This window comes from Kitasatospora sp. NPDC053057 (assembly GCF_044546945.1).
In the GTDB taxonomy this organism is placed as follows: domain Bacteria; phylum Actinomycetota; class Actinomycetes; order Streptomycetales; family Streptomycetaceae; genus Kitasatospora.
Genome location: NZ_JBITZP010000054.1, coordinates 1 through 41,412, shown reverse-complemented (window position 1 = coordinate 41,412; position 41,412 = coordinate 1). Strand labels below are relative to the sequence as shown.

The 41,412-nt window shown below is 73.7% G+C and carries 50 protein-coding genes and 1 pseudogene; 21 read left to right on the top strand and 30 right to left on the bottom strand.

The window, feature by feature from the left end; genetic code table 11:
• Positions 1 to 257: 257 nt before the first annotated feature.
• A complete protein-coding gene (locus tag ACIG5E_RS35140) occupies positions 258 to 902 on the top strand; it encodes a DUF1707 domain-containing protein (RefSeq protein ID WP_396540602.1) in 645 nt (214 codons plus the stop codon).
• Positions 903 to 934: 32 nt separating this feature from the next.
• Here ACIG5E_RS35140 and ACIG5E_RS35135 read toward each other — a convergent pair whose 3' ends face one another.
• From ACIG5E_RS35135 to ACIG5E_RS35120, 4 genes are all read right to left on the bottom strand, one after another.
• On the bottom strand, positions 935 to 2,542 hold the full coding sequence (locus ACIG5E_RS35135; protein ID WP_396540600.1) for a DUF4157 domain-containing protein: 1,608 nt from the start codon (positions 2,540 to 2,542) through the stop codon (positions 935 to 937).
• A gap of 218 nt (positions 2,543 to 2,760) precedes the next feature.
• Entirely contained in the window at positions 2,761 to 4,068 is a 1,308-nt protein-coding gene (locus ACIG5E_RS35130; protein WP_396540598.1) for an esterase/lipase family protein, read from the bottom strand.
• Positions 4,069 to 4,379: 311 nt separating this feature from the next.
• Positions 4,380 to 4,589 carry a DUF397 domain-containing protein gene (locus tag ACIG5E_RS35125; RefSeq protein ID WP_396540596.1) on the bottom strand — a complete coding sequence of 70 codons (210 nt, stop codon included), beginning with the start codon at positions 4,587 to 4,589 and terminating at the stop codon, positions 4,380 to 4,382.
• Positions 4,574 to 5,413, bottom strand: coding sequence for a Scr1 family TA system antitoxin-like transcriptional regulator (locus ACIG5E_RS35120; RefSeq protein ID WP_396540594.1), 840 nt, complete (start codon positions 5,411 to 5,413; stop codon positions 4,574 to 4,576). The genes ACIG5E_RS35125 and ACIG5E_RS35120 overlap by 16 nt, the downstream gene beginning before the upstream one ends.
• Positions 5,414 to 5,532: 119 nt before the next feature.
• Here ACIG5E_RS35120 and ACIG5E_RS35115 point away from each other — a divergent pair, with 119 nt between their 5' ends.
• From ACIG5E_RS35115 to ACIG5E_RS35100, 4 genes are all read left to right on the top strand, one after another.
• A complete protein-coding gene (locus ACIG5E_RS35115; protein WP_396540592.1) occupies positions 5,533 to 5,733 on the top strand; it encodes a hypothetical protein in 201 nt (66 codons plus the stop codon).
• On the top strand, positions 5,730 to 5,960 hold the full coding sequence (locus ACIG5E_RS35110) for a hypothetical protein (protein ID WP_396540590.1): 231 nt from the start codon (positions 5,730 to 5,732) through the stop codon (positions 5,958 to 5,960). The genes ACIG5E_RS35115 and ACIG5E_RS35110 overlap by 4 nt, the downstream gene beginning before the upstream one ends.
• A 74-nt stretch (positions 5,961 to 6,034) precedes the next feature.
• Positions 6,035 to 6,502: an NUDIX domain-containing protein gene (locus ACIG5E_RS35105; protein WP_396540588.1), complete on the top strand. Its 468-nt coding sequence runs from the start codon at positions 6,035 to 6,037 to the stop codon at positions 6,500 to 6,502.
• 476 nt (positions 6,503 to 6,978) lie between these two features.
• A complete protein-coding gene (locus tag ACIG5E_RS35100) occupies positions 6,979 to 7,305 on the top strand; it encodes a hypothetical protein (RefSeq protein WP_396540586.1) in 327 nt (108 codons plus the stop codon).
• 102 nt (positions 7,306 to 7,407) lie between these two features.
• On the opposite strand, the gene ACIG5E_RS35095 is transcribed toward ACIG5E_RS35100, so the two are convergent.
• From ACIG5E_RS35095 to ACIG5E_RS35065, 7 genes and pseudogenes are all read right to left on the bottom strand, one after another.
• On the bottom strand, positions 7,408 to 8,196 hold the full coding sequence (locus ACIG5E_RS35095) for an NAD-dependent epimerase/dehydratase family protein (protein ID WP_396540584.1): 789 nt from the start codon (positions 8,194 to 8,196) through the stop codon (positions 7,408 to 7,410).
• Positions 8,197 to 8,303: 107 nt separating this feature from the next.
• Entirely contained in the window at positions 8,304 to 8,840 is a 537-nt protein-coding gene (locus tag ACIG5E_RS35090; protein WP_396540582.1) for an EF-hand domain-containing protein, read from the bottom strand.
• A gap of 49 nt (positions 8,841 to 8,889) precedes the next feature.
• A complete protein-coding gene (locus tag ACIG5E_RS35085; RefSeq protein WP_396540580.1) occupies positions 8,890 to 9,453 on the bottom strand; it encodes a hypothetical protein in 564 nt (187 codons plus the stop codon).
• 184 nt (positions 9,454 to 9,637) lie between these two features.
• The gene (locus ACIG5E_RS35080; protein WP_396540578.1) at positions 9,638 to 10,126 is read right to left on the bottom strand and encodes a hypothetical protein; all 489 of its coding nucleotides are present in this window, start codon (positions 10,124 to 10,126) and stop codon (positions 9,638 to 9,640) included.
• A 156-nt stretch (positions 10,127 to 10,282) separates the two neighbouring features.
• Positions 10,283 to 10,564, bottom strand: coding sequence for a hypothetical protein (locus tag ACIG5E_RS35075; RefSeq protein ID WP_396540576.1), 282 nt, complete (start codon positions 10,562 to 10,564; stop codon positions 10,283 to 10,285).
• Between the two features lie 163 nt (positions 10,565 to 10,727).
• A complete protein-coding gene (locus tag ACIG5E_RS35070; RefSeq protein WP_396540574.1) occupies positions 10,728 to 11,147 on the bottom strand; it encodes a nuclear transport factor 2 family protein in 420 nt (139 codons plus the stop codon).
• A 42-nt stretch (positions 11,148 to 11,189) separates the two neighbouring features.
• Positions 11,190 to 11,793: pseudogene (locus ACIG5E_RS35065) on the bottom strand (class I SAM-dependent methyltransferase).
• A 189-nt stretch (positions 11,794 to 11,982) separates the two neighbouring features.
• Between ACIG5E_RS35065 and ACIG5E_RS35060 the strand changes: the two are divergent.
• The 3 genes from ACIG5E_RS35060 (at position 11,983) to ACIG5E_RS35050 (ending at position 13,762) form a co-directional block, all read left to right on the top strand.
• Complete coding sequence (locus ACIG5E_RS35060) at positions 11,983 to 12,264, top strand: hypothetical protein (protein WP_396540572.1); 282 nt, start codon at positions 11,983 to 11,985, stop codon at positions 12,262 to 12,264.
• Between the two features lie 84 nt (positions 12,265 to 12,348).
• Entirely contained in the window at positions 12,349 to 13,077 is a 729-nt protein-coding gene (locus ACIG5E_RS35055; RefSeq protein WP_396540570.1) for a dienelactone hydrolase family protein, read from the top strand.
• Positions 13,078 to 13,126: 49 nt separating this feature from the next.
• A complete protein-coding gene (locus ACIG5E_RS35050; protein WP_396540568.1) occupies positions 13,127 to 13,762 on the top strand; it encodes a hypothetical protein in 636 nt (211 codons plus the stop codon).
• A gap of 102 nt (positions 13,763 to 13,864) precedes the next feature.
• Here ACIG5E_RS35050 and ACIG5E_RS35045 read toward each other — a convergent pair whose 3' ends face one another.
• Entirely contained in the window at positions 13,865 to 14,314 is a 450-nt protein-coding gene (locus ACIG5E_RS35045; RefSeq protein WP_396540566.1) for a MarR family transcriptional regulator, read from the bottom strand.
• A complete protein-coding gene (locus ACIG5E_RS35040; protein ID WP_396540564.1) occupies positions 14,311 to 14,796 on the bottom strand; it encodes a MarR family winged helix-turn-helix transcriptional regulator in 486 nt (161 codons plus the stop codon). Before ACIG5E_RS35040 ends, ACIG5E_RS35045 begins: the two co-directional genes overlap by 4 nt.
• Before the next feature lie 102 nt (positions 14,797 to 14,898).
• Between ACIG5E_RS35040 and ACIG5E_RS35035 the strand changes: the two genes are divergently transcribed.
• The gene (locus ACIG5E_RS35035; protein ID WP_396540562.1) at positions 14,899 to 15,309 is read left to right on the top strand and encodes a PPOX class F420-dependent oxidoreductase; all 411 of its coding nucleotides are present in this window, start codon (positions 14,899 to 14,901) and stop codon (positions 15,307 to 15,309) included.
• Positions 15,310 to 15,330: 21 nt separating this feature from the next.
• Here ACIG5E_RS35035 and ACIG5E_RS35030 read toward each other — a convergent pair whose 3' ends face one another.
• A complete protein-coding gene (locus ACIG5E_RS35030) occupies positions 15,331 to 15,996 on the bottom strand; it encodes a hypothetical protein (RefSeq protein ID WP_396540559.1) in 666 nt (221 codons plus the stop codon).
• 116 nt (positions 15,997 to 16,112) lie between these two features.
• Complete coding sequence (gene sigJ, locus ACIG5E_RS35025; protein WP_396540557.1) at positions 16,113 to 17,084, bottom strand: RNA polymerase sigma factor SigJ; 972 nt, start codon at positions 17,082 to 17,084, stop codon at positions 16,113 to 16,115.
• 121 nt (positions 17,085 to 17,205) lie between these two features.
• On the opposite strand from sigJ, the gene ACIG5E_RS35020 reads away from it, so the two are divergent.
• From ACIG5E_RS35020 to ACIG5E_RS35010, 3 genes are all read left to right on the top strand, one after another.
• Positions 17,206 to 17,685 (top strand): carboxymuconolactone decarboxylase family protein, encoded by a 480-nt coding sequence (locus ACIG5E_RS35020; RefSeq protein ID WP_396540555.1) that lies wholly within the window; start codon positions 17,206 to 17,208, stop codon positions 17,683 to 17,685.
• A gap of 58 nt (positions 17,686 to 17,743) precedes the next feature.
• Positions 17,744 to 18,130, top strand: coding sequence for a DoxX family protein (locus tag ACIG5E_RS35015; RefSeq protein WP_396540553.1), 387 nt, complete (start codon positions 17,744 to 17,746; stop codon positions 18,128 to 18,130).
• A gap of 243 nt (positions 18,131 to 18,373) precedes the next feature.
• Entirely contained in the window at positions 18,374 to 18,910 is a 537-nt protein-coding gene (locus ACIG5E_RS35010; RefSeq protein WP_396540551.1) for a hypothetical protein, read from the top strand.
• 40 nt (positions 18,911 to 18,950) lie between these two features.
• On the opposite strand, the gene ACIG5E_RS35005 is transcribed toward ACIG5E_RS35010, so the two are convergent.
• Entirely contained in the window at positions 18,951 to 19,421 is a 471-nt protein-coding gene (locus ACIG5E_RS35005; RefSeq protein WP_396540549.1) for a histone deacetylase, read from the bottom strand.
• A gap of 684 nt (positions 19,422 to 20,105) precedes the next feature.
• On the opposite strand from ACIG5E_RS35005, the gene ACIG5E_RS35000 reads away from it, so the two are divergent.
• From ACIG5E_RS35000 to ACIG5E_RS34985, 4 genes are all read left to right on the top strand, one after another.
• Positions 20,106 to 24,101 carry a Pls/PosA family non-ribosomal peptide synthetase gene (locus ACIG5E_RS35000; RefSeq protein WP_396540547.1) on the top strand — a complete coding sequence of 1,332 codons (3,996 nt, stop codon included), beginning with the start codon at positions 20,106 to 20,108 and terminating at the stop codon, positions 24,099 to 24,101.
• 98 nt (positions 24,102 to 24,199) lie between these two features.
• The gene (locus tag ACIG5E_RS34995) at positions 24,200 to 24,421 is read left to right on the top strand and encodes a DUF4287 domain-containing protein (RefSeq protein ID WP_396540545.1); all 222 of its coding nucleotides are present in this window, start codon (positions 24,200 to 24,202) and stop codon (positions 24,419 to 24,421) included.
• A gap of 64 nt (positions 24,422 to 24,485) precedes the next feature.
• On the top strand, positions 24,486 to 25,058 hold the full coding sequence (locus ACIG5E_RS34990; RefSeq protein WP_396540543.1) for a methyltransferase family protein: 573 nt from the start codon (positions 24,486 to 24,488) through the stop codon (positions 25,056 to 25,058).
• Positions 25,059 to 25,299: 241 nt separating this feature from the next.
• A complete protein-coding gene (locus ACIG5E_RS34985) occupies positions 25,300 to 25,926 on the top strand; it encodes a hypothetical protein (RefSeq protein WP_396540541.1) in 627 nt (208 codons plus the stop codon).
• Positions 25,927 to 25,962: 36 nt separating this feature from the next.
• Here the strand turns inward: ACIG5E_RS34985 and ACIG5E_RS34980 are convergent, their stop codons facing one another.
• The 3 genes from ACIG5E_RS34980 to ACIG5E_RS34970 form a co-directional block, all read right to left on the bottom strand.
• The gene (locus ACIG5E_RS34980; protein ID WP_396540539.1) at positions 25,963 to 26,598 is read right to left on the bottom strand and encodes a flavin reductase family protein; all 636 of its coding nucleotides are present in this window, start codon (positions 26,596 to 26,598) and stop codon (positions 25,963 to 25,965) included.
• 140 nt (positions 26,599 to 26,738) lie between these two features.
• Positions 26,739 to 27,371 (bottom strand): carbonic anhydrase, encoded by a 633-nt coding sequence (locus ACIG5E_RS34975; protein ID WP_396540537.1) that lies wholly within the window; start codon positions 27,369 to 27,371, stop codon positions 26,739 to 26,741.
• Positions 27,372 to 27,519: 148 nt separating this feature from the next.
• Complete coding sequence (locus tag ACIG5E_RS34970) at positions 27,520 to 28,611, bottom strand: PP2C family protein-serine/threonine phosphatase (RefSeq protein ID WP_396540535.1); 1,092 nt, start codon at positions 28,609 to 28,611, stop codon at positions 27,520 to 27,522.
• Positions 28,612 to 28,758: 147 nt separating this feature from the next.
• Here ACIG5E_RS34970 and ACIG5E_RS34965 point away from each other — a divergent pair, with 147 nt between their 5' ends.
• Both ACIG5E_RS34965 and ACIG5E_RS34960 read left to right on the top strand, forming a co-directional pair.
• Complete coding sequence (locus ACIG5E_RS34965) at positions 28,759 to 29,139, top strand: helix-turn-helix transcriptional regulator (RefSeq protein WP_396540604.1); 381 nt, start codon at positions 28,759 to 28,761, stop codon at positions 29,137 to 29,139.
• A gap of 5 nt (positions 29,140 to 29,144) precedes the next feature.
• Positions 29,145 to 29,561 carry a VOC family protein gene (locus ACIG5E_RS34960; RefSeq protein ID WP_396540533.1) on the top strand — a complete coding sequence of 139 codons (417 nt, stop codon included), beginning with the start codon at positions 29,145 to 29,147 and terminating at the stop codon, positions 29,559 to 29,561.
• On the opposite strand, the gene ACIG5E_RS34955 is transcribed toward ACIG5E_RS34960, so the two are convergent.
• The 6 genes from ACIG5E_RS34955 to ACIG5E_RS34930 form a co-directional block, all read right to left on the bottom strand.
• Entirely contained in the window at positions 29,539 to 29,763 is a 225-nt protein-coding gene (locus tag ACIG5E_RS34955) for a hypothetical protein (RefSeq protein ID WP_396540531.1), read from the bottom strand. The genes ACIG5E_RS34960 and ACIG5E_RS34955 overlap by 23 nt on opposite strands.
• Positions 29,764 to 29,771: 8 nt before the next feature.
• The gene (locus ACIG5E_RS34950) at positions 29,772 to 30,545 is read right to left on the bottom strand and encodes a MerR family transcriptional regulator (protein WP_396540529.1); all 774 of its coding nucleotides are present in this window, start codon (positions 30,543 to 30,545) and stop codon (positions 29,772 to 29,774) included.
• 81 nt (positions 30,546 to 30,626) lie between these two features.
• A complete protein-coding gene (locus tag ACIG5E_RS34945) occupies positions 30,627 to 31,844 on the bottom strand; it encodes an FAD-dependent monooxygenase (RefSeq protein WP_396540527.1) in 1,218 nt (405 codons plus the stop codon).
• Between the two features lie 203 nt (positions 31,845 to 32,047).
• Positions 32,048 to 32,770, bottom strand: coding sequence for a maleylpyruvate isomerase N-terminal domain-containing protein (locus ACIG5E_RS34940; protein WP_396540525.1), 723 nt, complete (start codon positions 32,768 to 32,770; stop codon positions 32,048 to 32,050).
• 77 nt (positions 32,771 to 32,847) lie between these two features.
• Positions 32,848 to 33,678, bottom strand: coding sequence for a BPL-N domain-containing protein (locus ACIG5E_RS34935; RefSeq protein ID WP_396540523.1), 831 nt, complete (start codon positions 33,676 to 33,678; stop codon positions 32,848 to 32,850).
• Between the two features lie 144 nt (positions 33,679 to 33,822).
• Complete coding sequence (locus tag ACIG5E_RS34930) at positions 33,823 to 35,049, bottom strand: MFS transporter (RefSeq protein ID WP_396540521.1); 1,227 nt, start codon at positions 35,047 to 35,049, stop codon at positions 33,823 to 33,825.
• A 158-nt stretch (positions 35,050 to 35,207) separates the two neighbouring features.
• Here ACIG5E_RS34930 and ACIG5E_RS34925 point away from each other — a divergent pair, with 158 nt between their 5' ends.
• Entirely contained in the window at positions 35,208 to 35,378 is a 171-nt protein-coding gene (locus ACIG5E_RS34925) for a hypothetical protein (protein ID WP_396540519.1), read from the top strand.
• Between the two features lie 107 nt (positions 35,379 to 35,485).
• On the opposite strand, the gene ACIG5E_RS34920 is transcribed toward ACIG5E_RS34925, so the two are convergent.
• Positions 35,486 to 36,403 (bottom strand): LysR substrate-binding domain-containing protein, encoded by a 918-nt coding sequence (locus ACIG5E_RS34920; RefSeq protein WP_396540517.1) that lies wholly within the window; start codon positions 36,401 to 36,403, stop codon positions 35,486 to 35,488.
• 127 nt (positions 36,404 to 36,530) lie between these two features.
• Here ACIG5E_RS34920 and ACIG5E_RS34915 point away from each other — a divergent pair, with 127 nt between their 5' ends.
• On the top strand, positions 36,531 to 37,322 hold the full coding sequence (locus tag ACIG5E_RS34915; protein WP_396540515.1) for an alpha/beta fold hydrolase: 792 nt from the start codon (positions 36,531 to 36,533) through the stop codon (positions 37,320 to 37,322).
• Between the two features lie 9 nt (positions 37,323 to 37,331).
• On the opposite strand, the gene ACIG5E_RS34910 is transcribed toward ACIG5E_RS34915, so the two are convergent.
• The 3 genes from ACIG5E_RS34910 to ACIG5E_RS34900 form a co-directional block, all read right to left on the bottom strand.
• Complete coding sequence (locus ACIG5E_RS34910) at positions 37,332 to 37,928, bottom strand: hypothetical protein (RefSeq protein WP_396540513.1); 597 nt, start codon at positions 37,926 to 37,928, stop codon at positions 37,332 to 37,334.
• Between the two features lie 318 nt (positions 37,929 to 38,246).
• Positions 38,247 to 39,572, bottom strand: coding sequence for an RNA polymerase sigma factor (locus ACIG5E_RS34905; protein WP_396540511.1), 1,326 nt, complete (start codon positions 39,570 to 39,572; stop codon positions 38,247 to 38,249).
• A complete protein-coding gene (locus ACIG5E_RS34900; protein ID WP_396540509.1) occupies positions 39,572 to 39,991 on the bottom strand; it encodes a YciI family protein in 420 nt (139 codons plus the stop codon). Before ACIG5E_RS34900 ends, ACIG5E_RS34905 begins: the two co-directional genes overlap by 1 nt.
• Before the next feature lie 436 nt (positions 39,992 to 40,427).
• Between ACIG5E_RS34900 and ACIG5E_RS34895 the strand changes: the two genes are divergently transcribed.
• Complete coding sequence (locus ACIG5E_RS34895; RefSeq protein ID WP_396540507.1) at positions 40,428 to 40,604, top strand: hypothetical protein; 177 nt, start codon at positions 40,428 to 40,430, stop codon at positions 40,602 to 40,604.
• A 65-nt stretch (positions 40,605 to 40,669) separates the two neighbouring features.
• Here ACIG5E_RS34895 and ACIG5E_RS34890 read toward each other — a convergent pair whose 3' ends face one another.
• Positions 40,670 to 41,128, bottom strand: a complete 459-nt coding sequence (locus ACIG5E_RS34890) for a hypothetical protein (protein ID WP_396540505.1) — start codon at positions 41,126 to 41,128, stop codon at positions 40,670 to 40,672.
• Positions 41,129 to 41,412 lie beyond the last annotated feature (284 nt).

The window sequence follows — 41,412 nt, the reverse complement described above, 5'->3', positions numbered from 1 at the left end:
CTGGCACAGCCAGCAGCACGAGCAGCCCGAAACAGCGGAAGCGGAACCTTCTGGACAACACTTCAAGAGAAACTGGCAAAGTCACTCATGAACGCTAAAGATCACTCAACAACACTCAACTGCCCACGGTTCACCACCCCGGCCTGGCGGGAACGCGTAACGCGATATACCGTATCGCGATATAGCGTAAGTTGTGGTCCGTGCGCCGTTGAGCCCATCGCGCGCGGACCATTCGTCGAGTTCGGGGGACGGGAAGCATGCCGGGAGAGATCTCGCCCGCCGGGAGCCGCTCCGGCCACAGCACGCAGCCCGCGCTGCGGGCCTCGCACGCGGACCGGGACCAGGCGGTCGCGGCGCTGAGCATCGCGGCCGGCGACGGCCGGCTGACCGCGGAGGAACTGGACCAGCGGGTCGAGGCCGCCCTGTCGGCGCGCACGCTCGGCGAGCTGACCGACCTCACCGCCGACCTGCCGCCCGTACCGGCCGCGACCGGCGGGGCCGGGCCGGAGCCCAAGGACGTCCTGCGGATCGAGCAGAAGTTCAGCAAGCTGGAGCGCACGGGCCCCTGGGTCCTGCCCCGGCGCCTGGAACTGGCCGCCGAGTGGTGCAGCGTGACACTCGACTTCACCCAGGCCGTGATCACCCAGGACACCCTGCGGATCGACGTCGACATGCAGGGCGGCAACCTGACACTGATCGCCGGCCCCGGCATCGCCGTCGACCCCTACGGCCTCACCCTGGAGTTCTCCAAGGTCCGGGGCCACCACGCCCCGGACCCGCAGGTACCGGCCCGGCTGCGCATCGAGCTGGTCGGCACGAAGAGGTTCGGCCGCGTCGTCGTACGCCGCCCCCGCAGGTGGCTGCCGGGCAAACGCAACACCGCCCTGCCCGCCGGGGACTGATCCGGCCACCGGGGATCGACCCGCCCGCGCGGTCATTGATCGGGCTTGCCCCGCTTGCGCGTGCTGGTGGAGCCCCGGCCCGTACCCCCCGGTCGCTTCCCGGTCGACACGCTCGCCTGCCCCCTGGCGTCGATGGCGCCCCGCAGCCGCTGCTGCGCGCCGGTGATCTGCCCGGCGAGGGCCTGGTCGGTGTGGCCGGTGACGGCGGGGGTGGCGGCGGCCCGGCCGAGCGCGGTGACCGAGTTCTCCAGGTACGCGCGCCAGTAGTCGAGGTGATGGTCCGTGGTGGCCGTCTGGCCGAGGTTGCCGACCAGCTCGTCCGTGTACTGCACGAGGTAGCCGACGGTCTCGCCCAGGTAACCGCTGCTGATCCCTGTGCGGCCCGCGTGTTCCAGCTCCCAGACGTGGGTCTCGATCTCCCGCATCGGCTGCTGGAGCGTGGCGAGGGTCTCCTGGCCGGTGTCGCTTATCACGTCCATGTAGATGTGGGGGTCCGCGCCGTCGGCGGCGTCCTCGTCGGGCATCAGCATGGCCTGGGCGGCGTGGATGAGTTCGTGGCGCAGCGTGCTGTGGATCTCGGCGGGGCCGTAGTCGTCGAACAGGTTCCGGTAGAGCGCCATGGTGACCCGGTCGCCCGAGGTGCCCGTGCTGGTCAGGGCCATGGGCTTGCCCGCCCCCTGGCGGGAGTGCTTGTAGCCGAGGACGAGGTCCTTTGCGTCCAGGGCCGCCTGCAGCTCGGGGTGACCGGAGGAGACCGGCAGCTGGGCGAGGACGTAGCGCAGCAGCGCGTCAAGCGCCGCCTGGCGCACGGCTTTCGAGTCCGTCCCGCTCGCGGCCTTCGCCTGCTGCAGCTGCTCGACCAGGGCGGCGGGCAGTTCGGGAACCGTCTGTGACGGCGTGTCGGCCTCGGGGAGGTCGTCGGACGCGGCGCGCTGCAGGGCGCCGGCGGCCGTGGAACCCGCCGAACGCTGCTGCGGCACGGTGGCGCCGCCCTCCTGGGGCGAGCACAGGGGCCCGGCCATGACCCGGCGCGCGGTGGTCTCCGCCTCGCGCTCGAACCGGTCCGAGGGGTCGCTGACCCGCAGGCCGTTCCCGTGGTCGGTGCCGGCCACGGGGCCGTGCCGCTGCTGGATGACGTGGGTCAGCTCGTGGGCGAGGGTGTGCTTGTCGCCGCCGCCCGCGCCGATGACGACGTGGTTCCCGGAGGTGTAGGCGCGGGCGCCGACCTCGGCCGCGGAGGCGCGGGCGGCGGGGCCGTCGTGGACCCGGACGTCGGAGAAGTCGGCGCCCAGGCGGGCCTCCATCTCCGTGCGGGTCGCCTCCTGCAGGGGGCGGCCCGCGGTGCGCAGGACGTCGTGGACGGTGGAGCGCTGCACGGCGGCGGGCGGCCCGGGAGCCGGGTGCCCGGTGAGGTGGCCGCCGCGGTGCAGCATCTGGAGGACGGCGGCGTTGCCCACGCTGCTCTGCAGGGCGAGCAGTTGCCGGGCGGGTGTCCGGCCGGCGCGGGCCGGTCGGTCGGCGCGGGCCGGTCGGTCGGTGCGGGCCGGTCGGTCGGTGCGGGCCGTGCGGTCGGTGCGGGCCGGTCGGTCGGCGACCGTGTCCCGGCTGCCGTGCCGGCGCTCGCCGTCGTGTGTGCGCATGGGTGTGTCCCCCCGGATTTCTGCCGACGTCCCATGGTCATCCGGCGCGGTGGCGGGGCGGAAGAGCCGTGGGGGCAGTAGTAGGTGCCCGCCCGGGCAGTTCGGACGGTCCCACCCGCGGCGGTTGCGACTCCCGGGCCTCACGGAGGAGGCCGCGTGAACGCGGCGCCGCGCGTGGGAAGTCGGCCCGGCCGACTTCCCACTGCGTGCATCAGGTCTCAGGACAGCCGGTCGAGGATCCACTCGGCGAGGGTGCCCGAGACGTGGCTGTGCTCGGTGTTCTCGGTGGCGAAGGCGACGTCGTCCAGGAGGAAGCGCTCGGGGCTCTGGTCGAGGAGGTTGAGGTTCGGGTCGATGTCCCAGGCGATCGGGTCGAAGTCGACGGCGGCCGCGCTGACCGTCGGGACGAAGGCGCCGCTGCGGTGCTCCTCGCTGATCTTCGCCTTGATCGCGTCCGCGACCATCCCGAAGGAGGCCAGGGCGCCGCCGGGCACCCCGTCCAGGGCCGGGACCTCGGTGGTGGTGGATCGGCGCAGCTCCAGGCCCGCGTGCATGCCGCCGATCCGCTCCTCGGTGCCCCGGTCGGGCTGGAAGCGGGCGGTGGCGCTGGCGATCAGCGCCTGCCAGTCGAAGGCGATCTCGCCGGCGGGCAGCGGGCGGCCGACGCCGTCGCCGCGGCCGTTGGCGACGCCGAGCAGGCGGGGGCGGCGCGGGAAGTTGCCGAGCTCGGCGAGCTCGCGCACGAAGTCCCTGCGCAGCTCGCTGGCGGTGGCGACCCCGCCGGAGTACTTGGCGTCCGGCACCCAGGCCCAGAGCAGCTGCTGGGCGGCGGGGCTGCGGATCAGGTCGGCCTGGGAGGGCTGGCCGGGCTTGGCGGGGGCGAGCTTCTCGAAGAAGTACGCCATCTGCTGGAGGATCAGCGGGATCCAGGCGCCGTTGTGCGGAGAGTCCCAGGACAGGTAGGTGGCGGTCTCGTGGTCGACGCCCTCGTCCTCCAGCTTGGCGAGCGCGTAACGGGTGACGATGCCGCCCATGCTGCCGCCGCCGACGGTCAGCGGCTCGGAGCCGCGGCGCTCGGCGCGGGCGCGGTCGATCGCCTCGATGGCGACCTCGGCGTTGTGCTGGATGTGGGTGTGGCGCTCGTCGAAGCCGATCAGGACGACGTCGTGGCCGCGGGCGAGGAGCTGGTCGAAGAAGCCCGGGCGGCCGCTCTCGTACGGGGCGTTGAAGTGGTTGAAGAGGGCGGGCAGGTCGCTCTTGCCGTAGTTGAAGCCGTCGGCGAAGAGGAACGGCTTCTGGAGGTGGGTGCGGCCGTTGGCGTAGTAGACGGCCGCCTCGCCGGTCGCGCGGGCGCCGTGCAGCGGCCAGGTGGTGTCGGGGACGCGGCCGCCGGTGGCGCTTAGCGGGGTGGTGAAGAGGACGTCGGTGGAGATGCCCGCCGCCAGCTCGGCGAGTTCCTCTGATGTCGGTTCCGCCGCGCTGGTGCGCAGGGAGGTGGAGACGTCGATACGGGGGGTCACTGCCATGATCTACCGCCTCAGTCGGGGTTGGTTCGTGATCGACCGTAACCGTTTGATCACTCACAGCGCCAGACTGGGATCGATATTGGTCGAAAACGACCGGAGTGGACCCATCGGGAGTCGAAGGTGTCGTCCGGAACGGCCGGCCGACGCCCCGTCGGCAGCCCTCGCCGAAGGGGGCGACGGTTCTATGGCGGCGACTACTTCTCGACGGCGATGTCCGCGAAGGTGATGGCGTGCTCGCGGAAGATCGTCCGACTGGTAATGACATGGCCCCGCCGCCCCGGGGGGAGGGGCGGCGGGGCCATGAACTGCGGTCAGCGGGCGCCGAATTCGCCGGTGCGGACGGCGGTGACGAAGGACTGCCAGGCGGTGGCGGAGAAGACGAGGGCGGGGCCGTGGGGGTCCTTGGAGTCGCGGACGGGCATGACGCCGGCGAAGCCGTCGGCGACTTCGACACAGGCGCCGCCGTTCGCGCCGCTGTACGAACTCTTCCGCCAGGAAGCGTCAGTCAGGTCGACATCCACTCAAGATCCCTCCTCGCTGCACGGATGAAAGCCAGCGATTCGGCCCGGCCGAGGGCCTCGATCGCAAGCCGATCGTAGCTGTTGGCCAGTGCGGCAACCGACTTGATATCGCGGTCGATGTAGCCGCGCTGCTCAGTTTCGCCGTAAGCGAGAACTCTGCGGTTGGGCATGGTAAGGAGGTGCGCCATCTGTGTGAACGGCCTGTTCTCGCCGAGGCTGAACGGCGCCACCTGGATGACGACGTTGGGGCGGGCGGACAGCTGCTCAAGGTGGAGCAACTGTTCAACCATGACGTCGCGTCCGCCGACGACTCGCCTGAGGCAGCTCTCGTCCAGCACCACATGGACGAGCGGAGGTGGAGTTCGTTCGAGGACCTGCTGACGGGCAAGCCGGAATGAGATGCGTTCTTCGGCCAGTTCTTGGGTCGAACCGCCTTGCCTGACATCGCCCATCTGAATCGCGGTTGCGTAAGCCCTGGTCTGCAGGAGCCCGGCGACGAGGTTGATCTCGAAGATCCTGATCTGCTCCGCGAGGGCCTCATAGCGCGCGTACTCCGGGAAGCCCTCCAGGATCGCCGCGTTCTTCAGCTGATACCACATCAGCAGCATGGTGCCGCCGGTGTCGAGCGCGATGTCGGCGAGTTCGGCGAGCTTGCGACTCGGGGGCCGGTGCGCAAGTTCGATGTAGGAGAGGTGCGACGCCGAGCACTCAAGGAGTGGCGCCAGCTCCTCCTGGAGGATGCCCCTGGCCTCTCGTGAGTTGCGGAGTTGGATTCCGAAGGGCGCCCAGGGGCTGGACTCGGGGTCAATCTTCTTCTTGTTCATGGCAGTCCCCAACTTCTGACGAGCCCGCAGGCAAGTCGCAGGCTGCTTCCGATCGTAGGCCGCGCTGCGCCACCATGTGCACAGAACGTGAAACTCCGATCGCAGAGAGTTTGACTCCCATGACCCATCCCCAAGTCCCCCGCCTCCACGGCTACGGCGTCCGCTGGGACACCGAGGCCCAGTGCTACCGGGTCCGCAACGAGTCCACCGGCGAGTGGCTCTGCCGGCCCACCGGCGAGCGCAGCGGCTTCTCCTCCTTCAACGAGGCGTTCACGGCCTGGCGCCTGTTCGAGGTCCACAAGCGCCCGGGGGAGCAGTGACGGGCTCCACCCTCTCCCGCGCGACCGCCGAACAGCGCCGCCAGGCCGCCGCCGTACTGGACGACCTCACCACCGTCCTCGCCCTCGGCCGCGTCCACCTCCCCGCCCTCGAAGTCGACTGGGACACCGGCCGCTTGACGTGCGAGTACCTGCTCCACCTCACCGCCCGCCCGCTCGACCTGCTCCGCAAGGGCCTGCGCTACGAGCGCCTCACCTTCGATGACTGAACTCCTCGCCCGCCTCCTCTGGTGGGCCTGCTTCGCCCTGCTGCTCTTCTGCGCCCTGAGGAAGTGAACTCCCCATGCAAGACTCCCGCCTGCTCGCCAAGCCCCCCATCTGCCGGCTCGGCTGCCTCGTCCTGGTGCGCAACCAGCGCGGCGACGTCCTGCTCGTCGACCCCGACTACATGGACGGCCTGATCATGCCCGGCGGCGCGGGCAAGGCCAACGAGGCCCCGCACCGCGCCGCCGCCCGCCACCTCCACGCCCAGACCGGCATCATCGCGCGCCTGACCCACATCGCGGCCGTCGACTACAACCCGGCCGACCGCTACCTGGAGCGCCTGAGCCTGGTCTTCGACGGCGGCACCGTGCGCGACGGCGTCAACCTCAACATCCCCTCGCAGAAGCGCAGCGGCCTGCTCGGCGCCAGCTTCGTCCCCGTGCGCGAACTCCCCGCGCACATGGCCCCCTCCCAGGCCGCCCGCGTCACCGAGGCCCTCACCGGCCGCGCCCTGCCGATCCTCCTCCACGGCCAGCGCCCCGACTGAGAAGACGCTTCATCCGCCCGCCGTCAGGCCTCGCGCGGGTGCTCACCCTGCGCCGGCGAGTGAAACACGAGGGCTGTCACCATCCGCGTGCGGTAGTTGTCACCACAGCCGCCGTTCTGATCTGGACGGACGCCACCCAGGGCCCATCCCCAAGGAGCCACCGTCGTCCGGCGGGCACGGGACGCGGCGCACCCTCCCGCAACAGGCTCCTCAGGTCGGTCGCAGGGACCCGCTACCGGCACGCGCCAGGGCTTGCCGTGCTGTTGCCGCCGTCGAAATTCGCCGAGAAGCCGCCGAAGGCGCCCGCCCGTCAGCCGGCCCGGGGCCCACTGCGGACAGCCGTCCGGGCGGTTCTTCGCGGGTCCATCGGTTCGGGCACTGCCTCCTCCCCCCGCCCACGGGAAGCATGATGCGGGACCGCAGCGGTCCTTCGCCCCGACCATCGGGGCACCGGGGCGGAAGAGGAGGAGTTTCGGATGCGCGCACTCACACGGGTGGGCCGGGCGGCGATGACCGCCGGTATGGCCTTCCTGCTGTTCGCCGGCACGGCGACCAGTGCCCACGCCGCCACCGGGACGTTCCGTTTCGTCTCTCAGGACGGGACCAACGGCGAGATCCTCGACCCGCCCAACGGCCGCTGCCTTCCGATCTTCGACGGGGCCTCGTTCATCGACAACGACACGGACACCCCCGCGTTCCTCTACCGGATCCCCGGGTGTCACGTCCTCTTCGACTCCATGGAGCCCCACACGACGAAGAGCTTCCCCACCAACGGCGGCCCGTTCTTCGTCGAGTTCCTGTAACACCGTGCCGGCCCGGGCCCCCGCCCCGAGGCCGGGGCCCGGCATCCGGGCGGGGCCGCACGCCCTCCGACCGGGCGCCCCGCGGCCCGCCGGCCCCATTGATCAGCGGGTGAAGCGGCCGCCGAGGTAGCGGTACTCCGGGTCGTCGGCGGGCAGTTCGCCCAGCTTCGCGAGCAGCTCCTCGGCGAAGTCCTCGGCGTCGTCCCGGGGCTGGTAGCCGAGCGCCCGGGCCGTCGAAAGGTCCCACCAGGCCCGGGTGTTGGCGGAGATACCGTAGACGATGGTGTGGCCGCTGACCGGGCCGGTGAGCGCTGCGTGCACGAGGCGGGCGCAGTCGCCGGGGCTGAGCCAGGTGCCCAGCGCCCGGATGCCGCCCGGCTCGTCGGCGAAGGAGCCGATGCGCAGCGAGACCGTCTCGATCCCGTGCCGGTCGGCGTACAGCGAGGCCAGGTTCTCGCCGAAGCACTTGGACAGCCCGTAGTAGGTGTCGGGCCGTTGCGGGGTGTCCACCGGCACGATGCCCGCGTCGGCGGGCCGCTCGGTGAAGCCCACCGCATGGTTGCTGCTGGCGTTGACGATCCGCCGCACCCCCGCCGCCCGGGCGGCGTCGAAGAGCCGGTAGGTGCCGTCGATGTTGGCGGCCAGGATGTCGGCGAACGGCGCCTCACCCGGGATCCCGGCCAGATGCACCACGGCGTCGACGCCGTCCATCGCGCCCGCCAGCGCCTCGGCGTCCCGCAGGTCGGCGGTGATCGCCTCGGGTTCGCCGGGCACCGGGAGGCGGTCGAAGCAGCGCAGCCGGTACCCGTAGGCGGGCAGCAACTCCCGCAGGCGGGTGCCGATCCGGCCGGCGGCGCCGGTGAGCAGGACCAGGTGGGGCTGGTTCGCCATCCGCTGTGTCTCCTTGACTTCCTCGCAGGCCCGTCGAACGGTCGGTCGAATCCGATGGCCTGCGAGGATACCTGACGGCAAGCCAGAAACAGCCCGCGGGAGAGGGATCAGTACAGGACGTCGCCCATGGGCGAGCCGTCGCCCGTGACGAACGCGCGGATCGATGCCAGGTACTCCGCGCGGCTGACGCGCCCGTCGCCGTCGCCGTCCAGCGCATCGAACGCCGCATCGGCGTTGTCGGCCCGGTTGCCCAGGGCCTGGCGCAGCGCGGTGAACTGCGAGCGGTCCAGGGCACCGTCCTGGTCGGCGTCGGCGAGGTCGAACAGGGCGCCCAGGGCGTAGCGGCAGACGTTATCGAACTTGTCGGCGTCCACCCAGGCGACGTACTCGTCGTAGGTCATCACGCCGTCGCCGTTGGCGTCCATCGCCGCCCAGGCCCGCTCTCCCGTGGTGAGGGCGGCGGTCACCAGAGGGTCGTCGTGGCCGCGTCCGGTGGCCTGCCGGGCCCGTTCGATGCGGACGAAGTAGTCGTGGCGGGAGGCGACTCCGTCCCCGTCGGTGTCCAGCATCGCGTAGACGCGGGCCTTCGGGGTGGCGGGGGCGCCGGCCGGGGCCGGCTGCGGTGCGGTTCGGGGCTGTGGCATGTCGGGTCTTCCTTCGGGTGCGGGGTGCCGTGCCGGTCGGTGGCGCGGTTCAGCGGGTCAGGCGCAGCACGAGGGTGGAGTCGAGGGTGGTCTCGCCGGCCGGGGTGCCGCAGCCGGCGCCGGAGCTGGTGCCCACCGCGTTGACGGCATCGCCCGCGAAGCGCGCGCTGTCGGCGGTGACGGCGCCGGAGACGACCAGGGAGGCGGTGCCGTTCACCTTCACCACGTCGGTCTTGTCGAAGCGGAGGGTGGAGGTGGTGAGGTCGGCCCAGTGGACGGTCGTCGTCGAGGTGTCCCCGTGTTCGTCGCCGGTGCACTCGGTGGCCGGCATCGTGACCGTGCGCTCGAACGTGCCGGTGGCCAGCGGCGCGCCGGCCGGGTCCACGCACGAGACGGTGCCGGTCATGGCCAGGGTGTTGGGCAGGGGCAGGTTGGTGCCGCCCGGGTCGACCGCGTTGGCGAAGACGCCGTGGGCGTTCAGCACGCAGGTGGCATCGGTGGTGGGCGTGGCGGAACCCGAGCCGGCCGGGGCCGAGGCGCCGGTGAGCAGCGGCACCACGACCAGCAGCGAGGCGGCGGCGGCCAGCGAGGCGCCACGGACGGAGATCTTCATATGGTGTTCTCCAGAGGGGTTCGGTCGTGCGGATGCGCGCGGGCCCGTCCGGCACGATGGCTTCGCGGCCGCGCTGCGCCCATGATCGAGTCGCTTCCCTTCCCCGGCCCCGGTGATGCTGGAATTCACTCTTAAGAGCGCTTCATGACAAGGGAGTTCATTCGTCCAGCCGGAATCCGGACGCTCAGGGAATCTCGGTGACGAACCAGTCCGCCGAGAGCGTGGTGCCGCCGGGCTGGGCGCCGAGGTTTCCGGCCTGCGTCTCGACCAGGTAGAGGTCCTCGTCGCTGAGATCCGACCCGGACCTGAACCGGGAATGGCCGCCGCCCGCGAGGTTCCAGGCGGCCTCCGTGACGCGGCACTGCCCGTAGTTGACGATCCAGCTGTCGCCGATGGCCACGCAGCCGCGGGTGTTCTTCTCCGGGTCGAACGCCGCGACGTTGATCCACGCGCCCTCCGGCCGCAGCTCCCACCGCTGCTCGGGCACCGCCTCGCACGGCTCCAGCCGTACCTGGGTGGTGCCGAAGGTGTGGTGCAGGCAGGTGCCGGTACGGGCGTTGCGCAGCGTGTACGTCTTCGCCGCCGGCTGCGCCGTCGCGCGGGCGGTGGCCGGGAGCAGGAGCACGGCGGCGAGGGCGAACGTTGTCGCCGCGCGCCGGAAACGAACGGGCATGGGATGGCTTTCCGTTGAGGCTCCGCGTGATCCGTTGGTGCAACGCTCAACGATCGACACGGAGTCAGGAAACGAACCGCCGTTTCCCGGGGATACGACAGCGTGGGAAGTCGGCCCGGCCGACTTCCCACGCTGCGGGCCCGCCCCCGGGGCGGACTACTCCATGGGGGCCTTGCGGCAGCCCTCGGCCGCGATGACGGCGGGGACGTAGTCGTCGCGCAGGATCCGGTAACAGGCCTGGAACGCCTCCTTGCCGCCAGCGGCGCCGACCTCGCAGGCGTCCTGTGCGATCTGCTGGTCGACGTTCGGGGCCTTCTCTAGGATGTAGTAGAAGCACCCCTGCGGGGTGGCGCTCGCGGCCGGGGCGAGGGCGACGACACCGCCGAGGGCGAGGGCGAGGGTGCAACCGGCGGCGGCAGCGCGTCGGACCAGCTTCATGGTATGCAAATCCTATCGTTCGGTGCGCAGTTGACGGCCAGCGGAGCATTCTTCGCCCACGAATCCCGGCCCCGCACATGCATACCGGAAGGCCCGCCCCACCCGGCCGGGCGCCGCGCCGACACCCGACCAAGATCACCCCCGAGGCGGGTGCGCGCGGGTCCTACAGCACCTCGGCCGGATCGGCGTGGGCGTGCATGCGCACGACCCGGCCCCCACGGACGGTGAACACGTCCGCCACCCTGATGTCCATCGCGCTGCCGTCGGTGAGGACGCCGTACGCGTGGTGGACGACGACGACCTCCTCACCCCGCCGGTGCGCCACCGGCTCCGAGTGCAGCTCGCGCCACATCGCGAACGAGGCACTCAGGTACGCGTGCACGGCGTCCCGGCCCCGGCGCGCACCCCCGTTGGGGAACTCCTCGGGTTCCACCCACTCCACCTCGGGGTCGAGGTCGGCGACGGCGGCGTCGATGTCACCCCGGGCGTACGCGGCGTACGCGGCGAGCACGAGGGCGACGTCGGGATCGGCGGGATCGGCGGGATCGGCGGGTTCCGCGGGGTCCGCGGCAGAGGAGGTCATGCGAGGCACGCTATCCCGGACACCGCCACCCGGCCGCGCTCGTCACGGGCGACGCGCCAGGAACACCAGCTCCCGCCCCGGCCGGTCGGGCGTGCCGCGTACCTCCTCCACCGCGAAGCCCGCGGCGGCCAGATCCTCCTCGACCTCCTCCCGTCCCCGGAAGCGCAGCGTCGAATCGGAGGTCAGCACCTGCCCGTCCGCGCCGAACACGTACGTCCAGCGGAAGCTCGCGGGTCTCGAACACCAGGTGCCCGCCGGGCCGCAGCGCCTCGCGGGCGGCCCGCAGCGTTCGCCGCCAGGTGTGCGGATCGGCGATCGCCTGGGCGACGTTCGCCGTCATCGTCGCCAGGTCCACCCGCAGCGGCGGCAGGCCCGTCGCGTCGCCGCAGATCCAGCGCACCCGCTCACCGCCCGGCTTGGCGCGGGCGACCTCGATCGACGCCGCGGCCGGATCCACCCCGACCACCTCGATCCCGCGCCCGGCCAGCAGCAGCGCGAACACCCCGGTGCCGCAGCCGATGTCCAGTACCCGGCGCGCCCCGAACCCCTCGGCCAGCCGCAGGTAGGCGTCCAGATCGCCGCGGTCGGGGTCGAGCGGGTCGTAGACCGCGGCGAGCCGTGGATGCCCGAAGCACTCGTCAGCCATGCGAGCGAACGTATCCGGGGCCACGGTCGCACAGCCACCGGATATCCATGCCCGACGGACGGCGCTCAACTGTCCGACTGCCGTCGCCAGTTCGGGGGATTGCGGTATCCGCCCCGGCGCCGACACGATCCTGCGCAGAGGCACCGCCGCCCCCGTCGCGGTGCCGCCCCCGAAGAGGGAGGAGTTCCGATGCGCCGTCAGATCATCGGGGCCGTCATGCTGGCCGCCGCCGGGACGTTCGCGCTCGCCGTGCCCGCCGAGGCGGCGACCGGGCTGCTGGTGGTGAACGGCGTCCCCCATGAGAACCCGCAGCGGGGCTGCCACCCGACCTCCTCGCCGGTCTCCATCCAGAACCACACCAACACGATGGTCCTGGTGCACGCCGCGGCGAACTGCCAGGGCCCGGTGACCGCGGAGGTGAACCCCGGCCAGGCCGCCACCACCTTCGGGGCCAGCTACTTCGTCTTCTGAGCCGGCAGCCGGGCCTGCGGCGCCGCTCTGCCGACGGCGAAGACCGGCCCCCACCGGGCCCGGGTGCCACTACAGTCCGAGCCCATGGCAACCGTCACCACACGCACGGTCGAATACCCCGCCGACGGCCTCACCATGGTCGGACACCTCGCCCTGCCCGCCGGCACCGACCGCCGGCCCGCCGTCCTGATCGGGCCCGAGGGTACCGGCCTCAACGACTTCCAGCGCCGCCGGGCCGACGCCCTCGCCGAACTCGGCTACGTCGCACTGGCCTTCGACATCCACGGCGGGCGCTGGTACACCGACCTCCAGGAGATGCTGGCCCGCTGCCTGCCGCTGCTCGCCGACCCCGAGCGGCTGCGCGGCATCGGCCACGCGGCACTCGGCGTACTGCGCGCCCAGCCGCGCACCGACCCCGAGCGCATCGCGGCCATCGGCTACGGCACCGGCGGCGCCATTGTCCTCGAACTCGGGCGCGACGGCGCCGACTTGAAGGCGATCGGCACCGTCAACGCCCTGACCGCCGGCCGTCCCGGTGAAGCGGCGAACATCCGCTGTCCCGTGTGGGCCGGCGTCGGATCGGAGGACCCGATCATGCCTGCCGCGCAGCGGGACGCCTTCGCCGCCGAGATGCAGGCCGCCGGCGTCGACTGGCGCCTGACCGTCTACGGCGGGGCCCAGCACGCCTTCCACCACCCGCCCGTCGACCAGCCCGTCGTCCCCGGCGTCGCCCACCACCCGCAGCACGCCCGGCGGGCCTGGCGCGACATCCTCGCCCTGCTCGCCGAATGCCTGCCCGTGGAGCCCTGTTGAGGGGAGCAGAGTCGGCCGCCACGCGGGCCGTTCTGCCACACTCGACCGCATGTCCGAACAGCTCCCCGGCGCAGCGCCGAGCGGCGACGCCGACCCCCTGCACGAGTACGCGACGCTTTACCCCGAGGTGGCGGAGGCCGGTTCGGTGCGGGGCGCCCTGCAGGCGGCGGCCGATTGCGCGGGCCACGAGCTCGCGGTCGAGTTGATGTCCTCGGGCTGTTGGCCCCTGGTGGCCGCGAAGGCGCAAGCCGGTGGCCGTGAGGCGACCGTCGTGATGCTGGGCGGCGGTGAGCGCCAGTTCGCGGTCGACTGCTGGGCCAACGGAATCCACATGGCCAGCGGCCGTGCGCAGGACCTCGCCGTGGTCGCCGGCGCGGTGCACGCCTGGGTCCGGGCGGGCGCCGGGGTGCGCGAACTCACCGCGCGCTGGCCCTGCCTGCGGACCTGGGAGCTGGCCGAGGCCAGGACTCCGACTTCCGGGACCTCGTCGAGGCCGCCTACGCCCAGCCGCGGCTCCGGGGCCCCGCCCGCAGGCAGCATCCGCCACCGGGCGGCGATGGTCTCGGCCTCGCCGCGCTCATGGGGAAGGCGATGTACTGGCTCACCCTCAGCCGCCGGGCCGAGCCGCCGATCTGTCACGACCTGCCGAGGACCAGGCCGCTGGGCGGCGGTCGCTTCGCGGTGACCTTCGCCGACGACCGGGTGCGGGTGGCGGACGGCGCGGTGGCGGCCGTCGCGATGCTCCTGGACGGCCTGCCCGACGACGCCGTCCCGCCGGCTCCGGCTCCTACTGCGCCTGTTGCCGGCCCAGTTCGGCGTTCGCCCGCCCGGTGATCAGGGTCAGCACCCGGCCGGCGACGGCGAGGTCCTCGGCCGGGATGCCGTCGTACACGCGGGCGGATATCCCGGCGGTCTCGGCCGTGGTGCTCTCGAACAACTCGATCCCGGCATCGGTGAGTTCGATGAGATCGCCCTGCGCCTGCAGCAGCCGCGCGGCCGTCAGCTGCTCGATGACGGCGTGCACCGCCGCCTCGTCGGCCTTCAGCGATCCGGTGACCTCGGCGACCAGCTCGCCGCGGCCGACGGAGCCGCCCGCGGCGGTGACGGCGCGCAGCGTGACGCTCTGTTCGAACGTGGCGCCGTGGCGGGCCAGGACGCCCTCCAGGAGGGCGCGCCCGGCGTAGTGGGCCAGGGCGATGGTGCGGGGGTTGAGCGCGGGGGAGGCGGTGGTGGTCATGGTTGTCGCTCCTCGTCGTTCTCGGGGTGTGGATCGAGGGGTGGGTCGAGCAGGGTGGCCAGCTGGCGGGTGAACTCCCTTGCGCGCGGGCCGTCCTGGCCGCCGAGAGGTTCCAGCAGCTGGTCCAGCAGGCCCTGGACGACCGTGATCGCCCGGCGGGTGACCTCGCGCCCCTGCCCGGTGAGCGACAGCTGCATGGCGCGCGGATCGTCCGGGTTCCGGGTGCGGGCGACGAGCCCGGCGGCCTCCAGGGTGCGGGAGAGCTTGGAGACGTAGAGGGCTTCGAGGCCGGTGTGGTCGGCGAGTTGGCGCTGACTGGGCCGCTGCCCGGAGCGCGCCATGCCGTACAGCGAGGCCATCAGCGCGTACTGGGCGTGGGTCAGGCCCAGCGGCGCGACCGCCCGGTCGACGGCCACCCGCCATTTCATGGACAAGCGCCAGACCAGGAATCCCGCCGTGGCGCCCTCGGCTGCTGAACTCATGGGGCGATACTGTACATCGCTACTATGTCCATGGCTACTGTTTTTCGACATAGCCTCAGCAGCCTTGACCTCGACCGCACTTGAGCTTTTACTGTCGGCCGCGTGATCTTCACCGAGACAGAACGCCAGTACCTCGCCGCCCGGCCATTGGCCCGGCTGGCCACCACCGGCCCCGACGGCCGCCCGCAGGTGCGCCCGGTGGGCTTCCGGCTCAACGACGACGGCACCATCGACATCGGCGGCCCTGCCATGGCCCGCAGCCAGAAGTACCGCAACGCCCAGGCCCGTCCCGACGTCTGCGTGCTGGTGGACGACATGGCCCCGGCCGACGACCCCGTCGCGGCCGGATGGGGACGCGGCGTCGAGATCAGGGGCCGGGCCGAGGTGCTGAGCGTCGACGTTCCGCCGGTGGCGCCCGAGCGGTTCAGCAAGGACATCATCCGCGTGCATCCCCGCAGGGTCATCACCTGGAACCTGGAGGCCCTGGGCAGCGCCGCCCGCGCCGTCGGGTGACGCGGGCGGCGCTGCGGCGCGTCAGACGCGGGTGCAGGTGTGGGTCGTTTTGCTGCTGCCGGCGGTGTGGACGATGGTCAGCGTCGTGCCGTCGTACATGACCGCCAGGTTCTCGCGGCTGCTGTCGGCGGAGCCGGGCGGCTGCCAGGGCAGGGTGAGCTGGACGCCGGCGCCCACCGTGGCCGGGACGTTGAGGGCCTCGGGAGCGTGTTCGCCGGACACCGTGCCGGGGCCGTCGACGATGTCCAGCGACAGGTGGCCGCCGCGCAGCAGGAAGGAGCCGTGCCAGGTGCCGGCCTTGCCGCTCAGGCCCTCCCAGGTGATCGTCCAGCCGCCGTTGCCGCCGCCGTCGGTCTGGACGGTGACCTTGCCGAGCAGATCCTTGCCGCGGGAGCTGGTGGTCTTCAGGTTCCAACTGCCGCGCACGAAGGCGTCGAAGGCGCGGTCGGCGATGGTGGGCTTCGCGGCGTCGGTGGGCGCGGGGGCGGGGGCGGGGGCGGCCGTGGTGGCGGGGGCGGTGCCGGTGTCGGTGGCCGGGGGAGCGGCCTGGCCGCTGTCACCGCTGGTCGCGCTGCCGCTGCTGGAGCAGGCGGCGACCAGCGCCGAACCGGCGCCGATCGCCAGGTAGCGCAGCGCGTTGCGGCGCCCTATGACGCGTGCGGCGGCGTTGAGATGACGGATGCTCATGCTGTCCCCGTTCGACGTACGGTTGATCAAGACGGGGAGTCTAGGGGACCACGCCCCGCGCCCGCCCTCCGGGCCGGAGGGCGGGGGGGGAGGTCGGTCCAGGGCCGTGGATCCGCCTACCGCATCCGGCGTTCCCGGGGCCTGCGCAGGCCGAGGTCGGACACCTCGCCCAGGTGGCCGAGCTTGTCCGGGTTGGCCACGGCGTGGATCTCCCGCACCGTGCCGTCCTCGGTGACGTCGAGTGCGAGCACGTTGAGCACCCGCCCCTCGCCGTCGTACGCCACCATGCCCGGGCGGCCGTTGACCCGGGCGGGCACCAGGCTCGCGCCGAGCTCGGCGATCCGGCGCATGGCGCTGACGAGCAGCTTGGCGACCTGCAGGGGGTCGGAGACCGAACGGCCGATCGCCCGGGCCTTGCCGCCGCCGTCGCCGTGCAGGACGACCTCGGGGGCGAGCATGCCGAGCAGCTCCTCCAGGTCCCCGCCGGCGGCCACCGCGAAGAAGCGGCGGGCCAGTTCGTCGCCCTCCGCCCGCCGGGCCGACAGCGGCGGCGGGACGTCCGCACCGGCGCCCGCGCCCGCGGCGAGGTGCTTGCGGGCCCGGGTGAGGATCTGACGGCAGTTCGCCTCGGACTTGCCGGTCAGCTCCGCGACCTCCGGGTAGCCGTAGCCGAAGGCCTCGCGCAGCAGGAACACCGCCCGCTCCACGGGGGAGAGGGCCTCCAGCATCACCAGGAACGCCATCGACAGCGAGTCGGCGAGCTCGGCGTGTTCGGCCGGGGCGTCGCCGGGGCGGTCGGCGAAGGCGACGACGGGCTCGGGCAGCCACTCGCCGACGTAGGTCTCGCGCCGCACCCGCGCCGAGCCGAGGTGGTTGATGCCGAGCCGGGTGACCGAAGTGGTCAGGTACGCCTTCAGGTTGGTGACGGTGGTGCCCGCCTGCTCGGCGCGGGTCAGGTTGAGGAAGGTGTCCTGGACGAGGTCCTCGGCGTCGCCGACCGAACCCGTCATGCCGTAGGCGATGGAGAACAGCAGCGGCCGGTACCCGGCCGCGTCCGTCACGTCCGCCACATCCGTCGATACCGCCATGCAACCCCGTCCCTTCCAGCGCCACCCCCGAAGGTGGCGCGCCTCACACCGGCGCCTGTCACAGGCGGCCGGGCTGCCCTGTCCCAGAGGGCACAGCGGACAAGGTACCGAGGAGAACACGATGGAAGCCCGCCTGAACCCCTTCGCCAGCCCGGTCATGGGCAAGGTCTTCAAGCACCTGATCGCCGCCAACCGTCTCCTGCTGGAGTCGACCCTGCCCGTGCCCGTCCAGGAGCTGGTCAAGCTGCGGGCCAGCCAGATCAACGGCTGCGGGTTCTGCGTCGACATGCACTTCAAGGACGCCGTGCACGCGGGCGAGGAGGCGACCCGGCTGAACCTGGTCGCGGTGTGGCGCGAGGCCACCGTCTTCACCGACGCCGAGCGGGCCGCCCTCGCACTGGCCGAGGAGGGCACCCGGCTCGCGGACGCGGCGGGCGGGGTGAGCGACGAGGCGTGGGAGAGGGCCGCCGCGCACTACGACGAGGAGCAACTCGCCGCCCTGGTGGGCCTGATCGCGGTGATCAACGCCTTCAACCGGGGCAACGTCCTCACCCGCCGGCCGGCCGGCGGCTACCGGCCCGGACAGCACGCCGCCCTTTGAACCCGGCCCTTTGAACCCGGCGCTTTGAACCCGGCCCCCGCCCGTAAGGAGAAATGTCGTGAACCTCGCACTGTGGATCGTCACCGCCCTGCTGGCCGCCGCCTACCTGCTCGGCGGCGCCTTCAAGGTGATCGTGCCGAAGGAGAGGATCGCCGCCGCCGGGCGCAGCGGGCGCTGGGTCGAGGACTTCAGCGCCGGCGGGGTGAAGGCGATCGGCGCCGTCGAGGTACTGGCCGCCGTCGGACTCGTCCTGCCCGCCGTGTTCGGCATCGCGCGGCTGTTCGTGCCGCTGGCCGCGCTCGGGCTGGTGCTGCTGATGGCCGGGGCGGCGGCGGTGCGCATCCGGCGCCGGGAGTACGGGCTGGTGGCGGTGGACGCGCTCTACATCCTGCTGGCCGCGTTCGTGCTGTGGGGGCGTCTGGGGCCGGAGTCCTACCTCAACTGACCGGCCGGGTACGGCGATCGGCCGATCAGATCCCAACACCCTTTCGGTACAAGGCGGTTGCACTCCCAGCCCGCCCCGGTGGGCATCATGCGGGGGGAACATGGGCACGGGGAGGCGTGATGGGCCGTACGGGATGGCGGGCGGGCGCGGCGGCGGCGGTACTGCTGGGGGCGGGCGGCCTGCACGGCGCCGGGCGGCGGCGGCGGTACGGACGCGGCGCCGACCGGGGGTTGGCCGCGGCCGGTGTCGACGGTGAACGGGGCGGTGCTGTCGGATCCCGCCCCGGAGTCGGCGCAGTGGATCGTGGATGAGCTGTCCAAGCCCGGCGCCTACCAGGACAGTTGCCCGGTCCCGACCCGCGCCGACATGATCGTGCTCGACGGCGACGACTGGGGGCACGCCCGCGCGGCCGTGGTGTGGCTGGGGGACGGCCTGCGGGTGTGCGTGGCCGGGATCAGCCACGGCGCGAGCGGCGGCGGGGTGACCGTCTCCTCCGGCCGGCTCGACGGCCTCAGCCGCGGGTGGTCGGCCTGGATGGGTGAGTCCTTCTTCACCGTCTTCCCCGGCGACGCGGGGACGGTGGTGATCAAGGACGACGGCGACCACCTCTACGGGCCGCCGCACCAGTGGGTGGCGGACTTCGGCGGCGGCCGCAAGGCCACCTTCGTCCAGTACGCCTGCCCCGGCCCGCTCTCGCCACCCGGCTCGCCCCGCTCGCCCCGCGCCAGGCTGTGCCCCTCCGCCGGCGGCGACTGCCGCCCGGCCGGGGTCGGCGCGTAGCCCCTGCGGCGCGCGGTGACCGCCCCCCGCCGCCCCCCGTTCAGTCGAGCAGTGCCGCCACCGCCCCCACCCGCCAGTGCCCGGCCGCGCCGGGGCGGGTGGCGAGGTAGCCGGCGGCGCGCCAGGGGCCCCAGCGGTGGGACTCGGCCAGGCCCGCGGCCAGGGTGCGCAGGTAGGCGGGGGTGGGGGTGGCGAGGTCGGCGCCGGCCAGGCCGGTGGCGCAGGTGAAGGTGAGCACCGGGCGCCCCCCGAGTGCTCCCACCCGCAGCAGGGTCTCGTAGCGGCCGGGGCCGAGCCGGTCGCGCCCGGTGGCCAGCACCCGGGTGAGGTCGAGGTCGGCGTCGGGGCGGCGGTACATCTCCTGGGCGGCGACGTCGCCGAACTGGCCGGGGGTGACCAGGTAGGCGCGGCAGGGCACCCGTCCGGGTGAGGCCGGGTCGTAGAAGGCGATCGCGCCGCCCCAGGCCGGCGATCGCCCGGCGAAGTAGAGGGTGCCGGGCAGGGTCAGCACGGTCTCCCGCCGCGGGGGGCGGTGGTCGCGGCAGCCGGGGCAGGTGCGGGCTGCGCCGTCCGGACGGCCCCCGTACAGGTAGCAGGCGAAGCGTGCGGCGTGCAGGTTGGATCCGTACGCCGCGTACCAGACGAGTGACTCACCGGGCGTTGCGCCGGCCGGCTCACCGGCCGGATGACCGGTCGGATGACCGGTCGGTTCGCCGGGTGGTTTCCCGTCATCGCGTCCGCCACCGCTCGCTCCGGTCCACACCGTATTCACAGGAAAAATCCGCACGGAAAACGACGGCGGCAGAGTCTCACACAAACGTGCGACTGACGTGAACGGGTTGATGATCCGACCAAAACCCCCCGATTCGGTAGCCGACCCCTCACTACCGGTACCGTTCCGGACGCCATGGTGTTCATCACTCTTCCCTCTGCCGTCACGCCCCTCAGGTTTGCCCCGATTAGCCTTCGCCAGCGAAAATGCTCGAAAACCACCGAAACGACATTCGAATCACATAGCTGTCGGCCGATACGGCATCGATGATGAGAATTCTCTTTGACCGCACCTTCGCTGCATCCAGCCGACTCCCAGCGGAGTCATGGTGAGTGGGCGCGTCCCACCAGGTGACAACCCCGTCACCGCCCGTAGCAAGCGATACGCGCCCCCTAGGAAAACGGAGCCGAGGAACCCACCCCCATGGACGCACGCCACGACACGGCCGGCCCAGGCACGCTGCACCGCCCCCACCCGGGGCTGGCCGCGGGCTGGCCGGTGGCCCAGCCCGCCTACCCACGAAGCCTGCTCGACGTCATCGCCGCCACGGCCGACGCCCACCCGCACGCTCCCGCGCTCGACACCGGTGACGCCGTCCTGGACTACCGCACCCTGATGCAGGAGGTCGACGCCCTCGCCGGCGTCCTGGCCGGCCACGGCATCGGCACCGGCGACCGGGTGGGCGTACGCATCCCCTCCGGCACCGCCGACCTGTACGTCTCCATCCTGGCCGTACTGCGCTGCGGCGCCGCCTACGTGCCGGTGGACGCCGACGACCCCGACGAGCGCGCCGAGATGATCTGGCAGGACGCCCAGGTCTGCGCCGTCCTCGGCGCCGAGCGCCGGCTCTTCGCCGGCCCCGTCGCCCGCCCCTCGGGCCGCCCCGTCTGGCCCAACCCGGCCGACGACGCGTGGGTCATCTTCACCTCCGGCACCACCGGCCGCCCCAAGGGCGTGGCCGTCACCCACCGCAGCGCCGCCGCGTTCGTGGACGCCGAGGCCCGCATCTTCCTGCGCTCGCAGCCGCTGGGCCCCGGCGACCGCGTCCTGGCGGGCCTGTCGGTGGCCTTCGACGCCTCCTGCGAGGAGATGTGGCTGGCCTGGCGCCACGGCGCCTGCCTCGTCCCCGCCCCCCGCTCCCTGGTCAAGGCCGGCACCGACCTCGGCCCCTGGCTGGTCGAGCGCCGCATCACCGCGATCTCCACCGTCCCCACCCTGCTCGCCCTGTGGCCGCAGGAGTGCCTGGACCAGGTGCGCCTGATCATCGTCGGCGGCGAGGCCTGCCCGGCCGAACTGGTCGAACGCCTGGCCGTGCCCGGCCGCGAGTTCTGGAACACCTACGGCCCCACCGAGACCACCGTGGTGGCCACCGCCGCCCGGATGCTGCCCGGCCAGCCCGTGCGCATCGGCGCCCCGCTGGACGGCTGGGAGATCGCCGTCGTCGACCAGGCCGGCAACCCCGTGCCCTGGTACGAGAGCGGCGAACTGCTGATCAGCGGCATCGGCACCGCCCGCTACCTCGACCCCGCCAAGGACGCCGAGAAGTACAGCCCCCACCCCGCGATCGCCTCCCCGCGCGTCTACCGCAGCGGCGACCTGGTCCGCAACGACCCCGAGGGCCTGATCTTCCTCGGCCGCGCCGACGACCAGATCAAACTCGGCGGGCGCCGCATTGAACTCGGCGAGATCGACGCCGCCCTCCAGGCCCTGCCCGGCATCCGGGCCGCCGCCGCCGCCGTGCGCAAGACCCCCGCCGGCGCCGACCTGCTGGTCGGCTACCTGGTCGCCCAGCCCGGCACCAGCCCCGACCTCGCCACCGCCCGCCAGCAACTGCTGGAACGCCTGCCCGCACCCCTGGTGCCCGTCCTCGCCCTCGTCGACTCCCTGCCCACCAAGACCTCCGGCAAGGTCGACCGCAACGCCCTGCCCTGGCCACTGGCCACCACCGGCTCCACCGCCGACGGCCCCGCCGAGGAACTGGACGGCACCGCCGGCTGGCTCGCCGGCCAGTGGGAGCGCCTGCTCGGCATGGCCCCCGGCAGCAGGGACGACTTCTTCGCCCTCGGCGGCTCCAGCCTCACCGCCGCCCGCCTGGTCTCCGAACTGCGCACCCGCCACAGCGGCGTCTCCGTCGCCGACCTGTACGCCCACCCGGTGCTCGGCGACCTCGCCGGCTACCTCGACTCCCTCGCCCCGGCCCCCCGGGCCGCGGCCGCGGCAGGGCCGGAAGCCGCCGCGACCGCCCAGCCCGTCCGACCGGTGCGCCCCACCCCGCGCAGCGCCGCACTGTGGCAGACCCTCATGCTGCTCGCCCTGTTCGCCCTCGCCGGACTGCGCTGGATGATCGTCCTGATCGCCGTCGACAACCTGCTGGGCAACCACCTCCCATGGGCCCCCCACAGCTCCTGGTGGCCCGTCGCCGCAGGCGCGGCCCTCTTCTACAGCGCCCCCGGCCGCACCCTGCTCGCCGCCGCCGGCGCCCGCCTGATCACCGCCGGCATCCGCCCCGGCAGCCACCCCCGCGGCGGCCACGTCCACCTGCGACTGTGGGCCGCCGAACGCTACACCGCCATGTTCGGCACCGGCTCCCTGTCCGGCACCCCCTGGGCCCCGCGCTACGCCCGGATGCTCGGCTGCCGCGTCGGCCGCGGCGTCCAGCTGCACACCGCACCCCCGGTCACCGGACTGGCCCGGATCGGCGCCGGCGCCTCCCTCGAACCCGAGGTCGACATCGCCGGCTGGTGGCTCGACGGCGACACCCTCCAACTCGGCCGCATCGACGTCGGCGAAGGCGCCAGCATCGGCCACCGCGCCACCCTGATGCCCGGCGCCCGCATCGGCGCCGGCGCCGAGATCGCCCCCGGCACCTGCGTCACCGGCACCGTCCCGCCCGGCGAGCGCTGGCACGGCTCCCCGGCCCGCCCCTCCACCGAGGCCCGCACCCCGTGGCCCGCCGGCCCGGCCCGCCCCTCGCGGATCTGGAACGCCGCCTACGGCCTCAGCTTCGTGCTCTTCGGCCTCGTCCCCGTCATCTCCGCCCTGCCCGCGCTGTTCCTCGTCTACCCGATGGTCGACAACGACCGCACCCTCAGCGCAGCCCTGCTCCAGCTGCTACCGCTGACCGTGCCACTGGCCGTGCTGACCGTCGTGTGCCACGCCACGCTGATAGCCCTGCTGATCCGCCTGTTCTCACTGCCACTGCGCCCCGGCTTCCACCCGGCCACCGGCCGCGTCGCGTTCTGCGCCTGGGCCGTCTCCGGCCTGAGCGACAGCGCCCGGCGCACCCTGTTCCCCTTCTACGCCAGCCTCTTCACCCCGGTGTGGCTGCGCCTGCTCGGCGCCAGGATCGGCCACCGGGTGGAGGCCTCCACCGTGCTCGCCCTGCCCGGCCTGATGCGGGTCGACGACGGCGCCTTCCTCGCCGACGACACCCTCGTCGCCCCCTACGAGCTGCGCGGCGGCTGGCTGCACCTGGGCCGCGCCCACGTCGGACGACGCTCCTTCGTCGGCAACTCCGGCATCGTCGGCCCCGGCCGCTCGCTGCCCGACAACTCCCTGGTCGGCGTGCTCTCCGACACCCCCGCCCACGCCCCCGAGGGCTCCTCGTGGCTGGGCCGGCCCGCCTTCGCCCTGCCCCGCGTGGCCGAGGCCGGCGTCGAGGGCCGCACCTACGACCCGCCCAAGCGCCTGATGTGGGCGCGCGCCGGCGTCGAGGTCTGCCGGCTCGTCCCGGTCGTCATCGCCGCCCTGCTCGCCGACCTGGTCTTCGCCGCCCTGCAGGCGATCCGCGACGACTACGGGCTCGGCGTCGCCCTGGCGACGGCCGGCCTGGTGCAGGTCGCCGCCGCCATCGCCGCCTGCACCATCACCACCGTCGCCAAGTGGCTGCTGGTCGGACGCTTCCGGGTCGCCGAGCACCCGCTGTGGTCCTCCTTCGTCTGGCGCAACGAGCTCTACGACACCTTCGTCGAGGAACTCGCCATGCCCTTCGGCGGCGGCGCCATGACCGGCACCCCGTACCTGAACCTGTGGCTGCGCAGCCTCGGCGCCAGGATCGGGCGCGGCGCGTGGTGCGAGACCCACTGGCTGCCCGAGAGCGACCTGGTCACCGTCGGGGCGGGCGCCAGCGTCAACCGCGGCACCGTGCTGCAGACCCACCTGTTCCACGACCGGGTGATGCGCCTGGGCCCCGTCCACCTGGGCACCGGCTCCACCACCGGGCCGCACTCGATCGTGCTGCTCAACTCCTCCCTCGGCGACAACACCACGGTCGGCCCCGCCTCCCTGGTCATGCGCGGCGAGAACGTCCCCGGCGCCACCCGCTGGCTCGGCAACCCCGTCGCCGCCTGGAACGCCGACCCCACCCCGCCGGCCGGCCGCCGCGCGGCCCGGGGACGGCGCCGGAGCGCTGTGATGTAGCTCACCCCTTCCAGGCGATGAGTGCGCGGTGCGGTCACGGTCATAACCCGTGACCGCACCGCTTTTTTGTTTTGCCCGCACTTGGGAGGACACCGGACATGACCACGGCAACTGTGAAGGGCCCCGCCTCGTACTTCCCCTCCATCGAGAAGAAGTACGGCCGCCCGATCGAGGAATGGAAGGACCTGATCCGCACCTCCCCGCTCACCAGGCACATGGAACTCGTCGCCTGGCTCAAGGCCGACCACGGCCTCGGCCACGGCCACGCCAACGCCCTCGTCGCCCACACCCTCGCCGAGCGCGCCCGGCCGCAGTCGTAACGGTGCACGGCGGGGGCCGGCCGGGCAGCGAACGACGCCGCGCGCCGGCCCGTACCGTGGAGGTGTGCAGTACCAGCCGAGTGCGCAGTTCCGCGCCCTGGTGGCGGCGACCGCGCTGGTGTGGCTGGTCGCCGAGGCGCGGCAGGGGCGCCGACGGCGGCCGGAGGCGCCGGCGGCCGCGCACGGCGGCACCGGGGTGCTGCGGGCGGCGGCACTGGCCGGGTTCGCCGCGGCGTACGCGCTGGCACTCGGGGTGCCGGGGGCCGGGACCGGGCGCGGCTGGGCCTGGGCGGGACTGGCGCTGTGGTGGTGCGCCCTGGCACTGCGCGGGTGGTCCTTCCACGCGCTGGGCCGGTACTTCACCTTCACCGTGCGCACCAGCCCCGACCAGCCGGTGATCGACACCGGCCCCTACCGCTACGTGCGCCACCCCGGCTACACCGCGCTGCTGCTGGCCGTCGTCGCTCTGGGCCTGGTGATCGGCAACTGGCTCTCCCCGCTCGCCCTGACCGCCGCCTTCACCGCCGGCCTGGTGCACCGCATCCGGGTGGAGGAGCAGGCCCTGCTGCACACGCTCGGCGAGCGCTACCGCAGCTACGCGCGCGGCCGCAAACGCCTCGTCCCGGGGCTCTGGTGAACAGGGGCCGGGGCCGCCAGCGGCACGATCGAAAGGAGGCAGCCCCGGCCCCGGTCCGTTCCCGTACGGGCGGGGCATCGACCGCGGAAGCCCGTACGGCTGCGGTCGGCACCCATTGGACGACTTCAACAGCACTTGAAGTCAAGCCCGCCTGCCCGCCCCGACAGGAAGACGGACACCCGCGCCAGGTAGCCTCGCTCCCGGCGGGGGCCGACAGGCAGAACGGAACAGGGGCGGACGGATGACGCAGCAGCAGCGCGGCTACTGGCGGGACTCGGACGGCTCGGCCGTCGCCGTCAGCCAGGCGCACATCGTGTGGACCAGAGCGGCCTACCCGGCCCTGGTGGACGTGGCACGCCGCTACCACGCGGTGATCACCTACGCCGAGCTGGCCGAGGCCGTCCAGCAGGCCTCCGGGGTGCGCACCAGCATCAACCAGCGGCACTGGATCGGCAAGGTGCTGGCCCTGGTGGTGCGCGAGGCCCACCGGCGCGGCGACCCGCCGCTGACCGCCCTGGTGGTGCACGCCACCGACGGCATGGTCGGGGCGGGCTACCAGGACGTGCTGGCCGTGGCCGGGCAGCCGCCGATCGTGGACGAGATGGACCGCGAGCAGCACGCCGCCGCCGCCCGGCTGGCCTGCTACCGCCACTTCGGCGCCGACCTGCCCGCCGACGGCGGCATCCCGGCACTGGCCCCGCGGCTGAAGTCCGCGGTGACCCGCAAGGCCGCCCGCCCCACCACCACCGCCACCGCCACCGCCGCCGCCGCGCCCGCGCCGCGCCCGCCGGCGATCTGCCCGACCTGCTTCCTGGAGCTTCCCGCGACCCGGGTGTGCGACTCCTGCGGGGCGACCATCGCGCCGTGAGCGCGGCAGCGGGCTCCGGCCGTCACACGGCGGCCGTCACACGGTGGCCGGCAGCCTGCCCGGCATGCGCCAGCCCTCGGCCAGGCGGGAGGGGGTCAGGCGCCGGCCCTCGCCGAAGAACTCGCAGAACTTCATGATCAGCGGGTCCCAGCCGACCGGGTCCACGTAGTGGTCGCTGCCCGGCATGATCAGCCGCTCGTCCACGTGGGCGCGCACCACGGTGACCTCGAACGCGGTGCACCCCTCGTTGCCCGCCAGCGGGGTGGCCGCCTCCACCCGGCACTCCAGCTGGACCGGGCACTCGGCGGCCCGCGGCGCCCGCACCAGCTCGCCGGGCAGCTCGGTCAGCCCTGCGGCGCCGAACTTGTCCCGCTCGTGGCGGTAGCCCTGCTCACGCCGGTACTCGGCGATGTGCGGGCTGGCGGTCAGCAACGCGAGGGCGTCGACGGCATCGACCTGCGCCGCGGAGGGCAGGTTGAGCACGCACTCGCCCTCGCGCCGCAGGTTGGCGGAGGTCTGGGAGATGTTGCCCAGGCCCAGCACGCACGACTGGCCCAGCCACCAGGCCGAGGACATCGGCGCCAGGTTGGCGCTGCCGTCCTCGTTGCGCGAGCCGATCAGCACCACCGGGGTGCCGAAGTACAGGACCTTGAGATCGGTGACCTTGTGCACGGGAAGAGCCGTTCCTCGGATCGGGGAAACGGGCGGACCGGGGGTGATCCGCCGTAGGCCACCGACTCTGCCCCCGCCCGCGCACCGGCGCTGGCGGGGATCGGACGTCCAGTTCCCGTCAGCTCCCGTGCGCGCCGCCGTCAGCTGACGCCGCGGGAGGCGACCGTACGGGCCTGGCCGTCGTGCAGCCGGTACGACAGTCCCACCACCGCGAGCCGCCCCTCGGCCAGGCGCGAGGCCAGCAGCTGGGAGCGCTCCAGCAGCAGGTCCACGGTCTGGCGGATGTGCTCGTCCACGATGGCGTCCGGGTCCTCGATGCCCGCCGCCCGCGCGGACAGCACGCTCGGCGTCACCCGCTCCACCACGTCCCGCACGAAGCCGCCGGGCAGCCGGCCCTCCTCCAGGGAGTCCAGGGCCGCCGCCACCGCGCCGCAGGAGTCGTGGCCGAGCACCACCACCAGCGGGCAGTCCAGCACGGCCACCCCGTACTCGACGCTGCCCAGCGCCTCCGCGCCCGTCACGTGCCCGGCGGTGCGCACCACGAACAGGTCGCCCAGACCCTGGTCGAAGATGATCTCGGCGGCCAGCCGGGAGTCCGAGCAGCCGAACAGCACGGCGAAGGGCTTCTGCACCGGCGCGAGCGCGGCGCGCCGCCCGGCGTCCTGGTTGGGGTGCTCGGGACTGCCGGCGACGAACCGGGCATTGCCCTCCAGCAGCACCCGCAGGGCCTCGGCGGGGTCGGATATCGGGCCGGATATCGGAGAGGGGATCATGCCAGCCACCCTAGATCGCCCCTGATGGGACCCGCAGCCGGGGCCCGCACCCCGAACGAGGGCCCGCACCCCGAACGAGGGCCCGCACCCCGTACGAGGGCCCGCACCGCGAACGAGGGGCCCGCGCGAGGACATCCGACGGTAGGGCTCAGCGGGCCGGGCGCAGCACCAGCACCGTGACGTCGTCGCGGCTGCGCCCGCCGCTCCAGCGCCGGGCGCGCCCGTCCAGCGCCTCGGGCAGTTCGGCGGCCGGCGTGCCGGCCAGGTCCGCGAGACCCTGCTCGGCCGGGTAGAAGGCACCGGAGGCGTCCCGGGCCTCGGTGATGCCGTCGGTCAGCAGCACCAGCACCCCGCCCTCGGGCACCGCGAAGCGCTCCACCGTCCGGGGCTCGCCGGTCAGGGCCGCCAGGCCCAGCGGGACCCCGGCGGGCAGCCGGACGGCCTCGACCCGGCCGTCGGCGTGCAGCAGGCACGGCGCGAGGTGGCCGCAGTTGACGGCCCGTATCTCGCCGCCGCGCCGCACGCACAGCACCGTGGCGGTGACGAAGCGCTCCAGCTCGCCGCTCTGCACGACGTAGGCGTTGTGGCGCTCGACCGCCGCCTCCAGGGCGTCGGCCACGGCCGTCAGCTCCGCCTCCCGGAAGACCGCCTCCCGGAAGGCGCTCAACACCGCGAAGCCCATGCCGATCGCGCGCAGGCCCTTGCCCTGCACGTCGCCGACCAGCACCCGGGTGCCGTGCGGGGTCTCGGCGACGTCGTACAGGTCACCGCCGACCAGGGTGTCCTCCTCCACCGGCCGGTACAGCCCGAACAGGTCCAGTTCCGCGGTGCGCACCGGCAGCGGGCGCAGCAGCTGGCGCTGCAGCGCCACCGCGCTCTGGCGTATCCGGAACAGCTGGCGCTCGCGCCGCACCCGCCGCGCGCACAGGCCGATCACGGCGGCCTCGGCGGCGATCACGCCCAGCAGGGTGCCCAGCCGGGCCGGCAGGTCCGCGGGCGGGTACAGCGCCGAGTGGACCACCACCACGGCGCTCACCCACACCGAGACGGCCACCGTCTGCGCCACCGTGCCCAGGCCCGCCAGCAGCGCGGGCAGGAACACCAGCAGCAGCACCAGCCGGGAACTGGGGCCGCTGGCCGCCTGGGCGAGCAGCACCAGCGCGGTGGCCACCAGCACCCCCAGGGCCACCGCCCCGCTGCCGGGCGCGCGCGGGGAGGGCGCTTCGTCGTCGGTGTCCACCCTCCAGGGTGGTCGGCCCGGCGCGGCCGGCGCGAGCGGGCCGCCGCCGGGCGGGGGAGTTCGCCAGGGGCACTCGGTAGGGTGGCTGGTGTGCCCACCCGAGTACCCCTCGCCGACCTCGTCCGGCTGCGCCGGGCCCGCGACCGGATGGACCGCGAGTACGACCAGCCGCTGGACGTGCCCGCGCTGGCCGCCACCGCGCTGATGTCGCCCGGCCACTTCTCCCGCAGCTTCCGCGCCGCCTACGGGGAGACCCCGTACAGCTACCTCATGACCCGCCGGATCGAACGGGCCAAGGCCCTGCTGCGGCGCGGCGACCTGAGCGTCACCGACGTGTGCATGGCCGTCGGCTGTACCTCGCTGGGCTCCTTCAGCACCCGCTTCACCGAACTGGTCGGCGAGAGCCCCAGCGCCTACCGCGCCCGCGACCACGCCGACGGCGAACCGATCCCCGCCTGCATCGCCAAGATCCGCACCCGCCCCGTGCGCCGTACGGAGGTGAAGGACGCTTCCCCTCCCGTAGCCTGACGGGCATGAGCATCGAACTCGCGCAGTGTTTCATCGCCGTCGACGACCACGACAAGGCGCTCGCCTTCTACCGCGACGTGCTCGGCTTCGAGGTGCGCAACGACGTCGGCTTCGAGGGCATGCGCTGGGTCACCGTCGGCTCTCCCGAACAGCCCGGCGTGGAGATCGTCCTGGAACCCCCGCTGGCCGACCCGCACGCCTCCGAGGACGACCGCCAGGCCGCCGCCGAACTCCTGGCCAAGGGCCTGCTGCGCGGCGTCATCTTCCGCACCGACGACTGTGACGCCACCTTCGAACGCATCCGCGCCGCCGGCGCCGAGGTCCTCCAGGAACCGATGGACCAGCCCTACGGCGTGCGCGACTGCGCCTTCCGCGACCCGGCGGGCAACATGCTGCGCTTCAACCAGCCCCGCACGAAGTAGGCCCGGGCACCGTACCGCCCGGGGTGCGGCCCAGGCGGCGGAAGACCAGGCAGGCCTGGACGCCCTGGGCCAGGGCCAGGGTGGGCAGCAGGGACCAGGGGAGCAGGCCGGCCAGGGCGAGCGGGGGCAGCACGAGGGCGGCCGCGGCCAGCACGGGCAGGGTGCTCAGCAGGCTGACGCGCAGCCGGATGTGGTGGGGCATCGGACCGTTCACCGTGACGCCTCGCGGGCCCGGTCGAGGAAGGCGCGCAGCGGGGCCCAGGCGTCGGCGGGGGCGGTGGGGTCGCCGGAGAGGGCGGCCGGGTCCTCGCGCCAGGCGGTGCGCACGGCCGCGGACAGGGTGGTGTCGCCGCCGCTGAAGAGGCGGGAGAGTTCGTCCAGGCGCGCCGCGATGCGGCGCACCCGGGGGTCGGTCGGGTCGGTGCCGGCGGTGCGCAGGGCTTCGGCGCGGCGGTAGAGCTGGGGCCATTCGACCTCCAGCAGGTAGTGGGCGGCGGGGCCGAGGGCGGCGGCGTGGTCGGCGAGGGCGTGCAGCTGGTCGTCGTCGAGGTGGCGGCGCAGGGCCTCGTCGGCGGCCGGTCCGGTGGCGCCGACGGCCTGGACCAGGCGCAGCAGGTCGGCGGTGCCGGGGGCGCGTTCGGCGTCGAGTTCGCGCTGCAGGCGGCCGAGGCGTTCGCGCAGGGTGTGCAGGGCGGAGAGGGAGGCCTCGGTGGCGGCCAGGTGCTCGCGCACCAGCCGCCGCGGGTCGACGCCGGCGTCCAGGCAGGTGGCGATGGTCTCCAGGCCCAGGCCCAGGCGGCGCAGGGCGAGGATCTGGTAGAGGCGCGCGACGTCCTGCTCGGTGTAGGCGCGGTGGCCGGAGGCGGTGCGCCGGGAGGGGCTGAGCAGGCCGATCTGGTCCCAGTGGTGCAGGGTGCGTACGGTCAGTCCACCGGCCTCGGCGAGCGGGCCGACCTTCCAGGTCTGTTCTTCGGAGAAGGGCATGGCACGAGCATTCCTCCTGACGTCGGGTGAGGTGCAAGTGCGGGGTTCGCGTCAGACGGCGCGGACTCGGGCGGCGCGGATTCAGGCGGCGCGGGCGGGCAGCGGGTAGTCGGGCAGGGCGATGTCGCCGGCCTTGGCGAACTGGGCGGCCAGGATGCTGCGCAGCGGCCAGCGGCCCATCCAGCGCATGGAGGCGGCGCGCAGGCGGATCATCAGGGCGCTGTTCGGGGCGTAGCCCTGCACGCCGCCGGGCGGAAGCTCCTGGGCGCGGGCCACGTAGGGGCGCATCAGCTCCTCGTAGCGGGCGTAGGCGGTGGTGAAGTCGCCCGCCGCGGCGGCGAGTTCACCGGCGAGCAGGTAGGCGCCGACCAGGGCGAGGCTGGTGCCCAGGCCGGTGAGCGGGCTGGGGCTGTAGCCGGCGTCGCCGAGCAGCGCGGTGCGGCCGCGGCTGTAGCGGTCGAGGTGGATCTGACCGAAGGAGTCGAAGGCGAAGTCCTCCGTGGTGGCCATCCGGGACAGCAGGCGGTCCACCTCCCAGCCGGCGCCGGCGAAGCGCGCGGCGAGCAGGCGCCGCTGGGCGGCCGTGTCGCGGCGGTCGAGGGCGAGCGGGTCGCAGCGCAAGCCGAGGGAGGCCTTGACCTCGCCGGGCAGCCGGCCCGGCCGGGCGGCGGCGACCAGCCCACCGGGGGCGTTGTACATCAGGAACCAGCTGTCCAGGCTGCGGGCGAGCGCCGGGTCGTGGACGGTGAACCAGCAGTGGTAGCCGCCCAGCGGGCGGTAGTGGTCCTGCTCGGGGTCGAAGGCCAGGCGCCGTACGACCGAGTGCAGCCCGTCGGCGCCGATGACCAGGTGGAAGCGGCGGGCGGGGGAGTTCTCGAAGTGGACGGTGACGCCGTCGGCGTCCTCGGCCAGGGCGGTGACGGTGTCGTCGTACAGGTACTCCACGCCGTCGGTGGCCTCCTGGAGCAGGTCGGCGAGGTCGCCGCGCAGGATCTCGATCTCGGAGACGATGCCCTCGCCCCCGAACAGCTCCACGGGCATCCGGGCGGTGTGCCGGCCGCGGCGGTCGACCAGGGCGATGCCGCGCTGCTCCACGCACAGCGCGCGGGCCCGATCCATCAGGCCCATCCGCTCGATGACGGTGCGTCCGGCGCCGCGCAGGTCGACGGCCTGCCCGCCGGGGCGCGGCCCGGGGGCCCGCTCGACGACGGTGGGGCGGAAGCCGTGGCGGCGCAGCCAGTAGGCGAGGGCGGGGCCGGCGATGCCGGCGCCGGAGATGAGGATGTCGGTGTTCTCCATGCCCGTAACCGTACGCCGTACGCGCGAGGCTCAACAAGCCATGTTCTGCGGTTATTTGGGATTAATGCACTAGTGCACTAGGGCGCTTCGCGGCGGCCTGGGGCGGCTGCGGGGCGACTGCGGGGGTCTGCGTGGGGGCTTTGCGCAGGCGGGGGGCGGGCCGGGGCGGGGCGGAGTGCACTAGTGCGGGGAGGTGGTGCGGGTCAGTACAGGAACGGCGGCTCGGGCAGCCCCGGCGCGGGCGCCGGGGCGCGCCCCATCAGCCAGGCCAGCAGGACGTGCTGCGGGGCCCGGGCCAGCGGGGCCCGCGAGTTTGCCGCGCCGAGGTCGTGGGCCGCGCCGGTGTCGGTGGCCCGCAGCCGCACGGCGGGGGCGTCCGGGCGGGCGGCGAGGGCCGCCGCGACCCGGGCGAGCATGGCGTGGGTGAAGTCCGGCGGCCACTGGGCGGGCGTGAACCCGGCGTCCAGGTCCACGTGGTGCACCAGCACCTCGCACCGCCGCGCGTCCGCCGCGCGGAAGGCGGGCCGTTCCTGACCGCGCGTCCACCGCACCGTGTGCTGCCACGCCCCGGCCGGCATCCGCCGGTACTCGGCCTCGAAGGCGGCCGCGCTCGCGCGCAGGTCGGCCAGCAGCTCGGCCGCGCCGCGCCCGGCCCCGGCCTCGATCTCGGCGTCCCGTTGCGCCAGGCCCGGGTACTCCGGCGTGCGCACTCCGGTGCGGGCCCAGGACAGCAGCCGCCGCCCGCCGTCCGCGTTGCGCGCCAGGTGCGTCAGCACGTGCCCGCGTGACCAGCCCGGCAGCAGCGAGGGCGCCCGGACGTCGGCGTCGGTCAGACGGGCGGCGGTGCGCAGCAGGCGGTCGGTGGCGGCGCGGATGCGGGCCAGTTCGGCCGTCGGGTCGAAGGGGGGATCCCGGTGTCCGTCCATGGGCGAGAGGGTAGGCCGCCGGGGGCGGTGGGGGAACAGGGCCCCGGGGATGCCGCACGCCGCACCGTGACGGGGGGTCAGGACGTCGGTGCGGTGCCCATCAGGGTGTGCAGCAGGTCCTCGCCCAGGCCCAGGCCGGTCTGCGACTGGTCCGGCAGGTTGTAGTCGCGGTACCAGTCCGAGGGCGCCTCCGGGTGCGGGCCGCTGACCGCCACCCGCCCCGCGCCGTAGGAGGCGACCACGGCGGCGGCCCGGTCGTTGGTGTAGCGGGCCAGCACCTCCACGCCCGGGCCGTCCACGTCGAAGTACGGGCCGTCCTGGAAGTACATCTTCTGCGGCTGCCCGCGCCAGGCGACGTCGACCAGGTGGTCCTGATCGTCGGTGACGGTGGCGCCCTGGGAGCTGATGTACTGTCCGGAGTCGCCCGGCAGGAGGCCGTACCCGGGCTCCTGGCCCGCCAGGTAGCCGCCCATGCACAGGCCCAGGTAGTGCCCGCCGCCGCGCACGTAGGAGCGCACCAGCTCCGGGGAGAAGCCCGGGTCACCCCGCAGCAGGCGCCACGCGGTGCTCACCTCCTGCCCGTTGGTGCCGCCCGGCTGCACGTACAGCGCGGCGCCGGACAGCGCGTCCGGGCCGAAGCGGGCCTGCTCGTCGGGCCCGATGTAGCGCACCGCGAAGCCGTCGTGCTCCAGCATGTCGTGCGCCGCCTCCGGGCAGCCGTCGCAGGCCGCCTGGCCGCGGTAGACCAGGGCCAGCGGACGGCCGTCGGGATCCTGCGCCGCCCTGCCGGCCTTGGCCCCCTGGCCGGCCCTGTCGCTGTCGCTGCCGGACGGGGGCGCCCCGCACGCCGTCGCCACCAGCAGCACCGCCACCAGTGCCAGTGCCGCGGTGACCCGTCCAACCCTCATGACCTGCACTCCTGTCGCCCTCCCCGGCCTTGCTTCGTACGCCGTCACGACGCTACGTCCCGGCCGCCCCGGCTCGCACACCGGCCTCCCTGATCGGGTGAACAGCGGGCTGGTGGTTGACGGATGCGGGGCTCGGGGCCGTGCTCAGGCGGACGGGGCCGTCGCCACGAGCCGGGAGACGGCCGTCCGGTGCGGCGGGTAGCGCCGGGGTCGCACCAGCGCGAGGACCAGCGCCAGGGCGAGGCCGCCCGCCGTGCAGGTCACGGCGAAGGCCGCGGTGTGGCCGTGGCCGCCGGCCAGCGGCCCGCAGGCGGTCACCGCCAGGCCCTGCCCCGCGATCAGCCCGCTGCCCAGCAGCGTCATCGCCCCGCCCATGCGCTCGGCCGGCGTGATCCGCTCGGCCAGGCCGAACACCGCGATCAGCGTCGGGGCCACCGCCAGGCCGATCGCGGCCACGGCCGCCGTCGCGCCCCACGCCCCGTCGACCGGCAGGAGCGTGAGCGACAGGAGCGCCTGCACCGCCAGGGCCCAACGCAGCCGCGCCGTCAGGTCGAATCGCGCGGAGAACGACGTCAGGAGGAACCCGGCGGCCGCGCTGCTGACGCCCATCGCCGACCAGACCAGGCCGCCGATGCCCGCATCGCCCCGGGCGAGGTACTGCACGCCGGTGTTGGTCGCGCCGAACATCATGCCTTGCAGCACCGTCACGGCCAGCAGCACCAGCAGCGGGCCAAAACGCGAGCGCCCCGCCGCCGTGGTGCGCGCCGCCGCCGGGGGAGCCGTCGGGTGCAGCGCGAACAGCACGCCGAAGACCGCCGTCAGCGCCGCGGCGCAGACCAGCCCCGCCGCCGGGTGCACGGCCCAGGCCAGGACCCCGGCCAGGGCGGGGCCGACCACGAAGCTCGTCTCGTCCACCACGGTGTCGAACGCGAGCGCGGAGCCGACCAGTTCGGGGCCGTCGGGGCGGCGGCCGGCCAGCGCGATCCAGCGGGTCCGGGACAGCGGACCGATCTGCGGCACCGTGAGGCCGGTGAGCACCGCGCAGACGGCCTGCGCGGGCACGGGCAGCCGGGCCACCGCGGCCAGTACCACAGCGGCGGTCATCAGCGCGTTGGCCACCGACGCGGCCAGGATCACCGGATGGTGGCCGCGGCGGTCGGCCAGCCGGCCGAGCAGCGGCCCGCCCGCCGCCTGCCCGGCCCACAGGACACCCGCGACGACGCCGCCGCGGCCCACCCCGCCGAGCGCGGTGACCATGAGCAGCGTCCCGGTCGGGCACAGGGCGGCGGGCAGGCGGGCGAGGAAGGAGACGACGGGCAGCCGGGGCCCGGCGAGCCGGACGACGCCGTGCGCTGCGCTGCGAGCGGGCAAGGGGCGCCCTTTCGTGGGTGGCGGCGGAGGTTTCCCCACTACACCGGACGGCGTTCGGGCTCAGCCATCGGCGCCGCCTACCAAGCCGTCCGCCGCGTCCCCGGTCAAGGACTGGACGTTTCTCCTAACGGGCCCCGGCCCGCGAGGCGTTGAGCAGGGTGCGCAGCCTGTCCGCCGAGCGCGACGAACTGCGCGGCCACGGCCAGGCGTGCGAACCGGAGCAGGCCCAGCGGCAGTTGGAACGCGCGCTGGACCAGGAACGCCGGGCCTGCTGGGCGCAGTCGCTGCAGCCGTTGAGGTCAACCGTGCGGCGCGGCCGGGGACGGTGAGCGGACTGGATCCGCAGGGCGGGCGCCGCGTCGTCCACCCGGACGAACGGCTCGCTCGGGGGTGGCGCGCCAACTGGCGTACGGGGGGCGGGCTTCAAGTCGCCACCCTAAAGTCCCCCCGCCGCAACGGCGTTGGCGGCATCGGACTCCGCGATGCCGCGGCACGCCTCCAGCAGCGGGGCCAGCCGGCGGGCCGGCGCGCTCGGGCGCACGGCCAGGTAGGTCTGCAGGGCCAGCGGCTCGGCGAACGGGCGGAACACCGTACGGCCGGCCGGCAGGACGGCGGCCTGGGAGGCGTAGAAGACCGTCCAGCTGGGCCGGCCCGTGCCGATCGCGGCCAGGGTGTCCTGGTCGGTGGTGAACTCCGGCCCCAGCACCGGCTCGACGCCCGCCGCTCGGCACGCGCCGGTGACCAGGTCGACCAGGTGCGGGTTCGCCTCGCGCGCCGCGATCCGCAGCGGCAGCGCGGCCAGCCGCGCCACCTCCACCGCCCCGGCCGCGGCCAGCGGATGGTCCGCCGGCAGCGCCGCGACCAGCGGGTCCGGCCACACCGGCAGCAGGTCCAGGCCCGGGCTGCGCTCCAGGCCGCGCACGAACGCCGCGTCCAACTCCCCGTCGCGCACCTGCTGCAGGCGCACCGACGCCGGCGCGCTGCACAGCTCCACCGTCAGCCGCGGCGCCCGTTCGGCCAGCGCCGCCAGCAGGCGCTCCAGCCGCGCGCCCAGCCCGATGTTGGTGCCGATGCGCAGCACCTGCGCCTGGTCGTCGCGCTGCTCGGCCATCGCCTCCACCGCCGCCCGCTCGGCCGCCAGGACCGCCCGGGCGTGCGGCAGGAACGCGCTGCCCGCCGCCGTCAGGGCCACCGCGCGGGTGCTGCGGTCGAACAGCGCAACGCCCAACTCACGTTCCAGCCGCCGTACTTGCTGGCTGACCGTCGGCTGGACGATGCGCAGCCGCTCGGCCGCCCGCCCGAAGTGCAGCTCCTCGGCGACCGCCAGGAAGTACCGGACCTGCCGCAGCTCCATACCCGCCCCCTCATTCATCACGATTCCTGATGAGTGTACGAGTCGGATGCGCCTTGGACGCACGGCCCGAAAGCGGTGGACTGGACCCGTCAGCAAGACCCGGCCATCCGATCCAGGGAGCACCGCCATGCCGTACGTGAGCGTCCAGGGAACCCGCCTCTACTACCGCGACCACGGCACCGGCCGACCGCTGGTGTTCGTCCACGGCTGGGCCACCAGCAGCCAGGTCTGGCAGGCCCAGTTCGCCGACCTCGCCGCCGACCACCGGCTGATCGCCCTGGACTGCCGCGGCTGCGGCCGCTCCGGGCGCCCCGAGGACGGCCACACCGTGGCCGGCAACGTCGCCGACCTGCTCTGCCTGATCGACGCCCTCGACCTCGACCAGCCCATCCTGATCGGCAGCTCCATCGGCGCCACCTTCGCCCTGGCCGCCGCCGCGGCCGCACCCGAACTCGTCGGCGGCGTCGTCTCCGTCGACGGCCCCGGACACTGGCCCAGCACCGGCATGGCCGCCGAACTGCGCGAACTGAGCGCCCGCCTCGCCGCCGACCGCGCCGCTCTCGTCCACGAGTGGGTGCCCACCTGGTACGGGACCACCGCCGGCCCCGAACAGCACCGGCGCACCATCGCCCAGATCCTCGACTCCAGCCCGGCCATCGACCGCCTCTTCGCCGAGGCCGCCTCCTACGACCCGCGCGGCCTGCTCCCCGGCCTCGACCTGCCCGCCGCCTTCCTCCACGGCGACCAGGAGACCCAGATCCCCCTCGCAGTCTCCCGCACCCTCGCCGACCTCGCCCCGCACGGCAGCCTGCACGTCATCGAGGGCTCCGGCCACATGCCGCACGAGGAACAGCCCGCCGCCTTCAACCGGCTGCTGCGCACGGTGGTGCGGGACATGGCGGCCGCGGCGGTCGGATGACCCACGGGCTCAGGCTCCGGCGCGGTGGCGCTCGAACTCCTGCGGGGTGCGCACCCCGTCGTCCAGGACGGCGCGGTAGATGTCCCAACTGCGCACGGTGCGCCCGTAGTCGGGGTTCTCTGCCCAGGCGTGCTTGATCCGCAGGATCGCGGTGCGGGCCTGCGGGGTCAGCCGCGGGGGCAGGTCGCGCAGGTGGGCGAGGTCGGGCTGGCGGGCGGGGTCGTCGACGAACCACACGTCGAGGGTCCAGTCCAGCCCGTCGGGGGATCGGTAGGAAAGGCCCAGGTAGAGGCCGTCCGGGTAGGCGGCGGGGTCCTCGTTCCAGGCGCCGGTGTCGTTGCGCCAGCGCACCTGCCGTACCCGCTCGTGCAGGGCCAGGCGGGCGCCCAGGGCGGCCACCCGCTGGTGGGCGGCGGTGTCCAGGCGCGGGCAGGTCACGGTGACGTCCAGGTCCCGGCGCACCATCAGCCCCAGCGCCGAACTGCCCACCCGCACCGGCTTTCCGAGGGCGCCGAGCAGGGCATCGAGGTCGAGGTCGGCGTGGACCGCGTCGGCTTCGGCCTGGAGGGCGGTCTGGTGGCGCAGGAGCTCGTCGTCCGTGGTCATCGGGCCAGTGTGCCAGGGCGGGGGCGGCGCTCGACGGGCCGGGGCGGGCGGGGTGTGGAACGGTGGAAGACCAGGGGGCCTGGCTGCGAAAGCCGCGAGAGGAGTCGCCATGTCGTCCAAGCGCCGCCGCAAGAAGAAGGCCCGGGCCAGGCGCGGGGCCAACCACGGCCGCCGCCCCCAGTCCTGAGCGGCTGAACCGCCCTACCCCGCGGCCGTCGGCGCGGCCGCGGGGTAGGGCGCGCCCGGCTCAGGAACGTGTCAGCCGCGCCCGCGCCCGCGATCCGCTCCCGTACTCAACTCCCCTGCGTGGCCGGGCGATCACCCCTCGGCGTCGAGCGCGGCCGCCTTGCGCAGCAGCACGGCCCGCTCGCGGGTGTTGCGGCACAGCCGGGCGGCGAGCTCCAGTTCGGCCCGGGCCTCGGCGGTGCGGCCGAGCCGGGTCAGCAGTTCGCCGCGCACGCCCGGCAGCAGGTGCGAGCCGGAGAGTCGGCCGGAGACGGCCAGGTCGTCGACCAGGGACAGCGCCTGCCGCGGCCCCTCGGCCATCGCGACGGCCACCGCCCGGTTGAGCTCGACCACCGGGGACGGCGCGACCCGGCCGAGCGCCTCGTAGAGCAGCACGATGCGCTCCCAGTCCGTCTCCGCCACCGAGGGCGCCGCCGCGTGGCAGGCAGCGATCGAGGCCTGCAGGCCGTACGGGCCCAGACCCCGGCCCAGGCTGCGCCCCAGGGTCGCGGCCCGGCCGAGCGCGGCCAGGCCGCGGCGGATCGCGGAGCGGTCCCAGCGGCGCCGGTCCTGGTCCTCCAGGAGCACCGCCTCCCCGTCCGGGCCGGTGCGGGCCGGGAAGCGGGCGGCGGTGAGCTCGAACAGGGCGAGCTGGCCGTGCACCTCCGGCTCGGCGGGCAGCAGGGCGGCCAGCATCCGGGCCAGCCGTAGGGCCTCGTAGGCGAGGTCGGGGCGCAGCAGGTCCTCGCCGGCGGTCGCCGTCGAGCCCTCCGTGAAGATCACGTACAGGACGCTCAGGACCGCGCCGAGCCGGGCGCGCCGCTCCTGCCGCGGGGGCAGCTCGAAGGGGACGTGCGCGGCGGCGATGGTCTTCTTCGCCCGGGTGATCCGGGCCTGGACGGTGGGCACGGGCACCAGGAACGCCCGGGCGATCTCCTCGCTGGACAGGCCGCCCACCACGCGCAGGGTCAGCGCCACCCGGGCCTCGGGGGAGAGCACCGGGTGGCAGGCGGTGAACATCAGGGCCAGGACGTCGTCGTCGACCCGGTCCGGATCCCACGGCAGGTCGTCCGGCTGCTGCGGCGCGCCCGCCGCGCCGGTGCTGAACTCGCCCTCGGCGAGCGGGCCCGCGAGCGCGGCGTACCGCTCGTCGAGCGCCGAGGCGCGGCGGAAGGCGTCGATGGCCCGGCGCCGGGCGGTGGCCAGCAGCCAGCCCACCGGGCTGGCCGGCGGGCCGTCGCGCTCCCAGCTGACCAGGGCCTCCGCCAGCGCCTCCTGCGCGACGTCCTCGGCGAGCGCGAAGTCCCCGGTGTAGCGGGCCAGCGCGCCGACGATCCGGGCGGACTCGATCCGCCACACGGCCTCGACGGCCCGCCGGGCGGTCTCGCCGCCCGGCAGGCCGTCGGTTGCTGCGGGCATCAGAGCTGGCCGGTCCGCTCGCGCCACGCCCGCTCCTTGACGATCCACTCGTTGTCCTGCGGGAACTCCTCGATGCCCGGCACCCGGCGCACCTCGCACTTCGAGCCGGGGAACGCCGGCAGCCGCTTGGCCCACTCGACGGCCTCCTCCTTCGAGGCGACGTCGATCAGGTAGAAGCCGCCGAACAGCTCCTTCGTCTCCCCGTACGGGCCGTCGGTGACCACCGGGCTCTCCCCGCCGAAGTCCACCACCACACCCTGCGACGGGTCGTCCAGCCCCTCGGCCGCCACCAGCACGCCCGCCCGGATCAGCTCCTCGTTGAAGCGCCCCACGGTCTCGAGCATCTCCTCGAACGGCGTCTCCATCATCTTCGCCATGGACTCGTCCGTGCCCCGCATGATCAGCATGTACTTCGCCATCTCAACCTCCTCGACGGGGTCGCCTGCCGACCCTCTCCATCCCAAGGTCGAACGGCGCGGCGGCAGATCGACACGGTGGACGAAGACGGACGATATTCCTTTTCGCCGGGCCCCGTACGCAAGCCACCCCGATCCCGAGTGCACCCACCCGCCCACATCCCCTCCAGGAAGCGCAAAGCAGCGGCGGGCATTGTCCGGACCTTCTGCGCAGGAAGTCGGCCCGGCCGACTTCCTGCGCAGAACGCCGGCTTTCGAGAGTCCTTGAAGGTCGGCATCGTGCGCGACGGTACGCGTCTGTGCTCTTGACGGTTCGTCCGTCTTCCATGCAACTGCTCGCGGTGCCACCAGGGTTGCCACGAATCGAACTGACCGCCGGCCGGGGGTCGGACGGTGAGCCTTGCCGTCCGGCCCCCGGTCCTGTCCCAAGGAGGGTGCCATGCGCCATCAATGGGCTGGTCTGTCCGCCGAAGTCCGTGACCTGATCGCCGGGCGATGCGGCACCGTCACGGGGGTGACGGTCAAGCGCCACCGCGCGGTCGCCACGCGGTACGACAAGCTCGCCGTCCGCTACTACGCGACGGTGCTGGTCGCAGCCATCAACGAGCGGCAGTGAACCGGGCTCTTACGGCCTGAGCTCATGCGGACCGCCTTCCCGGAGCCGCCCACGATCGAGACTGATCAATCCCCAGATGGCTCCACCGTCAGCTCCGAGCCCGCTACCAGCACCTCTCCGGCGCCCAGCCACAGGAGCCAGTGCTCGAACTCCCCCTCCTCAGGGTCCCTTCGATAGATCGGGAAGGTCTCCAGCCGTAGCCCGTCGAAGTCGAACCGGGTCTCCAGCGCGGGCGGCCTGATCACGACGCCGGTCAGCGGCCTGCCTTCCAGCTGGGTGAGCGCCTCCTGGAGTCTCTCGTCCCCGGAACTGACGAGGACCTCGTCAGCCGTCTCCAACCGCCATGCGGCCATCTGGACCCACAGATGCCACTGGCCGTAGACACGGCCTGACCGGTCGGGTGGCAGTGGCTCACCGAACTCCATGGTTACGAAGCTACCGACGCCCTGCGGGACGTCCCATGCGCGTTGTCCAAGCAGTGGGCGGATCCGTCGATGGGCCTCAGCGAGGTCGACGGCCGTCATGCGGTCATCGCCCAACGCGGCCCCGGACCGACGACAAGCAGCCGGCCCGACGGCGTACGGAAGGTCCAGTCCGGGGCCGCCGAAGGGTCACGGTGACAGAGGGAAAAGATCGTCAGCTCAAGGCCCCCGAGACGGATTCGGGTGTCCCAGCCCGGCGGCCGTACGTGCAGCTCGGTGATCTCCCGGCCCGCTAGTACTCCAGTGCGACTTCGTGATCTTTCCCGGGAGCCGGGTGAGAACGGCAACGGCCACCGCGTGATCATCAAGGGTTGTGTGGACTCATG

Coding starts and splice junctions, on each gene's coding strand:
- ACIG5E_RS34910 (WP_396540513.1), bottom strand. CDS start 37,928: ATGACCACGGACGACGAGCTCCTGCGCCACCAGACCGCCCTCCAGGCC.
- ACIG5E_RS35040 (WP_396540564.1), bottom strand. CDS start 14,796: ATGAGTTCAGCAGCCGAGGGCGCCACGGCGGGATTCCTGGTCTGGCGC.
- ACIG5E_RS34985 (WP_396540541.1), top strand. CDS start 25,300: ATGACGCAGCAGCAGCGCGGCTACTGGCGGGACTCGGACGGCTCGGCC.
- ACIG5E_RS34890 (WP_396540505.1), bottom strand. CDS start 41,128: ATGACGGCCGTCGACCTCGCTGAGGCCCATCGACGGATCCGCCCACTG.
- ACIG5E_RS35120 (WP_396540594.1), bottom strand. CDS start 5,413: ATGAACAAGAAGAAGATTGACCCCGAGTCCAGCCCCTGGGCGCCCTTC.
- ACIG5E_RS35000 (WP_396540547.1), top strand. CDS start 20,106: ATGGACGCACGCCACGACACGGCCGGCCCAGGCACGCTGCACCGCCCC.
- ACIG5E_RS35090 (WP_396540582.1), bottom strand. CDS start 8,840: ATGCCACAGCCCCGAACCGCACCGCAGCCGGCCCCGGCCGGCGCCCCC.
- sigJ (WP_396540557.1), bottom strand. CDS start 17,084: ATGGCGGTATCGACGGATGTGGCGGACGTGACGGACGCGGCCGGGTAC.
- ACIG5E_RS35030 (WP_396540559.1), bottom strand. CDS start 15,996: ATGAGCATCCGTCATCTCAACGCCGCCGCACGCGTCATAGGGCGCCGC.
- ACIG5E_RS34940 (WP_396540525.1), bottom strand. CDS start 32,770: ATGGACGGACACCGGGATCCCCCCTTCGACCCGACGGCCGAACTGGCC.
- ACIG5E_RS34950 (WP_396540529.1), bottom strand. CDS start 30,545: ATGCCCTTCTCCGAAGAACAGACCTGGAAGGTCGGCCCGCTCGCCGAG.
- ACIG5E_RS35055 (WP_396540570.1), top strand. CDS start 12,349: ATGGCAACCGTCACCACACGCACGGTCGAATACCCCGCCGACGGCCTC.
- ACIG5E_RS35115 (WP_396540592.1), top strand. CDS start 5,533: ATGACCCATCCCCAAGTCCCCCGCCTCCACGGCTACGGCGTCCGCTGG.
- ACIG5E_RS35075 (WP_396540576.1), bottom strand. CDS start 10,564: ATGAAGCTGGTCCGACGCGCTGCCGCCGCCGGTTGCACCCTCGCCCTC.
- ACIG5E_RS35050 (WP_396540568.1), top strand. CDS start 13,127: ATGTCCGAACAGCTCCCCGGCGCAGCGCCGAGCGGCGACGCCGACCCC.
- ACIG5E_RS34960 (WP_396540533.1), top strand. CDS start 29,145: ATGAGCATCGAACTCGCGCAGTGTTTCATCGCCGTCGACGACCACGAC.
- ACIG5E_RS34895 (WP_396540507.1), top strand. CDS start 40,428: ATGCGCCATCAATGGGCTGGTCTGTCCGCCGAAGTCCGTGACCTGATC.
- ACIG5E_RS34975 (WP_396540537.1), bottom strand. CDS start 27,371: ATGATCCCCTCTCCGATATCCGGCCCGATATCCGACCCCGCCGAGGCC.
- ACIG5E_RS34945 (WP_396540527.1), bottom strand. CDS start 31,844: ATGGAGAACACCGACATCCTCATCTCCGGCGCCGGCATCGCCGGCCCC.
- ACIG5E_RS35140 (WP_396540602.1), top strand. CDS start 258: ATGCCGGGAGAGATCTCGCCCGCCGGGAGCCGCTCCGGCCACAGCACG.
- ACIG5E_RS35080 (WP_396540578.1), bottom strand. CDS start 10,126: ATGCCCGTTCGTTTCCGGCGCGCGGCGACAACGTTCGCCCTCGCCGCC.
- ACIG5E_RS35070 (WP_396540574.1), bottom strand. CDS start 11,147: ATGACCTCCTCTGCCGCGGACCCCGCGGAACCCGCCGATCCCGCCGAT.
- ACIG5E_RS35135 (WP_396540600.1), bottom strand. CDS start 2,542: ATGCGCACACACGACGGCGAGCGCCGGCACGGCAGCCGGGACACGGTC.
- ACIG5E_RS34935 (WP_396540523.1), bottom strand. CDS start 33,678: ATGAGGGTTGGACGGGTCACCGCGGCACTGGCACTGGTGGCGGTGCTG.
- ACIG5E_RS34955 (WP_396540531.1), bottom strand. CDS start 29,763: ATGCCCCACCACATCCGGCTGCGCGTCAGCCTGCTGAGCACCCTGCCC.
- ACIG5E_RS35100 (WP_396540586.1), top strand. CDS start 6,979: ATGCGCGCACTCACACGGGTGGGCCGGGCGGCGATGACCGCCGGTATG.
- ACIG5E_RS34965 (WP_396540604.1), top strand. CDS start 28,759: ATGGACCGCGAGTACGACCAGCCGCTGGACGTGCCCGCGCTGGCCGCC.
- ACIG5E_RS35060 (WP_396540572.1), top strand. CDS start 11,983: ATGCGCCGTCAGATCATCGGGGCCGTCATGCTGGCCGCCGCCGGGACG.
- ACIG5E_RS34915 (WP_396540515.1), top strand. CDS start 36,531: ATGCCGTACGTGAGCGTCCAGGGAACCCGCCTCTACTACCGCGACCAC.
- ACIG5E_RS35095 (WP_396540584.1), bottom strand. CDS start 8,196: ATGGCGAACCAGCCCCACCTGGTCCTGCTCACCGGCGCCGCCGGCCGG.
- ACIG5E_RS34900 (WP_396540509.1), bottom strand. CDS start 39,991: ATGGCGAAGTACATGCTGATCATGCGGGGCACGGACGAGTCCATGGCG.
- ACIG5E_RS35085 (WP_396540580.1), bottom strand. CDS start 9,453: ATGAAGATCTCCGTCCGTGGCGCCTCGCTGGCCGCCGCCGCCTCGCTG.
- ACIG5E_RS35020 (WP_396540555.1), top strand. CDS start 17,206: ATGGAAGCCCGCCTGAACCCCTTCGCCAGCCCGGTCATGGGCAAGGTC.
- ACIG5E_RS34920 (WP_396540517.1), bottom strand. CDS start 36,403: ATGGAGCTGCGGCAGGTCCGGTACTTCCTGGCGGTCGCCGAGGAGCTG.
- ACIG5E_RS34905 (WP_396540511.1), bottom strand. CDS start 39,572: ATGCCCGCAGCAACCGACGGCCTGCCGGGCGGCGAGACCGCCCGGCGG.
- ACIG5E_RS35045 (WP_396540566.1), bottom strand. CDS start 14,314: ATGACCACCACCGCCTCCCCCGCGCTCAACCCCCGCACCATCGCCCTG.
- ACIG5E_RS34995 (WP_396540545.1), top strand. CDS start 24,200: ATGACCACGGCAACTGTGAAGGGCCCCGCCTCGTACTTCCCCTCCATC.
- ACIG5E_RS35105 (WP_396540588.1), top strand. CDS start 6,035: ATGCAAGACTCCCGCCTGCTCGCCAAGCCCCCCATCTGCCGGCTCGGC.
- ACIG5E_RS35130 (WP_396540598.1), bottom strand. CDS start 4,068: ATGGCAGTGACCCCCCGTATCGACGTCTCCACCTCCCTGCGCACCAGC.